Raw genomic sequence first — 57671 nt, forward strand, 5'->3', positions numbered from 1 at the left:
CGCGGGGCGGCTGGTACGCGGCTTCGACGCCCTGCTGATGCTGCCGCTCGGCGTCTCCGCCGTGACCGTCGGCTTCGGCTTCCTGATCGCGCTGGACAAGCCGCCGCTGGATCTGCGGGAGTCGTGGATCCTGGTGCCGCTCGCCCAGGCGCTGGTCGGTGCCCCCTTCGTCGTACGGACGATGCTGCCCGTGCTGCGTGCGGTGGACGGCCGGCTCCGGGAGGCGGCGGCCGTGCTGGGGGCCTCGCCCTGGCGGGTGTGGCGGGAGGTCGACCTGCCCCTGGTGCGCAGGGCGCTGCTGGTCGCGGCCGGATTCGCGTTCGCCGTGTCGCTCGGCGAGTTCGGCGCGACCGTGTTCATCGCCCGGCCCGACAACCCGACGCTCCCGGTCGCCGTCGCCCGGCTGCTGAGCCGGCCCGGGGACCTCAACTACGGCCAGGCGATGGCCCTTTCCACGATTCTCATGGTGGTGTGCGCGGCCGCGCTGCTCGTCCTGGAGCGCCTGCGCACCGACCGGACGGGGGAGTTCTGATGCCACCGAGCCCGACAGGGGGAGCCCAGATGCCGCCGATTCCGACGGCGGGAGTCCCGATGCCGCCGAGCCCGACGGGGGACCTCTGATGTTGCTGAGTCTCCGGGACGCGACCGTGCGCTTCGGCGGACGGCCCGTGCTCGACGCGGTCGGCCTGGACGTCGCCGAGCACGAGGTGGTGTGTGTGCTCGGGCCCAGCGGCAGCGGCAAGTCGACCCTGCTCCGGGCCGTGGCCGGCCTGCAGCCGCTCCATTTCGGGCGGGTGCTGCTCGACGGCCGGGACCAGGCCGGCGTGCCCGCGCACCGGCGGGGCGTCGGGCTGATGTTCCAGGACCACCAGCTGTTCCCGCAGCGGGACGTGGGCGGCAACGTGGCCTTCGGGCCGCGCATGCACGGTGTGCCGAAGCGCGCACGGGACGCGGAGGTGGAGACGCTGCTGGAGCTGGTCGGGCTGCCCGGAGCCGCCCGCCGGGCGGTCGCCGGGCTGTCCGGCGGCGAGCAGCAGCGGGTGGCCCTCGCGCGGGCGCTCGCGCCCCGGCCCCGGCTGCTCATGCTGGACGAGCCGCTCGGCCAGCTCGACCGGTCCCTCAGGGAACGGCTCGTGGTCGAACTGAAGGAACTCTTCGGCCAGTTGGGCACGACCGTGCTCGCCGTGACCCACGACCAGGGCGAGGCCTTCGCACTGGCCGACCGGGTGGTGGTGATGCGGGACGGCCGGATCGCCCAGTCCGGGACACCGCTGGAGGTCTGGCAGCGACCCGCGGACGAGTTCGTGGCCCGCTTCCTCGGCTTCGACAACGTGGTCCCGGCGACCGTCGCCGACTCGGCCGCGCGGACCCCCTGGGGCACCCTGCCCGTCCCGGACGGCTCTCCCCGGGGTGATCACCCGCTGCTGGTCCGGCCGGCCGGGGTACGGCTCGTGGGGGACGGCGAGGGCCTGCCCTGCACGGTGACCGCGCGCACCTTCCGGGGCACCCATGTCGCCGTCCGCCTCCGGCCCCGCGACGGCGGCCCGCACCTGGAGGCGGCCTGCGCCCTCCGGGACGCTCCCGAGGCCGGAACCGAGACGGGTGTCACGTTCGACCCGGCGGAAATCGTCGTGCTCGGCCGATCATGACGCCCCTAAGGTGAGGGCATGACGCTGCTCGCACATGATCGCTATTGCGACGAGATCGCTTACCAGGTCGGCCGGTTGAGGGACGTGGTGACCTCCGGAGCCGACCTGTCCGCCACCGTGCCGACCTGCCCGGACTGGTCGCTGGAACAGCTCGTGCGACACGTGGGCGGCGCCCTGCGCTGGGTGGACACCCTGGTGCGCGCGCGGGCCCAGGAGAACATCCCGCGCGAAGAGGTGCCGGACTGGGCGGGCCCGGAGGAGCGGGGGGACGCGGCGGCACTCGAGAAGTGGCTGGGGGAGGCGGGGGAGTCGGTCGTCGCCGCGCTGCGCGAGGCCGGCCCGGACGTCGCCGTGTGGACCTGGATGGGCCTGCTCACCACCGGCTTCTGGGCCCGCCGGATGACCCACGAGACCGCCGTGCACCACGCCGACGCCGCGCTCGCCGCGGGCCTGCCCTACGAGATCGCGTCCGAGGTGGCCGCCGACGCGCTCGACGAGTCGCTGGAGCTGACCCTCCGGGTGCTGCCTCTGCGGGGCCGGGATGAGGCCCTGCGCGAGGGGCCGGCGCGCTCCGTGCACCTGCATGCCACCGACACGGGCGCGGCCCTGGACGCCGAGTGGCTCATGGAGTTCGGCGCGGGCCGCCTCGGCTGGCGGCGCGGTCACGAGAAGGCGACCGTCGCGCTGCGCGGCCCGCTCACCGCGCTCCTGCTCGCCTCCTACCGGCGCCTCCCGCTGGACACCCCCGGTCTCGAGGTGCTGGGCGACCGCGAGGTGCTGGAGTTCTGGGTGGAGCGGGTCACCTTCGGCTGACGGGCCCGCAGCGGAACACGGCAGCGGCCCGCCCCCGTGGATTCGGGGACGGGCCGCTGACCTGTACTGCTAGTGGTGTGCGAAGAGGTGGCGTCAGCCGGCGCTCTTCGCGCCACGGCGGCGCATGCCGAAGAACACGGCGCCACCACCGACGACGACGAGCGCACCCGCGACACCGGCGATCATGCCGGTGTTGGAGTTGGCACCGGTCTCGGCGAGGTTCGAGTCACCGACCGCCGGGGACGGCGCGTTGCTCGCGGCACCCGCCGGGGCGGCGCTGCTGCTCTCGGACTCCGCCGGGGCCGGGGACTCCGAGGAGTCGGAAACGCTGGCGGAGGCCGAGGGAGCCGGGGTGGTCGGCTTCGTGTCCTCAGTGGGAGAAGTCGTCGGGGACTCCTCCTTCTTGCAGGCCGTCGACGAGGTCGTCAGCTCGGGGCTGATGTCGTTGTCGACGTTGAAGCGGTCGGTCTTGACGTGGATGCGGTAGGCGGTGCTCGCCTTCCAGTCCACGTCGAAGGTGATCCGGGTGCCCTCGCGGGATCCCTTGACGCCTTCCTTCTGAGCGACCTGCGTCTCATTGCCGGCAGCGGTCTTCTCGAACACCGTGATGGTGGCGGGAGTGCTGGAGCCGTCGATGTCCGTGACCACGATCTGGCCCTTGTCACCGGCGCAGCTGGCCTCGGCCTTGAAGTCGCGGATGTTGCACGCGGAAGCGGTGCCGGCGACACCGATCGCCAGCGCGGCCGTAGCGGAGGCAACACCGAGAATGCGCACGGAACGGCGCGCGTTACGACGAGTTATGGACACGTTTGTCCTTTACAGAGTGCATAACTGCGGGGGGTGGAGGGGCACTTGGGACAACCCACGAACTGTGTACCGGTGCCCCCACGAGACCCTCAGGTTTATAAGTGTGTCGTAAGAAGTGTCAATCTGTAGAGCGTCAACGGCCGTTGACTTTACCGTCTTGTTAGCGAGCGAGACGTTTGATTGCCTCCGGAGCCTGCTCGATCGTGTCGACCAGGGCGATACGGGACTCCATCGACCGCCCCCGCGCCAGCGACCGCAGCAGTGGCCAGGTGGGCAACTCCCTTGTCCAGTGCGCCTCGTCGACGAGCACCATCGGCGTCGGCTCGCCGCGTGACTCGTAGTAGTTCGGCGTCGCGTTGTCGAAGATCTCCTGCACGGTGCCGGCGGCGCCCGGCAGGAACACCACCCCGGCGTTGGAGCGGGCCAGCAGGCCGTCCTCACGCGTTGCGTTGGCGAAGTACTTGGCGAGGTGCGCGGCGAAGGCGTTCGGCGGCTCGTGGCCGTAGAACCAGGTCGGGATGCCCACCGAGGCCCCGCCGTCCGGCCAGCGCTCCCGCACCTCGAAGGCCGCCCGCGCCCAGTCGGTGACGGACGGCCGGAACGAGGGTGCCTTGGCCAGGATCCGGAGCGCGTCCTCCAGCATGCCGTCCGCGAACGGCGCGGCGTACGCGCCGAGGTTGGCCGCCTCCATCGCGCCCGGTCCGCCGCCGGTGGCGACCGTGAACCCGGCGCGCGTCAGTTCGCGGCCGAGCCGCGCCGCCCCGGCGTAGGCGGGGGTGCCCCGCTCCATCGCGTGGCCGCCCATCACCCCCACCACCCGTGCACCGGCGAGGAGTTCGTCCAGGGCGTCGGAGACCGCGTCGTCGTGGATCGCGCGCAGCATCGAGGCGAAGACGTCCCCGTCGTCCTTGGTCCGCTGGAACCAGGCGTAGGTCCGCGCGTCCGGTGTCGCCTCGTAGCCCGCGCGGAGGGAGTCGAACAGCTCGCCGGGCGTGTAGACGAAGCCCCGGTACGGGTCGAAGGGGAGCCCCGGGACCGGCGGGAAGACCAGGGCGCCGGCCGCGCCGACGCGGGCCGCGGCCTCGGGTTCCATGGGGCAGCCGAGGAAGACGGTCTGCGTGGTGTCGAGGTCGAGCAACTGGGCCGTGCGGGCGGTCAGATCGACGGCCTGTACACGGAACCGTGCGAGCGTTCCGTGCTCGGCGACGACCGCGTCGAACTCGGCCAGGGACTCTATCTCTTGGTCGCGTACGGCTCGGCCGGACCGAGCGGGTTTCGGATGCACCCGCCCATGCTGGCACGGACGTTGGGGCAGGGAGGGGTCAGCCCTGAACCGCCGCCGGGTCCATCCACATGATCTCCCAGGTGTGGCCGTCGAGGTCGTCGAAGGCCCGTCCGTACATGAAACCGTGGTCCTGGGTCTCACCGCTCGCCGTGCCACCGGCCGCGATCGCCCGGTCCACCAGCTCGTCCACCTTCTCCCGGCTCTCGGCGCTCAGGCACAGCAGCACCTCGCTGGACTTCGCCGGGTCGGCGATCTCCTTCTTCGTGAAGGTGGCGTAGTGCCGCTTGCCGAGCAGCATCACGACGATGGTGTCGCTGATCACGACACAGGCGCACTCGTCGGTGCTGAACTGGGGGTTGATCGTGTAGCCGAGGGCGGTGAAGAACCTCTTCGACGCCTCGACGTCGTCGGTGGCCAGGTTCACGAAGATCATCTGCTGGTACATGGGGTCTCTCCCTGAGGTTCTCGCGCCTGTCGTCGTTCACCGGTAAAGACACCGGGCCGCCGGAGAACTCATCGGCGGCCCGCGTACTTCCGTGTTCAGCGGGCCAGTACGGCCAGGTTGGCGATCACCAGCGTGAGCGGGGCGAACAGGGCCAGCAGGGCACCGGCCCGGAGGGCCGCCGCGCTGCGCAGCATCGTGGCCGGGGCGCCGAGGCGGAGCAGGGCGGCGGTGGTGTCGGCGCGGGACTGGCGGGCCTCCACGGCGGCCGTCAGCAGGGTCGCCAGCGTGCAGCCGGCGACCACGAGCGAACCGAGGGCGGTCAGCGGCCCGAACGCGGGCGCCGCGCTGTCCCGTACGGCGGTCATGGCGCAGGCGGCGGACGCCACCGCGCAGACGATGCCCAGCGGGCGCCCGACGCGCGTGGCCTCCGACATGAGCACCCGGCCCGCCAGCAGCCGCAGTGCCCCCGGCTGGGCGGACTGCAGGAGCCTGCCGCACAGGTGGGTGAGACCGGGCGCGGCGAGGACCAGCCCGAGCGCGGTGAGGATCCAGCCGGCCAGCACCGCGACGGGCTCGGCCGGGAGAGCGGTGAGGGTGGGCGCGGGCTGGGAGCGGCCCGCGTAGGTCTGTACGGCGAGACCGGCGGCGATCAGGGCGGTCCCCCAGGGGAGACCGGCCGGTGCCGCACGGGTCGGTGCCGGGGTGGGCAGTGCCTGCGACCAGTCGGCGCCCCCGTCCTCGCCGCCGGGGCTCCGGGCGACGTCGGGGGTCCGGGCGGTGTCGGGCAGGGTCGCCACGGCCTCGGGCTCCGCGCCCGTGACGGCCGGCTCCGCCCCGGCGGCCTCGGCCCGCGCCCCGGCCTCCCGCAGCCGTACGGGCTCGGCCTCCTGCTGCGGTACGCGCTCGGTCTCCGGCAGCCCTACGGGTCCGGCCTCCCGCACCCCTACGGGTTCGGCCCCCTTGTGCCCTACGGCCGTACGCAGTCGCGCGCCGAACCTGCCGTACGCCCCGAAGGTCTCCCGGGCCGCCGCGTGGCTGTACGCGCCGAAACGACCCTGGAAGCGCGCGCCCTTGGTGGCCGGGCGCGGGTCCTTGGGGCGCAGGGCGAGCGCGACCGTCGTCGACGCGATCGCCGGGACCAGGGCCAGCAGGGTCAGGGCCGCCGGGACCGGGAGGGGCTGGCCGGCCGCCAGGAACTGCGCGGCGGCGCCGTCGAAGGGCATGCCCTTCAGGTCGCCGCGCAGGTGCAGGAAGAACAGCAGGGCCAGCATCGAGCCGAGGACACAGGCGAGGGCCGTGGTCAGGGCCGAGATCGCCATCAGGCGGCCCGGGCCCAGGCCGATGGCGGACAGGCCCGGGCGGGGCCGGGTGCCGGGGTCGGTGCGGGCCACCGCGAGCGCGAAGTACACGGTGGCGGCGAGCGGGACCACGCACCAGACCAGGCGCAGCGCGGCCGCTCCCGGCTGCTCGGGGTGGCCCATCGCGTAGCCGAGCGCGCCCAGCAGCAGGAAGCCGGTGCCCGCCGAGGCCGCGGCCACCAGCAGGCGGCGCAGCTGGACGGCGGGCCGGGCGGCGCGGGTCAGACGGAGAGCGAGCACGTGGCCCGGCCTTCCGTCTCCTCCGGGAGGTCCGGCAGATGCACGGTCTTCACGCGCCGGCCGTCCAGCAGCGCGACCGTACGGTCGGCGAGGGCCACGGTCTCGGCGTCGTGGGTGGCCAGGACGACGGTGATGCCGTGCGAGCGGGCCGCCGCGGTGAGCGTGCGCAGCACGTGCGCGCGGTCGGCGCGGTGCAGCGGGGCCGTCGGCTCGTCGGCGAACAGGACAGTGGGCCCGGGGGCGAGCGCTCGGGCGATGGCGACGCGCTGGCGTTCGGCCTGGGTCAGCTCGTGCGGGCGCCTGCGGGGCTGCTCGCCGACGTCCAGGCGCTCCAGCCACTCCAGCGCGGCCACCTTGGCCCGGCGCCGGCCGGTGCCGCGCAGCATCAGGGGGAGCGCGGCGTTCTCCCAGACGTTCAGCTCCGGTACCAGCGTGGGGGTCGGGTCGATCCAGCCGAACCGGTCGCGGCGCAGCCGTTCCCGGGCCATGGGGCCCAGCGTGTGCACCGGCGAGCTGTTGAACCAGACCTCGCCCTCGCGCACCCGCACCTGCCCGGAGAGGCACTGCAGCAGGGTGGTCTTGCCGCTGCCGCGCGGGCCGCTGACGGCGAGGATCTCCGCCTCCCGCACACCCAGCGAGACCCCGGCGATCCCGGGCGAGCCGTCGGGGTGCCTGAAGTGCAGGGAGCGTGCCCAGAGCACGTCGTTGTCCGGCGGGGCCTCCATGGCGTACACCTCGGTTCTGATCCGTTTTCCCTTGCCTCATCCCCCGTCCGGGTGAACGAAGGCAGGGCCGATCGGTCACTGGCACGCTAGGCGGGTCGCGCGGCGCGGCCCGGACAGCACACGGCCCCGGGCCGCCGTTCTCACTCGAACGGACGGCTCCGGGGCCGTGTTGATCATCCAGGCGGATGATCGGAGCGTCGTGGGCGGTCGGGGTTTCCCCGGAGGTCCGGGGGCCCCGAAGGCTCAGAGCTTCGTCCACGCCTCCGTGAGGGTGGCGCGCAGTATCTGCTCGATCTCGTCGAAGGTCTCCTGGTTGGAGATCAGCGGCGGGGCGAGCTGGACGACCGGGTCGCCGCGGTCGTCGGCACGGCAGTACAGGCCGTTCTCGAACAGGGCCTTGGAGACGTAGCCGTAGAGGATCCGCTCGGTCTCCTCGGCGTTGAAGGACTCCTTGGTGTTCTTGTCCTTGACCAGCTCGATGCCGTAGAAGAAGCCGTTGCCGCGCACGTCGCCGACGATCGGCAGGTCGTGCAGCTTCTGCAGGGTCTTCAGGAAGGCGCCCTCGTTGTCCAGCACGTGCTGGTTGAGGTTCTCGCGCTCGAACAGGTCGAGGTTGGCCAGGCCCACCGCCGCGGAGACCGGGTGGCCGCCGAAGGTGTAGCCGTGCAGGAAGACGTTGTCCTCCTTGTAGAACGGCTCGGCGACGCGGTCGGAGACGATGCAGGCGCCGATCGGGGAGTAGCCCGAGGTCATGCCCTTGGCGCAGGTGATCATGTCCGGGACGTAGCCGAACTTGTCGCAGGCGAACATCGTGCCCAGGCGGCCGAAGGCGCAGATGACCTCGTCCGACACGAGCAGGACGTCGTACTGGTCGCAGATCTCGCGCACGCGCCGGAAGTAGCCGGGCGGCGGCGGGAAGCAGCCGCCGGCGTTCTGCACCGGCTCCACGAAGACCGCGGCGACGGTGTCCGGGCCCTCGAAGAGGATCTGCTGCTCGATCTGGTCGGCGGCCCAGCGGCCGAAGGCCTCCGGGTCGTCGCCGAATACCGGGGCGCGGTAGATGTTGGTGTTCGGGACCTTGTGGGCGCCCGGGACCAGCGGCTCGAAGGGGGCCTTCAGGGCCGGCAGGCCGGTGATGGAGAGCGCGCCCTGCGGGGTGCCGTGGTAGGCGAGCGCACGCGAGATGACCTTGTGCTTGCCCGGCTTGCCCTTCAGCTTGAAGTACTGCTTGGCGAGCTTCCAGGCGGTCTCGACGGCCTCGCCGCCGCCGGTGGTGAAGAAGACCTTGTTCAGGTCGCCCGGGGCGTAGTCGGCCAGGCGCTCGGCCAGTTCGATCGCCTTGGGGTGGGCGTAGGACCACACCGGGAAGAAGGCCAGCTCCTGGGCCTGCTTGAAGGCGGTCTCGGCGAGTTCGGTGCGGCCGTGACCGGCCTGGACCACGAACAGCCCCGCGAGCCCGTCGAGGTAGCGCCTGCCCTTGTCGTCGTAGATGTAGGTGCCCTCACCCCGGACGATCGTCGGGACGGGGGAGTTCTCGTACGAGGACATGCGGGTGAAGTGCATCCACAGGTGGTCGTACGCGGTGCGGCTGAGGTCCTTCTCGGTCACGGTTATCGGGTTCCCCACATGTAGGTCTGCTTCTTGAGCTTGAGATAGACGAAGCTCTCGGTGGAGCGCACTCCGGGCAGGGCCCGGATGCGTTGGTTGATGACGCCCAGCAGGTGGTCGTCGTCCTCGCAGACGACCTCGGCGAGGATGTCGAACGAGCCCGCGGTCATCACCACGTACTCGACCTCCGACATGCCGGTCAGCGCGTCCGCGATCGACTCGACATCGCCCTCGACGTGGATCCCGACCATCGCCTGCCGGCGGAAGCCCACGGTGAGCGGGTCCGTGACGGCGACGATCTGCATCACGCCCTGGTCCAGCAGCTTCTGCACCCGCTGGCGCACGGCCGCCTCGGAGAGCCCGACGGCCTTGCCGATGGCGGCGTACGGCCGCCGGCCGTCCTCCTGGAGCTGCTGAATGATGGCGAGGGAGACGGCGTCCAGCTGGGGAGTGCCGTTCCTGGACTCGCGAGGCGAGTCCCTCCTGGACTCGCGGGACGAGTCCCTGTGCTCTGCGCTTCGACTGGCCACGGCCTCACTGTGCACGACGTCTCGACAGTTTCGCAAGGCTGCATCGATGAAATTCGTTGTTTACGCATCTGATCTTTGCGGATTTCGCAGTGCGGATGGTGGCGGGGGTGTTGAAAACGTGGGTGCTCCTACTAGGGTGGGCTTGTCTCAGCCGCTGGACAGCCGCACAGGCGGGCCGGGCTGGACCGCTCGAACCCTCGAACAGATTTCAGGAGGCCGGCAGTGAGCACCGAGCTGCGTCGTCTGCGCAACTACATCGACGGTGAGTTCCGGGACGCCGCCGACGGACGGACCACCGAGGTGGTCAACCCCGCCACGGGCGAGGCGTACGCGACCGCGCCGCTGTCCGGGCAGGCCGACGTCGACGCCGCCATGGAGGCCGCCGCGGCCGCCTTCCCGGCCTGGCGCGACGCCACCCCCGCCGAGCGGCAGAAGGCGCTGCTGAAGATCGCCGACGCGTTCGAGGAGCGTGCCGAGGAGCTGATCGCGGCCGAGGTGGAGAACACGGGCAAGCCCATCGGGCTCACCCGCTCCGAGGAGATCCCGCCGATGGTCGACCAGATCCGCTTCTTCGCGGGTGCGGCCCGGATGCTGGAGGGCCGCTCGGCCGGCGAGTACATGGACGGGATGACCTCGATCATCCGCCGCGAGCCGGTCGGCGTCTGCGCCCAGGTGGCCCCCTGGAACTACCCGATGATGATGGCCGTGTGGAAGTTCGCGCCGGCGATCGCGGCCGGCAACACGGTCGTGCTGAAGCCGTCGGACACCACCCCGGCCTCCACCGTCCTGATCGCCGACATCCTCGGCTCGGTCCTGCCCAAGGGCGTCTTCAACGTCGTCTGCGGCGACCGTGAGACCGGCCGCATGATGGTCGAGCACCCGACCCCGGCCATGGCGTCCATCACCGGCTCGGTGCGGGCCGGCATGTCGGTCGCCGAGTCCGCGTCCAAGGACCTCAAGCGGGTCCACCTGGAGCTGGGCGGCAAGGCGCCGGTCGTCGTGTTCGAGGACCTCGACAGCGAGGCCATCGCCAAGGCCGTCGAGGACATCTCGGTCGCCGGCTTCTTCAACGCCGGCCAGGACTGCACGGCCGCCACCCGCGTCCTCGTCCAGGAGTCCATCCACGACGAGTTCGTGGCCGCGCTCGCGAAGGCCGCCTCCGAGACCAAGACCGGGCAGCCGGACGACGAGGACGTGCTGTACGGCCCGCTGAACAACCCCAACCAGCTCAAGCAGGTCGCCGGGTTCATCGAGCGGCTCCCCGCCCACGCCAAGGTCGAGGCGGGCGGTCACCGGGTCGGCGACAAGGGCTACTTCTATGCCCCGACCGTCGTCTCCGGCCTGAAGCAGGACGACGAGATCGTCCAGAACGAGGTCTTCGGACCTGTCATCACCGTCCAGTCCTTCACGGACGAGGACCAGGCCGTCGAGTGGGCCAACGGCGTCGACTTCGCCCTCGCCTCCTCGGTGTGGACCAAGAACCACGGGCGCGCGATGCGCATGTCCAAGAAGCTCGACTTCGGCTGCGTGTGGATCAACACCCATATCGTGCTGGTCGCGGAGATGCCCCACGGCGGCTTCAAGAAGTCCGGCTACGGCAAGGACCTGTCGGCGTACGGGTTCGACGACTACACGCGGATCAAGCATGTGATGACGTCGCTGGACGCGTAGCCCTCCGGGGGTTCGGGCGGTCTTGGGTGCTCTCTCGGGTGCGGGTGCGTTGTGGCTGGTCGCGCAGTTCCCCGCGCCCCTGAGGGGGTTTGCCCGAGCGGTGTCCGGACGGGCGGTCTCCGGTGCTCTCTCGGGTGCGGGTGCGTTGTGGCTGGTTGCGCAGTTCCCCGCGCCCCTGGGGGGTTTGCGTGAGCGGTGTCCGGAGGGGTGAGCGGTCTCGGGTGCCGGTGCGTTGTGGCTGGTTGCGCAGTTCCTCGCGTCCCTGGGGGGTCCGGGTGCGCGGTGTTCGAAAGGGTGCCCCTGGGAGTGCGGGGGTGCGGTGTTCGGGAGGGTGCTCCTGGGGGGTCCGGGGGTGTGGTGTTCGTGAGGGGGCCGCGTTCCTGTGCGGTGTCCGCAGGGGGGGGGCAGGCCTGGGCAAAGTGTCGATTTCTTGTTCGCCGGGTTCAGGCTGCACACTTCCGGAGTGCATCGGACTTCCCCTCTTTCCGCCTCTGTGTCCCGCCGCTCGCTGCTGCGCGCGCTCGGTGGGACCGCCGCGCTCGGCGCTCTGGCCGGCTGCGGTGTGCGGGGCGCCTACGTCCAGCCCGGTGACCGTGCCGTGCCCGACAGGTCCGCCACGGACAAGAGGCTGATCTTCTCGAACTGGCCGCTATACATCGACACGGACGACGACGATCTCAGCAAGCGGCCCACGCTCGACGCCTTCGAGAGGAAGACCGGCATCTCCGTCGACTACGTCGAGGAGATCAACGACAACGACGAGTTCTTCGGCAAGATCAGCCCCGCGCTGATGAACCACCAGTCGACCGGCCGCGACCTGATCGTCATCAGCGACTGGATGTGCGCCCGGTACGTGCGGCTGGGCTGGGTGCAGCGGATGGACCGCGCGCACCAGCCGAACGTGGCGAAGTACCTCGACCCGCTGCTGCGCTCGCCCGCCTTCGATCCGGGCCGCATGTTCACGCTGCCCTGGCAGTCGGGGATCACCGGCATCGCGTACAACCGCCGCAGGCTGGGGCGCGAGATACGCGGCGTGAAGGACCTGTGGGCGAAGGACCTCAAGGGCAGGGTGACGCTGCTGTCCGGTCTCGACGAGGCGTTCGCGCTGCTGATGCAGGGCAACGGGGTGGACATCACCCGCTGGAAGGCCGACGACTTCCACGCCGTCTGCGACGAGGTGGAGCGCGAGGTCCGCCGTGGCCAGATCCGCCGCTTCACCGGCAACGACTACACCAAGGACCTGGTCAGCGGCGACGTCCTCGCCTGCCAGGCCTACTCCGGAGACGTCATCCAGCTCCAGGCGGACAACCCCGACATCCGCTTCGTCGTCCCCGAGGAGGGCGCCGAACTCTGGTCCGACTCGCTCATGATCCCGGACCGGGCGAGCCACAAGGCCAACGCCGAACGCCTGATGGACTACTACTACGACCCCGAGGTCGCCGCGGAGCTCGCCGCCTGGGTCAACTACGTCTGCCCGGTCCCCGCGGCCAGGGAAGTCCTCGCCGCCGCCAAGGACAAGGACACCGCGGCCCTCGCGGACAACCCCCTGATCTTCCCCGACGGCACCATGCGCGAGCGCCTCGCCATCGCCCGGGACATCACCTCCACGGAACGGCTGGAGTTCTCGCAGCGGTGGAACAAGATCGTGGGGCTGTAGGGCGTCGCCGGTGGCGATGCGGCGAGGGATTCCCCCGGGATTTCCCCCGGGATTTCCACCCTGCGCAGCCTGGAAGCCTATTCGGGCGTCTCGGCGCTCTCCCCGTGGTTGACCACCCCGAATGGGATGTGGACGCTCGGGGTCGTCTGGGACGTTCCCTGGAGGTGGACTTCCTGGTCGTCGAAGAAGATGTGGGGCCTCAGTACGTCCATGATCGAACTCTTGTCGATGCCGCCGAGGAAGAAGGCGTCGTTGACCCTCACTCCCCACTTGTTCAGACTCAGTACGGCGCGCTCGTGTGCCGGCGCGTTGCGTGCGGTGACGATGGACACGTGAACGCGGATCACGTAGTCCTCGTCCTTCTTGCGGCGTTCCTCCTCCCTTCGCTGCAGCTTGTTGATCTCGCGCAGGAAGTCCCGCAGTGGACCCGCGTCGTGCGGGGTCGCCACGTTCATGGTCTCGTGGGCGCGGAATCCCTCCAGGCCGTCCCGCTGGAAGACGCGCTCCGATTCGTCACCGGCGAGGACGCCGTCGAAGTCGAAGGCGATCCGCAGGTCCCTGTCCCTGGTGTCGTCGGCGACGGCGGAGCCGAGGACCCGGCCGGCGGGCAGTCCCGCGGCCACGGCCTCCCGGACGTCGTTCTCGTGCGCGGACAGGAACAGCGACATGTGCAGGGCGCGCATGAACTTGTACGGTGCCCGGCCTTGCGTGAATATGGCGCGGCTTATGGGCAGGCCGTGCGACTTTATGGACCGCATGACCCGGAGCCCGGTGTCGGGATCGTTGCGGGACAGGACGATCACCTCGACGAGGGGATCGCCTTCTGGGTTCAGGTCGTTCAGCGACAGGATGCGGCGAATGAAGGAAAAGGCGACACCGGGCCGGAGGGTGTTGTCGAGGTTGGACCGCTGGTAGGTGCGGTACCCCTCCTCGCCTTCCTGCCGGAACACCCCGTCGGACTCAGCGAGGTCGAAGAGCGCACTTGAGGCTATTCCGATGACCAGCCGGTTTTCGAGGCTGTAGGGCGGCATGGCGGCTCCCCTCACGCGTCAGACGGCTCCTTCGGGGCTCCCGCGAAGGAGGCCCGGCCTGTCTTTTCCCGCAGGCACAGTGTGGCACCGACGGCCACTTCGGGAGGATGTGCGAGGCTCATCCGTCCCCGCGGAGTTCGTTCGCCGGGGCCGGGACGCAGTGGCTGCGGGCCGTTCGCGATCGGTCACTCTGCCACGTCCGTGCCTGCGAGGTGCCTGCGGGGCGGCTGCGGGCAATGCGTCGTGGGTGACAACGCCCCCTGTCCGCAGCGACGTTGGGCGTTCGGCTCGGGCATGCGCTGCCTGGGTGACCGACATCACAGTGTGCCAACTCACGTCCTCAGGTCATCATATGACCTGACCGTCGGCGAAGAAGCCTGGCAGTGAGGTGCGTCGGGCGTCCGGGCGGCAGAGCGAGACAAGGATGTTGCGCATGAACGACCAGGAGAGGTCCGCCGCGCCGCGTGTCGGTGTGGTGGGACTCGGGGCCATGGGACTCGGGATGGCGCGTAGCCTGCGGAGCGCGGGGTACGACGTGGGGGTCCACGACCTGAGGGCCGAGGTGGCCGCGGAGTTCGCCCGGGAGGGCGGAGCGGCGTTCCCGACCCCGGGTGAACTGGCCGCCGCGGTGGACGTCCTGATCGGCGTGGTGGTCAACGCGGCCCAGGTCGAAGCGGTGTTGTTCGGTGAGGACGGCGCCGCCCGGCGACTGCGGCCCGGCGCCGTGTTCGTGATGTGCTCCACCGTCGATCCCGCGTGGTCCGCCGAACTCGGGGACCGGCTGGCCGAGTCGGGCGTGCTGTACCTGGACGCCCCGATCTCCGGTGGTGCCGCGCGTGCCGCGGCCGGTGAGCTGACCATGATGACGTCCGGGCCGGCCGTGGCGTACGCGCTCGCCGGTCCGGTGCTCGACGCCATGAGCGCCACCGTCTACCGCCTGGGGGAGAGCGCCGGGCTCGGCTCCAAGGTCAAGGTCGTGAACCAGCTGCTCGCGGGCGTGCACATCGCCGCCGCCGCCGAGGCGATGGCGCTGGGCATCAGGGCCGGCGTTCCGGCCGAGGCGCTGTACGAGGTCATCACCCACAGCGCCGGGAACTCCTGGATGTTCGAGAACCGCATGGCGCACGTGCTCGCCGGTGACTACACGCCCCTGTCCGCCGTCGACATCTTCGTCAAGGACCTGGGGATCGTGCTCGACTCCGCCCGCCCGGAGCGGTTCCCGCTGCCGCTCGCCGCCACCGCCCACCAGATGTTCCTTCAGGCGTCGGCGTCCGGTCTGGGTGGCGAGGACGACAGTGCGGTGATCAAGATCTTCCCCGGGATCGACCTGCCGAAGCCGATGGAGGGCTGAGCTGACATGGGAATCCGACTCGGCTGCATCGCCGACGACTTCACGGGCGCCACGGACCTGGCGAACAACCTGGTGCGTGCGGGCATGCGCGTGGTCCAGCTGATCGACGTACCGGACGACGGCGACGAGCGGGCCGCCCGGCAGGCGCGGGACGCGGACGCCGTGGTCATCGCGCTCAAGTCGCGCACCGTGCCGGCCGCCGACGCCGTCGAGGCGTCGCTGCGGGCGCTGGCCTGGCTGCGCAGCACGGGCGCCGAGCAGATCTACTTCAAGTACTGCTCGACCTTCGACTCGACGCCGGCCGGCAACATCGGCCCGGTCACAGAGGCCCTGATGGACGCGCTCGGCACCGACTTCACGGTCGCGACCCCGGCGTTCCCCGACAACGGACGCACGGTCTTCAAGGGCCACCTGTTCGTGGGTGACGTGCTGCTCAGCGACAGCGGCATGCGGCATCACCCGCTCACGCCGATGACCGACTCCAACCTGGTGGCGGTCCTCGGCGCGCAGACCACGCGGACGGTCGGGCTCGTCGATCACACGGTCGTCGCCGGGGGAGCGGACACGATCCGGGCCCGCATCGGCGAGCTGCGGGAGCAGGGTGTCGGGCTCGCCGTCGTCGACGCCGTCTCCAACGACGACCTCGTGCGCCTGGGCGAGGCCGTCCGTGAACTGCCCCTGGTGACCGCCGGTTCGGGGCTGGCCATCGGGCTCCCCGCCAACTGGGGACTCAAGTCGTCCGCCGCCGCTGCCCAGTTGCCGCCCGCCGGCGGATACCGGGCCGTGGTCTCCGGGTCGGTCTCCGTGGCCACGAACGGGCAGGTCCGGGAGTTCCTGGACAGTGGGCGGCCCGCGTTCAGCGTGGATCCGCTGCGCATCGCGGCCGGCGAGGACGTGGCCGGCGAGGCCCTGGCCTTCGCCGACGCCCACCTCGCCGACGGTCCCGTCCTCGTCTACTCCACCGAGACGCCCGACGCGGTGCGCGACGTCCAGGGCCGGCTCGGCGCGGCCGAGGCCGGCGAGCTGGTGGAGCGGACCCTCGCCCGGGTCGCCCAGGGGCTGGTGGAGCGCGGGGTGCGACAGCTCGTCGTCGCGGGCGGAGAGACCTCGGGCGCGGTCGTCCAGGCGCTCGGCATCACCGGACTCCGGATCGGTCCGCAGATCGACCCCGGCGTGCCCTGGTGCGCGGCGACCCTGTCCGACGGGGACACGCTGCACATCACGCTCAAGTCCGGGAACTTCGGCGGCCCCGGCTTCTTCTCCGAGTCGTTCGCCCTCCTGGAGGCGTCGTGACCGGCCCCGACCACGCGGTGGACGTCCTGACCGGCCCCGAGCACGCCGTGGACGAGGCGCGGCGCGAGATCGTGCGGGTGGGCACGAGCCTGTTCGCCCGCGGGTACGTCCACGCCAGCGCCGGCAACATCAGTGCCAAGGTGGGCGACGGTCACCTGATCACCCCGACCGACGCCGCCCTCGGCTTCCTCGAACCCGGCCGGCTCGCGCTGGTCGGCCCGGAGGGCGAGCAGATCGCGGGCGACCGTGCCAGCAAGACCCTGACGCTGCACCGGCGCATCTACGACGCCGACCCCACGGCCCGCTTCGTCGTGCACACCCACTCCACGCACCTGGTCGGGCTCACCCTGGCCGGTGTGTGGAGCCGGGACGACGTGCTCCCGCCGATCACGCCGTACTACGTGATGAAGGTCGGACACGTCCCGCTCATCCCCTACCACCGGCCCGGCGACCCGCGCGTGGCCGACCTGGTGACCGAGCGCATCGCCGAACGCGCGGCCGACGGCACGCCGATCAGGGCCGTGCTGCTCGAACGGCTGGGTCCCGTGGTCTGGGGGCCCGACGCGGCCACCGCGCTCGCCGTCCTCGAAGAACTCGAGGAGACGGCACGCCTGTGGCTCCTCGCCGAGCGCCGGCCCGATCCGCTGCCCGCTTCCGCCCTCGCCGAACTGCGGTCAGTGTTCGGCGCGGCGTGGTGAGCCGCTCCACCGCCGGGCTCACCCGCCCGGTCCCGCCCGCGTCCCCGCCCCGGTGACGCGGCACCCGTCCCCCGCCCTCGACCCCGCCGCACCCGTCCCCGCCCGAGAATCCCCCTGAGCCGCTCTAAGGATTCGTCATGTCCATCCCCGCGGTCGCCACCGAAGTCGACCTCACCCGCGAGAACGCCGTCTTCCGCAAGGTCGTACGGCACATCGTCCCGTTCCTCGTCCTCTGCTACATCGTCTCCTACCTCGACCGCGTCAACGTCGGCTTCGCCAAGCTGCAGATGGCCGACGACCTGGGGTTCAGCGAGGCGTCGTACGGCCTCGGTGCCGGGCTGTTCTTCATCGGGTACTTCCTCTTCGAGGTCCCCTCGAACCTGCTGCTCCAGCGCGTCGGCGCCCGTACCTGGATCGCCCGGATCATGATCAGCTGGGGCGTGGTCTCGGCGGCGTTCGTGTTCGTCACCGGCGAGAAGTCCTTCTACGTGCTCCGGTTCCTGCTCGGCGCGGCCGAGGCCGGGTTCTACCCCGGTGTCATCCTCTACTGCACCTACTGGTTCCCCTCCTACCGCCGGGCCCGCGTCATCGCGATGTTCATGTCGGCCATCCCCGTGGCGGGCATCTTCGGCAACCCGCTCTCCGGCTGGATCCTGGACGCCTTCCACGGCGTGGGCGGCTGGCAGGGCTGGCAGTGGATGTTCGCGCTGGAGGCCGTTCCGGCGCTCATCGTCGGCGTGGCCACGCTGTTCTACCTCGACAACGGGGTGCGCGACGCGAAGTGGCTCACCGACGAGGAGAAGAGCGTCGTCGAGCGCGCCCTCGAGGCCGACGCCACGCACCAGACGGTGCACGGCAAGGTCTTGGACGCCTTCCGTGAGCCCAAGGTGTGGCTGATGAGCCTCATCTACTTCTGCTTCATCATGGGCCAGTACGCGCTGACGTTCTGGATGCCCACCTTCGTCGAGTCCACCGGCATCAAGGGCAACTTCGCCATCGGCGTCCTCAGCGCGGTGCCGTTCCTGGCCGCCCTCGTCGCGATGAACCTGTTCGGCCGCTCGGCCGACATGCGCCGCGAGCGCCGCTGGCACCTGGTGATCCCGAGCCTGATGGGCGCCGTCGGCTTCTCGCTGGCCGCCTCCTGGTCCGGCTCGACCGTGCTGTCGCTGGTCGCGCTGTCCTTCGCCGCGGCCGGTGTGCTGACCTGCGCCCCGCTGTTCTGGTCGCTGCCCACCGCCTTCCTGGGCGGCACCGCCGCCGCGGCCGGCCTCGCCGTCATCAACTCCGTGGGCAACCTGGCCGGTTTCGTCAGCCCGTACATGATCGGCGCCCTCAAGGACAGCACCGGCTCGGCGGCGATACCGATGTACGTCCTGGCGCTCAGCCTCGTCGTCGGCGCCGCCGCCGTACTCGCCACCAAGAAGGACGTCGTCAACCGCTGACCGGCGTCGGCAGCGGGACCGGATGTGCGGATCCGGTCCCGCTGCACCCTCCCAGCAGTCCCAGCAGTCCCAGCAGTCCCAGGAGTCACCATGCCGAGGTTCGCAGCGAACCTGTCCATGATGTACACGGAGCACCCCTTCCCCGCCCGCTTCGCCGCGGCCTCGGCGGACGGCTTCGACGCCGTCGAGTACCTCTTCCCGTACGAGTACGACGCCGCCGTGCTGCGCCGTCTGCTCGACGAACACGGTCTGCGGCAGGTGCTGTTCAACGCGCCTGCCGGGGACTGGGAGGCGGGGGAGCGCGGGACCGCCGCACTGCCCGGCCGCGAGGCGCAGACGCGCGCCGGCGTCGAGCGGGCCCTGGAGTACGCGGCCGTCCTCGACTGCCCCCGGATCCATGTCATGGCCGGGCTGCTGCCGGCCGGCGCCACGCCCGTCGAAGCGGCCCGGCACCGCGACACCTACCTCGCCAACCTCGCCTGGGCCGCCGAGCGGGCCGCGGCGGCCGGCGTCGACATCCTGATCGAGCCCATCAACCACCGTGACATGCAGGGCTACTTCCTCGACAGGCAGGCCGAAGCCCACGCTGTCGTGAGGGAGTTGGGGGCAGGCAACCTCAAGGTCCAACTCGACCTGTACCACTGCCAGATCACCGAGGGCGACCTCACCACGGCCCTGCGCCGCGACCTGCCGACCGGCCGGGTCGGCCACCTCCAGATCGCCGGCGTACCCGACCGTCACGAACCCGACGCGGGCGAACTGAACATCCGCCATCTCTTCGACGTGATCGACGAGTTGGCCTTCGAGGGGTGGATCGGCTGCGAATACCGCCCCCGCGCCGGCACGAGCGAGGGTCTCGGCTGGCTGAACGACTACCGAGGAGCACACGCATGAGGATCGTCATCACCGGTGGCTTCGGCTTCCTGGGCCGGCAGGTCGCCGAGCGGCTGCTTCGGACGCGGACGTTCCGCGGTGTGCCGATCGACCGGCTGGTCCTCGCCGACCTGTTCGTACCGCAGGAGTCGCCGCTCGCCGCCGACCCGCTCGTGGACGTCGTACAGGGCGATCTGACCGACCGCCTCGGCGAGCTGTTCGCCGAGCCCGTGGACGCCGTGATCCACCTCGCCTCCGCCGTGTCGGCCGAGTGCGAGGCGGACTTCGACCTCGGCATGAGCGCCAACGTCGACACCACCCGCGCACTGCTCGAAGCGGCCCGCGCCCAGTTCGCCGCCGGCGGCCCGACGGTACGGCTGCTGTTCTCCAGCAGCGTCGCCGTATACGGCTCCGACCCGGCGCTGCCGCTGCCGCCGGTGGTCAGCGAGGCCACCCTGCCGACGCCACGGTCGAGCTACGGCGTCCAGAAGTTCGTCTGCGAGCAGCTGGTCGCCGAGTACACGCGCCGTGGCTTCGTCGACGGACGCGTGGCCCGTCTGATGACCGTGTCGGTCCGGCCGGGCAAGCCGAACGCCGCCGCGTCCGGCTTCCTGTCCGGCGTCGTCCGCGAGCCGCTGGCCGGTCTGCCCGCCGTCTGCCCCGTCGACCCCGCCCTGCGCGTCGCCCTGGCCTCGCCCCGGCGCACGGTCGAGGGCATCCTCAAGGTCGCCCAGGCCGAGCGCGGCAGCGGACCCGGCCTGCTGGACGGCCTGATCCCGGTCAACCTGCCGGCGCTCACGGTCTCGGTCGCCGAGATGCTGGACACGCTGCGCCAGGTGGCCGGTGACACCGTCGCCGACCTGGTGACGGTCGCGCCCGCGCCCGCCGTCGAGGCCATCGTGGGCTCCTGGCCCGCCGACTTCGACAACGCGCGCGCCGCCACGCTCGGACTGACGGCCGACCCGGACTTCGAGTCCGTCGTACGGGACTACATCGCCGGCCACGGCGACGCGGTGACCGCCGTCACCGCGCTCGCAGCGGGCCGCCCGAGCGCGGATCGATAGACTGAAAAGCATGTTTTCCAAGGTGAGCGGTCCCGTACGGCTCGCGGACCGGGTCGCCGCGATCCTCGCGGAGGAGATCGAGTCCGGGCGGCTCGCCGAGGGCGGCAAACTGCCGACCGAGGTGGAGCTGGTCAAGCAGCTCGGCGTCAGCCGGACCGTCATCCGTGAGGCCGTGTCGCGGCTCCGCAACGCCGGTCTGGTCGAGCCGCGTCAGGGCCTCGGCGTCTTCGTGCTGCCCCGGCGCGCACGGCCGCTCGACCTGGAGGCGGAGTCCCTCGGCACCAAGTCCAAGGTGCTGCAGATCGTCGAGGTCCGCTCGGCCCTGGAGGGGGAGGCGGCCGCCCTTGCCGCCACCCGCGCCACGCCGGACGGCCTCGACCGGATGCGGCAGGCGCTGGACGCGCTGGACGCGGCGGTCGCGGCCGGCGGCGACGGCGTGGACGAGGACCTCGCCTTCCACCGCTCCATCGCCGAGTCCACCGGGAACGACGTCCTCGTCTCGACCGTGCGCTACCTCGGCGAGGTGGCCCGCGGCGGCATCCGCGTCACCCGCGCGAACGAGGCCCGGCGCGGCGACTTCATCGAGGCCGTACGGCAGGAGCACCACGCCATCCTGGCCGCCGTCGAGGCCCGCGACCCCGAGGGCGCCCACGCCGCGGCCCGCCTCCACCTGCGGCACGCCGAGGCCCGGCTGCAGGACGCGGACGCCGGGTTCTGGACGGAGAACGGGGACCTGGACGTGGACCTCGGACCGGCCACCTGACGGCCCGAGAGCCACGTCACCCGCACCCGGCCGCCCGACGGGACCTGGACCGTGTCCGCGAAGTCCCGCCCGACTTGCGGGCGCCGACGCCGCTTCGCGGACACCACCTCACAGGGCAATACACCTAGTGCCAGCAGGTGACCTCGCCGTCCACGTCGCTGCCGTCCGGCGTGGTGCCGACCGACACCCAGTAGAGGATCCCGGAACCCGCCTCGGGCGCGGGCGAGGCGCCGTCAGGCCTGAAGTCGACGTTCAGCAGCAGGTGCCGGCCCTTCTCGGTCCTGGTCCAGCAGGCTCCCTCCACGGTGGCCGACGACGCGTCGGGGGAGGGGTCGTGCTCGAACGCCCAGCCCTGAGCCCGGGCTACCTTGGCGTAGTGGGCGATGACGTCGCCGCGCTCCCCGGCGAAGGTGTACACGCGGTCCGCCCTCAGCCAGGGCTTTCCGCTGCTGTCGTCGTCGCACCCCGTGGTCACGCCCACGCCGCGGTAGTTGGCGGGCGCGGTGGCGCGGGCGGGCGCCGCGTCGAACAGCGGCTGCGCCGCCAGCCGCTTCAGCTCGGGGTCCGTGCCGTGGCAGCCCTCGCCGCCGAGGACGGAACACGCGCCGAGGAAGGCGGTCGGCAGCAAGAGGGAGACCGCCAGCCCGAGTCGGGCGCGCGTGGACGATGGAGTGGGGGACAACGGTCCTCCTGGGAGTAGGGCGGACGACGGCAGGGCGAGCCCCCCGCCCGGCCCGGCCTGTGCCATCGGGGCCCAGGCCCGCGGAGTGTCAAGTCCCCATCCGCCAGAGCCTGGTGATGTGACGTCATGTCTGTGACCCACCTGTGGGGATCAAGGTTGTGGTGAAGGCCATTTTCCGCATGGCTGCGCGCGTGCCGACGGCCCTACGATGGAAGCCACCGTCGGGGGAGGGTGGGCGTGACACGCAGGACACCGCAAGGGGCCGGGCGCCGGCTGGAGGACTCGATCGCCTGGGCGGTCAGGAACGCGGACGGTGTCATCGCGATCGCCGTCGCCCTGACGGTCGCGATCATGGACGTCCTCAACCAGGACATGGACTCCGGCATCGTCTCCGGTGCCACCCTCCTCGTCCTCGCCGCACTGGTCTACGGCTCGCTCACCGAGCGCCGCCGGCGCGCGGCCGACATCCAGGACGCGACGGCGGGCACCAGCCGCGCCATCGAGGACCTGGCGATGGTGCGCACCCTGTCCGGTCCCGAGGTCGCCCTCGCGCACGAGCGGGCACGGCGCAACACCACCCGCTGGGTGTTCAAGGGCGGCACCGGCACCTACCTGCGCGCCGTCACCCTGCCCGAGTGCGTCCTGGAGGCGCAGCGCCAGCGCCGCTTCCTCAGCGTGAAGATCGACATCGTCAACCCGGCGGACGACCGGGTGTGCGCCGCCTACGCCCGCTTCCGGCGCACCTTCGGGCAGGACCACGTCACGGACTTCGCGGAGTGGAGCACCGAGCGCACCCGCAAGGAGTCGTACGCCACCGTCGTCGCCGCCGCCTGGCACCGGCAGCGGCTGGACACCCTGGAGATCGACATCCATCTCTCCTCGGTGGCACCGGCGTTGCGCTTCGACCTCTCCGACACCTGTCTGATCATCACCCAGGACGATCCGCGCCGGGTCAGCCTGTACGTCGAGCGGGACCGGCCGCTGTACGACTACTACGTCACCGAGCTGCACCAGAGCAGGGAACAGGCGGTCAAGCTCGACCTGCGGGAGGCCGTACCGCTGAGCGACGAGCCCACCGTCGACGAGGTGAGACGCCTGCTCGACCGGCTCGGCCTGCCGCTGCCGGCGAGCTTCACCGACCGTGACGTAGGCGACATCATCGACAAGGCGCTCCGCGCGGAGAACCCCTACCGCGGGTGAACGCCGTGTTCCGGCCGAGGCAGGCCGCAGGGGGACACGATGGACTACCCCGCCCTGGAACGGGCCGCCCGGCGGCAGGCCGCCGCCGAGCTGACACGACACGCCGTATCGGAACTGGACCGGATCGTCTCGGGCCGCAGCGCCCTGCGCGCGGTGCGCCATCCCCTGGGCTTCGTCTGTCTGCCGATCCTGCGGGACGGCGACGACGGGGCCTGCGTGCACGTCTTCGGTGAACCCGGGGCGGGAGAGGAGGCGTCGGCCGAAGCTGCCTCCCAAGTGCACTGCCACAGCTGGGACCTGCTCAGCACCGTGCTGTACGGCCGGCTCGGCAACCGGCGCGTGGACGTGGACGACATGACAGACGCGCCCACACACCGGGTCTTCGAGGTGTTCAGCGATCCCTCGGGGGTGGACGAACTCCGGCCCACCGCACGGCTGGTGCGCCTGCGGCCCGGCGCCGAGCAGACCAGCGGGCGCGGCCAGACCTACGCCCTCGCCGCGGGCCGGTTCCACACCACCGTGGTGCCGGACGACCGTCCCACCGCCACCCTGGTGCTGGGCCGGGCCCTGCCCGGCCGGGTGGACCTCTCCCTGGGCCCCCCGACGGCCCCCGGACACCGCATGGTCCGCCGGGCCTGCGACGCGACCGAGACCGCCCGGATCGCTCGGGCCGCCCTCAGGAGGATCCATGAGCCCGAACCCTGAACCCGAGCCCCCCTCGGCCGGCTTCGCCTCCGAGCACCGTACGGCGGTGGCCGCCGCGGAGGAGGCCGGGGCGCTCCTGCGGTCCCGCTTCCCCGACGGCTTCACCGCCCGGCCCAAGGGCGAACGGGGCGATGTGGTCACCGACCTGGACCTGGCGGCCGAGCGGATCGTCGTCGACCGCATCCGGCGGCACTTCCCGCACGACCGCATCCTCGCCGAGGAGTCCGGCGAGCTCGACGGCGGCGGCGACGGCGACCGCACCTGGCTGGTGGATCCGCTCGACGGCAGCAACAACGTGGTGATCGGCCTGCCGGTCTACGTCGTCGGCATCGCCCTGTGCGTGGACGGCGCCCCGATGCTGGGCGTGGTGCACGACCCGACGACCACCCGCACCTGGTCGGCCCTGCGCGGCGGCGGAGCGCACGGCCCCGACGGCCGCCTCGGCCCGCCCGCCGGGCAGCCGCTTTCCGCCGCCGGACCCCTGCTGGCCTGGACCCAGGGGCACGCCGTCGCGCGCGACGACCCCACGTGCCGCGCCCTCAAGCACACCCTGGAGCTGCACTCCCGGCGGCTGCTCCAGCTCTGGGCCCCGCTGGTCGCCTGGGCCATGCTCGCCCGCGGCGAGATCGACGGCTTCGTCGGCTACCGTCCCGAGGCGATCGACCTCCCCGCCGGTGCCCTCCTCGCCCGCGAGGCCGGCGCCGCCCTGCGGCACCTGGACGGCACCGAGTTCGACGGCGGCTTCGGCGGCCCGGACACCGGGCGCTCCTTCGTCGCCGGACGCCCGGAGGCACTGCCGCACCTCCTCGACCTGGTCGCCAGGTCCGGGGTCGGCCCGTACCCGCCCGGCACCGCCGGACATCCGCACGGCGGCCACCGGCCCGACAGGTCCCGCGGGGCCGGGCCCTTGGGCGGAGACCTGCCGCCGAGGCCCTTCCCGTGAAGCGGAGCCGCCCGGCTCCCTCACGAGGAGGGACCCGGGCGCGGGGCGCCGGGCGCGAGGGGCGCGGAATCAGCGGGCATCCGAAGCGGCCCGGGACCCGGCCTGCGCGGCCCAGGCGTTCGACGGGGCCTTCGACGGGGCCTTCGTCAGCGTGCGGCAGGCCCCTGGGCGGCCCTACCGGGTCAGCACCAGTGCTCCCACCGACGCCGCCACCGCGCACACGGCCAGCACCGCTCCGGTGCCCATCAGCCGTGCCACCGGCACCCGGACCCCGTACGCGTGGCACCGCTCGTACCAGAGCAGCGTCGCCAGGGAGGCCCACGGGGTGATCACCGGACCGGCGTTGGTGCCGATCAGCAGGGCGAGGAGCTGGTCGTGGTTGGCGACGGGGACGGCCGCCTCGCCGGCGAGGTAGACAGGGAGGTTGTTGAGGACGTTGGAGAGGCCGCCGCCGACGGCGGCCGCGCGGAAGAGGCCGAGGGTGCCGCCGTCGTCGCCGATCGCCGACGCGAGCAGATCGTGCAGGCCGTGGGCGTTCACCGCCTCCACCACGAGGAACATGCCGGGGACCATCACCAGCAGCCGCCAGGGGATGAGGGAGAGGCGAAGGGCGGCCCGGTCGCGGAACACGAAGGCGGCCACGACGACGGCCGCGGCCGTCGCGGAGGCCATCCACAGGGGTACGTCGGCCACCAGGATCGCGAGCAGGAAGCCGGCGCAGGCGAGCGCGCAGGCACGGAAGAGCACCGGATCGGCGGCCCGGTGCGCCTCGGGGGGCGTGTAGCGCCCGGCGTTGTTCGCGCCCCCGTCGGCGGTGCGGGGACCGTCGGCGGTGCGGGCCGCGCCGGGGCCCGGGGCCGGTACGGCGACCGCCCCGGACCGGTCCGCGGCCGGGATGTCCGGCGCATCCGGAGCCCCGCGCCTGCCCTCGCGCCAGAAGAACAGCCACAAACAAGCCATCGTCACCACGATCGCCGCCAGTTGCGGTGCCCACATGCGGCCCGCCAGCCCCACGGGTGACAGCGCCACCCGGTTCGCGGCCAGCAGGTTCGTGAGATTGGAGACGGGCAGCAGCAGGCTCGCGGTGTTGGCCAGCCATACCGTGGTCATCGCCAGCGGCACCGGCGCGATGCCCACCCGCGAGGCGAGCGCCAGCATCACCGGGGTCAGCAGGACGGCGGTGGTGTCCAGGTTCAGGGCGATGGTGGTGACGGAGGCGAAGGCCACGCAGAGCAGGAAGAGCAGGGGATAGCTGCCCCGCCCCACCCGGGCCACGCGCACCGCCAGCACGTCGAACACCTCGGCCCTGCTGGTCAGTTCGGCCAGCACGATGACCGTGCCCAGGAACGCCAGCAGCGGGGCGATCCGGATCATCGCGTCGGAGGCCTGCCCGGTGGGCAGCAGACCGGTCGCCACGCACAGCAGGCCGATCGCCAGCAGACCGATCGCCACCCGGTCGAGCACATGCAGACGGAGGAAGAAACGCACGGTTGGAAGGGTCGCACACGCGTGCTGTTCTGTGCCCGGGCCACTCTCGAACGCCTGGAAACGGCCGGTATCGTCCTCTCTTCTCACGGCATCATGGAACCATGGTGGCTCGACAGATCATCCCGGGGGACACCGGGCCATTGGACTTCTTCATCAGCTATTCGCCCGCCGACGAACGCTGGGCGTCGTGGATAGCGTGGACGCTGGAGGAGGCCGGATACCGCACGGTCCTGCAAGCCTGGGACTTCGTGCCGGGGACGAACTTCGTCGACTTCATGGACCGCGGCGTCAGCGAGTCCGCCGCCGTCATCGCCGTACTCTCCCGGAACTACGAGCGTTCCCGGTACGGCCGTATGGAGTGGCAGGCGGCCCTGCGCGCCGACCCGGACGCCCCGGAGCGCCGGCTGCTCACCGTGCGGGTCGAGGACATCCCGGTGGAGGGCCTGCTGGCCACCATCACCTATGTCGACCTGGTCCCGGTCACCGACCCCGCCGCCGCCCGTGAGCTGCTGCTCACCCGTGTCCGGCAGGCCGTCGACGGCCGGGCCAGGCCCGCGCTGCGTCCCGGCTACCCCGGCGGCGGAGGACCCGCGGCCGCGCCGAACGCGCCCTCCGTGCCCTCCGTGCCCACCCTGCCCTCCGTGCCGTCCCCCGGACGACCGCTCGGCCGGCCCGGCTGGGCCGGGCGGCGCAGACCCGCGGCCTCGCCCTCGTACCCGAAGGCCACCGGTCAGAGTGACCGGGAGCGTGCCGCCGTCACCGTGCTCCACCTCGCCGGGCCCGCCTTCGGGCGCGGGCAGGAACCCGCCGAGTTGCAGGCGGCGATCTGGGGCGACCTGGTCGAGCTCACCGACGCCGGCGCGCCCGCGCCCGACCTGCTGGTGGTCACCGGCGACCTCACCGCGAGCGGCAGCCGGCGGGAGTTCGAGCAGGCTTTGTCCTTCCTCACCGGACTGCGCGCGCTGCTCGGCCTCGAACCGCACCGGGTCGCCCTCGTCCCCGGCGGCCAGGACGTCAACCAGGCAGCCTGCCAGGCCTACTTCAGCACCTGCGAGGCCGACGAGATGCCGCCCCGGCCGCCCTACTGGCCCAAGTGGCGGCATTTCGCGGGGCTGTTCCAGGAGCTGTACCAGGGCCTCGACGTGGTCTTCGACAGCGATCAGCCGTGGACCCTCTTCCCCGTGCCCGAACTGCGCACCGTGATCGCCGGGTTGAACTCCTCGATGGCGTACAGCCACCGCCGCGACGACCAGTACGGCCTGGTCGGACCCGAGCAGGCCGCCTGGTTCGCGCAGGCGCTGCGCCCGCACGAGGCCGAGGGCTGGCTGCGCGTCGGCGTGCTGCGTCACGCGCCCGGCACCGCCGGGCCGGCGGGCGCGCGCCGCGCCGCCACCTCCCCGGACGGCGCCGGGCCGCTGCGCGACACCGACGTGCTCACCCGGCTGACCGCGCCGCGGCTGCACCTGCTGCTGCACGGTCCCACCGGGCCCGGCGCGCCGCCCGCCCTGACCACCGCCGCCGGCGAGGTGCCGGTGATCGGCGCCCCGGGGCCCGGCCGGCACCAGTTGCTCCGGATCAGCCGTGACGGCCTCACCGCCTGGCAGGGCCCCGGAGAGCCGCAGCGCCGTCCGGTGCGGTGGCGGCGGGCCGAGCGGGCCTTCGGGGCGGAGGACACCGAAGGGCCGGACGGCACCGCCCCCGGGGGTGAGGCGGACGGGCCGCCGCGGCCCGAGCCCGAGCCGCGCGCCGTACAGACGCCGGCCGAGGTGCTGCTCGCCCGGGTCGCCGAGGTCTGCCGCACCCGTCACGAAGGCGCCCAGATCCGCAAGGTCGAGGGGCCCGTGCCCCAACTCCTCGTCACCTGGAGCCAGTCCGGGTTCGTCCGGCAGCAGCGGGTCGCCGTCCACACCGGCACGCCCAGCGCACCGGACATCGACCGCTTCGTGGCCCTCGTCCACGCCGCCGACTCCGAGACCGAGGCCGAGCTCGTCCACGACGGGCCGCCGCCCGCCCGCGAACTGCGCGACGGGGCCCGCCGCAGAGGGGTCCGGGTGCGCAGCTTCACCGAGTTCCAGGGCCTGCTGGACCTGCGCGGATACGTCGACGGGCAGAGCGAGCGGCTGCGCACCGACCCCCGCTACCCCCCGGGCATGTACCTGCCGCAGCGGTACCGCGAAGTGGAGCGCCTCGACGCCGAGGACCGCGACGGACTGGTCGACGAGATGCTGCGCCTCCTCGACTCCGACCAGGGCCGTTTCCTGCTGCTCCTCGGCGACTTCGGGCACGGCAAGACCTTCGCGCTGCGCGAGCTGGCCCGCCGCATCCCCGGCGAACTCCCGCACCTCGTCCCGCTGCTGGTGGAACTCAGCTCCCTGGACCGGGCCTACTCCTTCGAGGGTCTCGTCGCCGCCCACCTCGCCGCCCACGGAGTCGACAACATCGACCTGCGCGCCTTCCGCTACATGCTCCAGCAGGGCCGGATCGTGCTCCTCTTCGACGGCTTCGACGAACTCGTCACCCAGGTCACGTACGACCGCGCCGCCGAACGCCTCCAGGTGCTGCTGGACTCCGCCGTCGACAGCGCCAAGATCGTGGTCAGCAGCCGCACCCAGCACTTCCGCTCCCAGGGGCAGGTGCTGACCGCGCTCGGCGAACGCGTCGGCCTGCTCCCGCACCGGCGGGTGCTCGCCGTGCAGGAGTTCACCCAGCGGCAGATCCACGCCTACCTGGTCAACCGGTACGACGGCGACGAGCCGGCCGCCGACCGCCGGCTGCGGCTCCTCGACGCCATCCCCGACCTGCTCGCCCTGTGCCGCAACCCCCGGCTGCTCGGCTTCGTCGCCGACCTCGACGACGACCAGCTGCGCGCGGTCGCCGGAGCGGGCCGCGCGCTCAGCCCCGCCGGTCTCTACCAGGAGGTGCTCACCGCCTGGCTGGGCTTCGAGGAGCAGCGCGCCGGCGGTGGCCCCGGCCGGGCCCCCGGGCTCAGCCTGGACCAGCTGTGGCACGCGGTCACCGCGCTCGCCCTGCGGCTGTGGGAGAGCGGACAGGAGTCGCTGCGCCTCGACGAGCTGACCGATGTCGCCGAGACCCTGACCGGGCTCGCCGGCACCCGGCTGTCGGTGCCGCAGACCGCGCACGCCATCGGGTCCGGCAGCCTGCTGGTGCGCAGCGACGAGGGGCTGTTCCGGTTCATCCACGGCTCGGTGGTGGAGTGGCTGGTCGCCCGCGAGTGCGCGGTGCGGCTCACCGCCGGGGACGACTCGCTGCTGACCCGGCGCCAACTCGGCCAGCTGGCCGTGGAGTTCCTGTGCGACCTCGCCGACCACCGGGTCTGCCAGGCGTGGGCCGCAGCGCGGCTCGGCGGCTCCGGCGACGAGGCGGAGGCGCCCGCCGGGGGCGAGGAGGTGGGCCGGGTCAACGCCGTGAAGCTCCTCACCCGGCTACGCGTGCCCGCCCACACCGATCTGCGCGGCGCCGCCCTGGCCGGCGAGGACCTGTCCCACCGCGACTTCTCCGGGGTCGACCTCACCCGCGCCGACCTGACCGACGCCCGCCTCGTCGGCGCCAACCTCTCCGGAGCCGTCCTGCGGCACGCCCGGCTCACCGGCGCCCGGCTGGACGGCGCGGATCTGACCGGCGCCGACCTGCGCGGCGCCGACCTGCGGCGGGCCCGGCTGATCCGCACCGACCTGACCGGCGCCCGGGTCGAGGGCGGCCGGTGGCGGCGGGCGGCCCTGATCTCGGCGACCACCGGGCCGGCGGGGGAGAGCCCGGAACTGGCCGTCGCCGCCACCGCCCCGGGCATGGCCGTCGACGCCGGCTTCAGGCCCTCCGCGGTCGGTGTGCCGTACGGCTTCGACATGCGCACCAGCCGGCTGCCCGAGCCCATCTCCTACAGCCCCGACGGCGAACTGCTCGCCGTGGGCAGCGAGGACGGCGGCGTGCTGGTCTGCGACGCCGACACCGGCGTCGCCCTGCGCACCCTGGAGGGCCACACCGGCCGCGTCTACGCGGTGAAGTTCCGCGAACGGGTGCTCGCCACCGGCAGCGCCGACGGCACCGTACGGCTGTGGGACCCGGTCTCCGGGCGCTGCCGGCACCGGCTGGACATCCATCCGCGCGGGGTCTGGCCGGTCGCCCTCGACGACGACGGACAGCTGCTGGTCACCGGCGACGCCGACGGGGTGGTCACCGTCTGGGACCCCGCCACCGGCCGGCGGCTGCACCGGCTGCCCGGACACACCGCGCCCGTCTACACGGTGGCGTTCGGACCCGGCAACCGCGTCCTCGTCACCGGGGACGCCACCACCGCCGTACGCCTGTGGGACCTCACCACCGGCCGGCGGACCGGTGAACTCCCCGGCCACCGCGGCGCCGTGTACCGGGCGCGGTTCAGCCCGGACGGCACCCTGCTGGCCACCGGCGACCGGGGCGACGGCCGGCAGGGCGGCACCGTCCGCGTGTGGGACGTCGCCACCCGCACCCTCCGGCACGAGTTCACCGGCCACTCCGGGCGCGTCTACACCCTGGACTTCCACCCCGGCGGCCGGTACCTGGTCAGCGGCGACACCGACGGCGAGGTGCGGCTGTGGGACCTGGACACCGGGACGAGCGCCGGGCTGCTCGGCGGCTGCCGCGGCGCCGTCTACCAGGTGCTCTTCGACCCCGACGGGACACTGCTGGCCGCCGGGGACAGCGCCGGCGTGGTCCGGCTGTGGCGGATCGACCAGCGGGGCGACCCGGTCGCGGTGCCGATCGGCCGGCAGCCCGCCGAGCACCGCGGCTCGGTCTGGGTGTGCAAGTTCCGGCCGCACGGCGGGGCACCCGCCCCGGGCACCGGCCCGCTGCTGGTGACCGGCGGCAACGACGGCGTCGTACGGCTCTGGGACTCGTCCACCGGTCAGGGCAGGCGGATCCTGCGCGGGCACGGACGCCGCATCGGCACGCTCTCCTTCAGCGCCGACGGCTCGATGCTGGCGGCGGGCGGCAACGACGGCGTGGTGCGCGTATGGCACTCCGCCTCCGGCCGGCGCCTGCGTGAACTCACCGGCCAGAGCGACCGCCTGGTCTCCGCCGCGTTCGGCCCCGCCGGACCCCTGCTGGCCACCGCGAGCAGCGACGGCGACATCTACCTCTGGAACGCGGCCACCGGCGAGTACCAGCGCGAACTGGACGCCGAGACGGACCACGTGTGGGCCGAGGCGTTCAGCGCCGACGGCGAACTGCTCGCCACCGCCAACGACGACGACACGGTACGGCTCTGGTACCGGGGCACCGGCGCGCACGTCGCCACCGTCACCGAGCACTACGGCCGTGTCCGCGCGATCGCCTTCCGCTCCGACGACGCGGTCCTCGCCACCGGCTGCGACGACCGCAGGGTGCGGATCTGGGACGTGGCCGCCCGCCGGATCACCGCCGTGCTCGACGGCCACACCGACCGCGTGTACGCCGTGGCCTTCGCGCCCGACGGCTCCTGGCTGGCCAGCGCCTCCTGGGACGGCGACGCGGTCATCTGGCGCGACGGCGCGGTCGCCCACCGGCTGACCGGGCACACCGGCAAGGTGTGGACCGCCGCCGCGCACCCGATCCGTCCCCTGCTGGCGACGGCGGGCGACGACCGCACCGTCCGCCTGTGGAATCCGCGCACCGGCCAGGAGACCGCCGCTCTCACCGGTCATACCGGCCGCGTCCTCGCCGTCGTCTTCAGCCCCGACGGCTCGCTCCTCGCCAGCGGCGGCGAGGACGGCACCGTCCGGCTCTGGGACGTACCCGCCGACGCCCCGCCCACCCTCCGCGCCACCCTGGTCGGCCTGCCCGGCGGCTGGGCCGCGCTGTCGCCTTCGGGCGGCTACAAGTACGAGGGCGACGTCACCGGCGAGTTCTGGCACGCGGTGGGGATGTGCCGTTTCGAGCCGGGCGAACTCGACGGACACCTGCCGGGGTTGAGGCAGGTGCCGCTGGACGAGGCGTTGGGGTGAAGGGGAGGAGGGGGCCGGCGGAGCCGCGGTGAAGGGGAGACCGGAAAGGGTTTTGAACGCGTTCAATTGAAGGCGTACGCTCGTGCCATGAGCGAAAGAGCCGCCCTGCTCAAGGGCATTCGCGTCTGGCTGGTCCTCTTCGTCGCGTGTCTCGCGCTCAGCGGTGCCACCGCCTTCCCGCTCGTCCATGAACTGCGCTGGACCGAGAGCGTGTTGCGGGCGGTCTCGGTGCCCGACCACCTGCCCGGGCTGATGGCCTGGATCACCCGGGTACGGGACGGCCTCGACACCGCGGACACCGACTACCCGTTCCTGCTCTACGGCACCGACTGGCTGGCCTTCGCCCACCTCGTCATCGCGGTCGCCTTCTACGGTCCCTACCGTGACCCGGTCCGCAACATCTGGGTCGTCGAGTTCGCCATGATCGCCTGCGCCGGCATCATCCCGCTCGCGCTGATCTGCGGCCCCCTCCGCGGAATCCCCTTCTGGTGGAGCCTGATCGACATGTCGTTCGGGGTGTTCGGGGTGATCCCGCTCCACGTCGTACGGAGGAAGATCAAGCGCCTGGAGGCGATCGGCGTGCCGGCGTCCGCCGCGGCGTCCGCCGCCTGAAACCGGCCGCCGAGGCCAGTGAGGCCGACGAGGGCGCCGCGGCCCGCTACCGGCGCTCGATGCGCTCCACCAGCTCCGCGGCCATCGACTTGATGATCTCCAGCCCCTCGTGGCCCCAGGCGTGCGGGTCCTGGTCGACCGAGCAGATCGTGCCCAGCACCGTGCCCGTGCTGTCGATCAGCGGGGCGCCCAGGTAGGAGTGGATGCCGATCGCGTCGACGACGTGGTTGCCGGCGAAGCGCGGGAAGTCACGGACGTCGTCCAGCACCAGGGCCTTGCGCCGCCTGACCACGTGCGGGCAGAAGCCGATGTCGAGGTCGCGCGGCATCACCCGGCCGGGCACCGGGTCCTCCAGCAGCGGGGAGGCCAGCTCCACGGTCGTGTCCGAGGCCGCGCTGTAGAGGCCGGCGAAGTACTGGCGGTCCTCGTCGACGAAGAAGTTGACCCCGGCGTAGCAGCCACCGGTGCGCCTCGCCAGCTCGCGCGCGAACGCGTCGTACTCCGGGACCGGTTCGGCCTCGATGCCCAGTTCCCGGAGCCGGCGTGCTCGGGCCTGGGCCTCGGGGTCCTGCGGGGGGAGCAGGAGATGACGCATGCCTATCCCCGGCTCCCCTCCCAAGGGGGTTCTCGACACCCTCGCTGACATGGGCACTCCTTGAAATGGTCAGATGCTGGAAGTGATCAGATGCTGCACGAGCCCGAGCAGGACCTGGATGCCGGAGCTCGACACGCGGGCGTCGCACAGCACCACCGGCACGTCGGGCTTGAGGTCCAGCGCGGTCCGCACCTCCTCCGGCGTGTAGCTGTGCGCCCCGTCGAACTCGTTGACCGCGACGACGAAGCTGATCCCGCGGCCCTCGAAGAAGTCGACCGCCGCGAAGGAGTGCTCCAGCCGGCGGGTGTCGGCGAGGACGACCGCGCCCAGCGCGCCGGCCGACATCTCGTCCCACAGGAACCAGAAGCGCTCCTGCCCGGGCGTGCCGAACAGATAGAGAACGTGCTCCGGGTCGAGGGTGATCCGGCCGAAGTCCATGGCCACCGTGGTGGTGGCCTTCTTCTCCACGCCGTCCAGCCGGTCCGTGGCAGCGCTGACCTCGGTCAGCAGCTCCTCCGTGCTCAGCGGCGGGATCTCACTGACCGCTCCCACGAAGGTGGTCTTGCCGACTCCGAAACCACCGGCGACCACGATCTTGATCCCCGTCGGCAGGGATCGGGCACCGGGTGTCTCAGAGCCGTTTGAGGAGCCCATCCCGCAACGCCTCCAGAAGTTCCAGATCGGGGGCCGAAGTCGTCCCCCGCACAGCCAGGTCGAAAGGCCGGGTGGCGATCGCGCCACGCTCGGCCAGGTCGGACAGCAACACCTTGATCACCGTCGCCGGCATCCGGGTGAGGCCCGCGATCTCAGCCACCGTCACCGGCGCCCGGCACAGGTCCAGCACCTGGGTGTGATCCAGCCCGAGGTCGCTGCGCAGGGCCGTACCGGTGGCCACCACCATGGTCATCAGGTCGAAGTGGCGCGTGGGTTCGGTGCGTCCCTCGCTGACGGTGTACGGCCGGACCAGCCGTCCGACGGCGTCGTCGAGCGGCGGCCTCTCCGGGTCCCCCGGCGCGTGGGGCATCGCTCACTGCCCCACCGACTGCCGTGGAGCGACCCCGAGGTGGCTGCGGACCCCCTTGACCATCATGGTCATCTCGTAGCCGAGTACGGCCACATCCGCGTCGGAGCCGGCGAGCACGGCCAGCAGGGCACCCTGCCCGGCCGCGGAGACGAAGAGCAGCGAGCTGCTGAGCTCGGTCACGATCTGGCGCACGTCTCCGCCGTCGTCGAACTTCTTGCCCGCGCTGCGGGCCAGCGAGTACAGGCCGCTGGACAGGGCCGCCAGGTGGTCCGCCGCGTCCGTGTCCAGTCCGTCCGCGGCCATCACGAGCCCGTCGGAGGACAGCAGCAGCGCGCTGCGCGTGTGCGGGACGCGCTGCAGAAGGCCGCTCAACAGCCAGGAAAGATCTTCGCTCACCACGATCGCCTACTTCTCCTCGATGACGTACAACTACTGGGAACCCGGGCCCGGTCGAGCGGAGCCGCCGACGGACACGGAGCCTCCGACAGACACGGTGGCGTCGGCGGGCACGGTGGCGCCGGCGGCGTCGGCTTCTTCCGTCTCTCCCGCTTCTCCCGCTTCCCCCGCCTCCCGGGTCTCACCCGCCCGGCCGCCTTCTCCGCCCGCTTCGGGCGCCTCGGGCGCTTCGGTCTCCTCGGGCGGTCGGGCCGTCTCGGCCCCTCCGGGTTCCTCGGCCCGGCGTACACCGCTCTGGAAGGCAGCCATCAGGCCGGGATCGTGCGCGATCTCCGTCTCCGGCGCGTCCGTGCGCGCGGCCTCCTCGCCGGCGGACTCCCGCAGTTCGGGCGCGAGGTTCTCCTGGCGCCGGCGCTTGGGCAGCGACGGGCGGCCGTTCTCCGCGTCACGGTCCAAGTCCGCGTCCGGCTCGGCTCGTCGGGGCGCCGGACGGGCGGGGGCGGGAGCGGGGGCGGGAGCCGGCCGGGCCGGCGGAGAGGCGGAGGGGGTGGCGTCCGGCTGCCGCTGCGCTCCCGTCACCGCCTGCTGTCCGCCGAGCAGTTCGGGCGGCAGTACGGCGACGGCCTGGGTGCCGCCGTAGACGTTGTTCTGGAGCTGTACGACGATGCCGTGCCGCCGGGCGAGCGCCGAGACCACGTACAGACCGATCCGGCCGTCCTTGAGCAGTTCGCCGAGCGCGACCCCGTCGGGCCCGGCGAGCAGGGAGTTCATCTGGTTGCGCTCGGCCGAGGTCATGCCCAGACCGCGGTCCTCGACCTCGATCGCGAGCCCGGCCGGGACGTGCTCGGCGCGCAGCAGCACCTGGGTGTGGGGAGGCGAGAACACCGTGGCGTTCTCGACCAGTTCGGCCAGCAGGTGGACGACGTCGACGACCGCGTGCCCGTTCACCGTCCCCTCCACCGGGGGAACCATCTTGACCCGCGCGTAGCTCTCGACCTCGGCGGCGGCGGAGCGCATCACGTCGGCCATGCTGACCGGCTGCGTCCACATGCGGTGGGAGACGGCGCCGCCGAGCACGGCCAGGTTCTCGGCGTAGCGCCGGATGCGGGTGGCCAGGTGGTCCACCCGGAACAGGCCCTTGAGCAGGTCCGGGTTCTCGACCTCGTTCTCCAGCTCGTCCAGCAGACCGATCTCGCGGTGCACCAGCGACTCGAGCCTGCGGGCCATGTTGGCGAAGACCTCGAAGTGCCGCTCGTCGTGCGCGGACGCCGCCGGCTCCGCCGCCCCGGCCTCGGGAGCCGGGACCCGCGCCGCCGCCTCGGTGGCCTGCTGAGCGGACGCGATCTTGTCCCCCAGCCGGTCCAGAGCGTCCCGCGTCTGCTCCGACAGCGGGGCGCCCTGGTTCCCGCGGTGCTCCAGCATCGCCTTGCTGCGGTCGAAATACCTTCGCAGCTCGGCCAGCTCGGCCGCTTCGGCCTGCCCGCGCGCCGCGAGAGCGCTCACCTCGGCATGCCGCAGCCCCAGGGCGCGTGCCTTCGTGAAGGCCAGCAGCGCCGCGCTCGTCAGGATCCCGCAGACGATCAGCAGGGTGCCGGTGAGCAGGATCCAGAAGGCGCTCCCGCCGACGCGGTCCGCGCCCACGGCGAACAGAAGCGCGCCGGCCGCCGCTCCGGTGAGTGCGACCAGTACGGCGGGCAGCACCGTGAGAAGCACGATGTGGCGCGCGACCGCGCTGCCGAGCCCGGGTATGCCACTGTCCGCGGCATGCACATGCGAGGGGTCGACTGCCGCCGTGCGGCGCGGAGCGTGTGCGGGCAACGTCGAAGGTTCCTGCATCACAGTCCCTGGTGCGTATGGGCCGGCAGGCCAGAAGTGTGCGAGGCACGTTACAGGCAACGACTGTTCGCGTCACGAGCAGTTACGTCGTGGGCAATGGTTTATCAGATCGGGTGATCCCGGGCCGAGCCGGATCCCCTGATGCACGAGTGGTCCACCGTGTCCTCACGCGTGGTCCACGATGTCCCGCGCGCCGAGGACCTGTCTCGCCGGGACGCGCGCGCAGGTGGACCATGGAGGTGAGCGACGAAGGAGGTCCGTCATGGAAGCCGGAGCCTCGGATCAGGACACCTGGTACGCGCGTACGCCGTCGCAGGCCGAGGGCGAGCGCGACGAGGTGGGCGAGCGCACGGCGGTCGCGCCGCACCCGGACGTCCTCAGGACCGAACCGTCCCAGGCGGAGGGCGAACGGATCGACGACGCGCGCACCGACGGTCCGGCAGGCCGCGGGTGACAGCCTGACCCGCATGACAGGCCGGTGACCGCCCGACCGCCCGACCGCCCGACAGGCCGGTGACCCGGACGGCCCGGACCGCGCAACGGACGGGTACCGGACTCGGGGTCCGCTGCGCGTTATGTGCTGCCCGCTGCCCGCTGCCCGCTGCCCGGTGCCGTACCCGGAGGACAGCCCCTGCCTACGCGTCCTTCGAGCGCAGCGCCCGCAGTGCGCCGACGCGGTTCGTGGTGATGGAGTCGACGCCCAGGTCGAGCAGGCGGCGCATGGAGCGGCGGGTGTCCGGGGTCCACACCGACAGCAGGTAGCCGGCGTGGTGGACGCGGGTCGCCAGGTCCCGGTCGACCAGGGAGAAGCGGTAGTTGAGCCAGCGGGGTCGCACCACGTCGAGGAGCGCGGGCCGGGGCGGTGCCACGGTGGTACGGGTCAGGGCGATCTCGGCGGCCGGGTCGGCGGCGCGGACGGCCAGCATGGCCTCCGCCCCCGCGCAGTAGTACACGCGGTCCCGGCCCCCGCCCTCCACCACCACGTCCATGATTTGTTCGACGGTGCGGCGGTCGACCCCGCCGCACAGGTCCGCCATCACCCGGACCCCCTCCGTCGCGGCCAGCGCCTCGGCCAGGGTCGGCACCCCGCCGCCCGTGAGCCCGCGCACCTCCTCGGCCGACAGCGCGCGCAGCGGCCGGTCGACCTCCCACAACCGCTTCAGCGTCTCGTCGTGCAGCAGCACGGGGACGCCGTCGCGGGTGAGCCGTACGTCGATCTCGACCGCGTCCGCGCCCCGGGCGATGGCCGAACGCAGCGAGTCGAGGGTGTTCTCGCGGAAGCGGTAGGGGTCGCCGCGGTGGGCCACGGCAGTCACGGTCTGCATGGACCCCATTGTGGCCGGGGCCGCCCGGTCAGCGGGCGAGCCAGGCGCCCGTGTACGTGTCGATCTCGGCGGCGATCCTGGCCTTGCCCGCAGCGTCCAGGAAGGACGCCTCGACGGCGTTCTTCGCCAGAGCGGCCACACCCCGCTCGTCCAGGTCGAGCAGACGGGCGGCCACCGCGTACTCGCTGTTCAGGTCGGTGCCGAACATCGGCGGGTCGTCGGAGTTGATCGTGACCAGCACGCCCGCCTCGACGAACTTCCCGATCGGGTGCTCGTCGAGGGTACGGACCGCGCGGGTGGCGATGTTCGAGGTCGGACAGACCTCCAGCGCGATGCGGTGCTCGGCGAGGTGGGCGAGCAGCCGGGGGTCCTGGGCCGAGCTGGTGCCGTGTCCGATGCGCTCCGCGCGCAGGTCCGTCAGCGCGTCCCACACCGTCTGCGGACCGGTCGTCTCACCGGCGTGCGGGACGGAGTGCAGGCCGGCCGCGATGGCCCGGTCGAAGTACGGCTTGAACTGCGGCCGGGGCACGCCGACCTCGGGGCCGCCGAGCCCGAACGACACCAGGCCCTCCGGCCGGATCCGGTCGTCGGTGGCCAGCCGGGCCGTCACCTCGGCGGACTCCAGCCCGGCCTCGCCCGGGATGTCGAAGCACCAGCGCAGCACGGTCCCGAACTCGGCCTCGGCCGCCTTGCGGGCGTCCTCGATCGCGTCCATGAACGCCTTCTCCTCGATGCCGCGCCGGACGGAGGAGAACGGGGTGACGGTCAGCTCGGCGTAGCGCACCTGCTGGCGCGCCAGGTCCCGGGCCACCTCGTACGTCAGCAGCCGTATGTCCTCCGGCGTGCGGATCAGGTCGACCACCGACAGGTACACCTCGATGAAGTGCGCGAAGTCGGTGAACGTGAAGTAGTCCGCCAGCGCCTCGGGGTCCGTCGGCACCTTCGAGTCGGGGTGCCGGGCGGCCAGCTCCGAGACGATGCGGGGGGAGGCGGAACCGACGTGGTGCACGTGCAGTTCGGCCTTGGGCAGTCCGGCGATGAAGGCGTGCAGATCGCGGTGTGCCGCGTCGGCGGCGGGCACGGCGCTGATCTCGGTGCTGCGCTCGGTCAAGGGGTCCTCCCCGGAAAACGGCGCCCGTGGACTCGTGGTCCGTGACCCGGGCGCGGGTGATCGGCTGATCGGTGGCTCCCCAGCATCCTAGGCGGGGGCGGACGCGCCCTCGGCCGGGGCGGAGCGGGGCCGGGGGCCGGACTCCGGGGCTGGTGGCGCCGCCGGGACCGGGACGTCGAGGTGTGAAGCCCAGGCCTTAGCATGTCGGGACTACCGAGGGACGGGGATGGGGAAATGACGGACGGGACGCAGCCGGACGCGGGCAAGGGGTTCGACAACCCCTGGGCGCCGCCCGAGAGCAAGACCTCACTGGAGAAGGGCGCTCAGCAGCCTCCGGTGCAGGACCACATACCCGGGCAGCCCGCCCCGCAGCAGCCGCCGGTGCAGCCGCAGGCGGTGCACGACCACGAGACCGTCACGTCCATGCCGACGCCCGGCTTCGGTCCGCCCGTCCCGCCTCCGGCGCAGGCGCCGGCCGGAGCCGCCGTACCCCCGCCGCCGGTCGCGCCCTCGGGTCCCGGCATGGGCGCTCCGCAGGCGCCCGGCGGGTACGGCTACCCCGGTTACCCGCAGGGCTACGGCTGGTCCGGCATGCCGACGCCCCCGCGCAACAACATGGGCGTCACCGCCATGGTGCTGGGCATCGTGTCCTGCTGCGTGTTCTGCATCTACGGCGTGTTCTCGGTGGTGCTCGGCGTCGTCGCCGTGGTCCTCGGCGTGAAGGGCAAGAAGCTGGCCGACCGCGGTGAGGCCACCAACCGGGGACAGGCCCAGACCGGCTTCATCACGGGCATCATCGGCATCGTCCTCGGCCTCGCGGTGATCACCTCCCTGATCGTCGCCTTCGTGATGGCGACAAGTCGGCAGGACACGACGTTCGCCCCGTACGACAATCCCGCGCCCGGCGCGTCGGTATCCGTGACGCAGGCCTGACGCCGGCCCGACACAGGCCGCGTCCGGTTCGTAAGGCCGCCCCGCTCACTCCCGGTCCCACACGGTGCGAGCGGGGCACAGCTGTACCCCCCGAAGTCCCGGCCGCGCCATCTCGAAGCCTCAGGTGCGGTGAGGCCCTATGCGCCCCCGAGCCGCTCCCGCGCCTCCATCAGCGCGAAGCCCAGCAGGTTGAGCCCCCGCCACCGCCCGGGATCCGATGCCGCCGGGTCGTCGGCGGCGAGGCCTATGCCCCACACCCGGTCCACGGGGCTCGCCTCCACCAGCACCCGCTCCCCGGTGCCGAGCAGGAAGTCCCGCAGGGCGTCGTCCGACGCGAACTTGTGGACGCCGCCCTCGACGACGATCCCGAAGCGCTCCCGCTCCCAGACCGTCTCGTCGAACCCCCGCACCAGCCGGCCCGCCTTCTTCGCCTCGGCGGGATGCGCCGCCGCCAGCACCCGGCGCTCGGCCTCCGCGTCCCCGAACAGCCGGGCCTTGCCGGCCATCATCCAGTGCTCGGCCGTCGCGTACTCCACGCCGTCCACCTCGAAGGGCGACGGCCACCACTGACTCATGCAGGCGGCGCCGATCCGGCCGTCGGGGCGCGGCCGGTGCCCCCAGAAGTGCAGGTACTCGACGCGGCCGCCCGCCTGGACCGCCCCGACCAGGGTCCGAAGGTCGTTGATCTTCCCCATGCACGCGAGTCTGGCACGCACCACTGACACTCCGTCCGCCCTTTTCCCCGTCGGCTCGACACCTGGTCGACAGATTCCGTTGCGTAACCAAAAGGCAACAACGGAATCACTTGTTGGCTCCCTATGGCTCTGTCAGGATCGGCACTCAAATCGAGCTGGAGCTACGCCACGACCCCTGGGACAGGGCGTTCGGCGGAGGAGAGCGACATGCACAACCCCGGCACCGCCCCCCAGGAACGATTCCCCGCACAGACCCGCTTCGCGGCAGGCGCGCAGTTCGTCGCCGGCCGCCTGACGAACGGCACCTCGGGCCGCACCCACACCGTCGTCGACCCCGCGACCGGCGCGCCGGTGTACACCTACGAACTGGCCGGCACCGCGGACGTCGACGCCGCCGTCGCCGCCGCGCGCGACGCCTTCCCCGGCTGGGCCGCCGCCACCCCGGGCGAGCGCTCCGACGCCCTGCACCGGCTCGCCGCCGTACTCGCCGAGCGCGCCGAGGAGTTCGCCCGCGCCGAGTCGCTGCAGTGCGGCAAGCCGCTGAAGCTCACCCGCGAGTTCGACGTGCCGGGGACCATCGACAACACCGTCTTCTTCGCGGGCGCCGCCCGGCATCTGCAGGGGCAGTCGGCCGGTGAGTACTCCGGCGACCACACGTCGTACGTCCGCCGCGAGCCGATCGGTGTCGTGGGGTCCATAGCGCCCTGGAACTACCCCCTGCAGATGGCCGCCTGGAAGATCCTCCCGGCCATCGCCGCGGGCAACACCATCGTGCTCAAGCCCGCCGAACTCACCCCGCTGACCTCACTGCTCCTCGCCCAGGCCGCCACGGACGCGGGCATCCCGGACGGCGTCGTCAACATCGTCACCGGCACCGGCAAGGAGGCCGGCGAGCACCTGGTCGGGCACCCCGGCGTCGCCATGACCTCCTTCACCGGGTCCACCCCCGTGGGCAGGCGGGTCGCCGAACTCGCCACGGCCACCGTCAAGCGCCTGCACCTGGAACTGGGCGGCAAGGCCCCCTTCGTCGTCTTCGACGACGCCGACCTGGACGCCGCGGTCAACGGCGCGGTGGCCGCCGCGCTCATCAACACCGGGCAGGACTGCACGGCCGCCACGCGCGCGTACGTGCAGCGCCCGCTGTACGACGCCTTCGTGGAGCGGACCGCCGCGCTGATGGAGACCGTACGGCTCGGCGACCCCTTCGCCCCCGGCACCGACCTCGGCCCGCTCGTCTCGCACGCCCAGCGCGACCGCGTCGCCGCCTTCGTGGACCGGGCCCGCGCCCACGCGCGCGTGGTGACCGGGGGCGAGGCCCCGAAGGGGGAGCTGGCGGACGGCGCCTACTACCGGCCCACGCTCGTCGCGGACGCCGCCCAGGACAGCGAGATCGTCCAGTCCGAGATCTTCGGGCCGGTGCTGGCCGTCCTCCCCTTCGACACCGACGACGAGGGACTCCGGCTGGCCAACGACACCCCCTACGGCCTGGCCGCCTCCGCGTGGACCGGGAACGTCTACCGCGCGAACCGGGCCACCCGCGAGATCAAGGCGGGCTGCGTGTGGATCAACGACCACATCCCGATCATCAGCGAGATGCCGCACGGCGGCCACCGGGCCTCCGGCTTCGGCAAGGACATGTCGGCGTACTCCTTCGAGGAGTACACGCAGATCAAGCACGTGATGTTCGACAACACCGCGGTGGCCCGCAAGGACTGGCACCGCACGATCTTCGGGGACCGGCCCTAGCCGGACATCACCCGCACCCGGCCGTGCCGGGTGGCGACGACCCGGCCCCTGACCAGGGCGACCCGTTCATCTGCGAAAGGGCACCACGCGCATGGATCAGTATCAGCCCGAACGTCCGACCCCGGCGCAGGTGGCCGCCATGCGGCGCAGCCTGCGCAACGGCCGGGCGGCCATGACCCGCCGGTCGCTGCTGCGGGCCACCGCCGGCGGCACCCTCGCGGCCGGCGGCCTCGGGGCGCTGAGCGGCTGCGGGATACCGGCGGCCGGCAAGGCGCGGGGCGGCATGTCCGCCCAGGACCACTCGGCCCAGGAGAAGACCGTGCACTTCTCCAACTGGACCGAGTACATCGACGTCGACGACAAGGGCAAGAACCACCCGACGCTCGACACCTTCCGCGGGCGCACCGGCATCCAGGTCCAGTACACCGAGGACATCAACGACAACAACGAGTTCTTCGGCAAGATCAAGCCGCAGCTCGCCGCGGGCCAGGACACCGGCCGCGACATCGTCGTCCTCACCGACTGGCTGGCCGCCCGGCTGATCCGCCTGGGCTGGGTGCAGAAGCTGGACCCCGCCAACCTGCCGCACGCCTTCGCCAACCTCTCGCCCCAGTTCCGGTCCCCGGACTGGGATCCGGGCCGCGCCTACTCCTACCCCTGGCAGGGCATCTCGACGGTCATCGCCTACAACAAGAAGGCGCTCGACGGCATCGAGGTGAAGTCGGTCTCCGACCTGCTCGACAATCCCCGGCTCAAAGGCCGGGTAGGCTTCCTGTCCGAGATGCGCGACAGCATCGGTATGACGCTGCTCGACATGGGCAAGGATCCGGCGCGGTTCACCGACGACGACTACGACGCGGTGATCGCGCGGATCCAGAAGGCCGTCGACAAGGGTCAGATCCGCCGTTTCACCGGCAACGACTACACGTCGGACCTCACCAAGGGCGACTTCGCCGCCTGTATCGCGTGGGCCGGTGACGTGGTCCAGCTGAAGGCGGACAGCCCGGACGTGGACTTCATCATCCCCGACAGCGGTTACATGACGTCGTCTGACAACATGCTCATCCCGAACAAGGCACGTCACAAGACGAACGCCGAGCGCCTCATCGACTTCTACTACGAGCCGGCGCAGGCCGCCGCGCTCGCCGCCTACATCAACTACGTCAGTCCGGTCGACGGGGTGAAACCGTACCTTGCGAAAATCGACAAGGACGCGGCGGACAACCCGCTGATCGTGCCCGACAAGGCCATGCAGGCGAAGTCCCATGCCTTCCGCTCCCTGAGCCAGAAGGAAGAGACGACATACGAAGAGAAGTTCGCGAAGCTCACAGGGGCGTGACGACGATGAAGACGACAGACAACGGCGGCGACGTCCGCCTCGCCGGGATCGGCAAGACCTACGGCTCCTTCACCGCCGTACACCCGCTGGACCTGACCGTGCCGCAGGGCTCCTTCTTCGCCCTGCTCGGTGCCTCGGGCTGTGGCAAGACGACCACCCTGCGCATGATCGCCGGCCTGGAGGAACCTTCCTCCGGCACCGTGCACCTGGGCGACCAGGACGTCACGCACCTGCCGCCGTACAAGCGGCCGGTCAACACGGTCTTCCAGTCCTACGCCCTCTTCCCGCACCTCGACATCTTCGAGAACGTCGCCTTCGGCCTGCGCCGGCGTGGCATCAAGAGCGTGAAGACGCAGGTCGGGGAGATGCTGGAGCTGGTCCAGCTCGGCGAGCAGGCGCGCAAGAAACCGCACCAGCTCTCCGGCGGCCAGCAGCAGCGCGTCGCCCTGGCCCGCGCACTGATCAACCACCCCAAGGTGCTCCTCCTCGACGAGCCCCTCGGCGCCCTGGACCTGAAGCTGCGCCGCCAGATGCAGCTGGAGCTCAAGCGCATCCAGACCGAGGTCGGCATCACCTTCATCCACGTCACGCACGACCAGGAGGAGGCCATGACCATGGCCGACACCGTGGCCGTGATGAACGCGGGCCGCGTCGAGCAGCTCGGCTCGCCCGCGGACCTGTACGAGAACCCGCGGACCACCTTCGTCGCCAACTTCCTCGGCACCTCCAACCTCATCGAGGCCGAGGTCGACTCCAGGAGTGGCGACGACATCGTGCTGAAGGCGGGCGACGGCAGGCTGGTGCTGCCCGCGGCCCGCTGTTCCGCCCCGGCGGCGGCCGGCGGCAAGGTGCTGGCCGGCATACGCCCGGAGAAGATCGCCCTCACCCACGCCGACGACGCGGGCTCCGTCCCGGACGGCCGCAACCGCCTCACCGGCAAGATCGCCGACGCCGGCTTCATCGGCGTCTCCACGCAGTACGTGATCGACAGCCCGGTCTGCGGCGAGCTGGCGGTGTACGTCCAGAACGTCGAGCGCGACGCCCGGCTCGTCCCCGGCGCCGACGTCGTCCTGCACTGGAGCCCGGCCCACACCTTCGGTCTCGACGCGGCCCAGTCGCTGCTGGCCGGGACCGCGGGCACCGGGGAAGAGGCGGCCGTCTGATGACGACGCTCACCGAGGCGCCCCCTCCGCTCGCCCCCGCCGAACCGGCCGGCAGGCCCCCGCGCAGGCGGGGCCGTCTCACGCCGTACTGGCTGCTGCTGCCCGGCATCCTGTGGCTGCTCGTCTTCTTCGCGTTGCCGATGATCTACCAGGCCTCCACGTCCGTGCAGACCGGTTCCCTGGAGCAGGGATACAAGGTCACCTGGCACTTCGTGACGTACTGGGACGCGCTCAGCGAGTACTGGCCGCAGTTCGTGCGCTCCGTGCTGTACGCCGCCGCCGCGACCGTGCTGTGCCTGCTGCTCGGCTATCCGCTGGCCTACCTGATCGCCTTCCGCGCGGGCCGCTGGCGGAACCTGATCATGGTCCTGGTGATCGCGCCGTTCTTCACCAGCTTCCTGATCCGCACCCTGGCCTGGAAGACGATCCTCGCGGACAACGGTCCGGTCGTGCACACCCTGAACACGCTGCACGTCCTGGACCTCACCGACTGGATCGGCTGGACGGCCGGCGACCGCGTGCTGGCCACCCCGCTCGCGGTGGTGTGCGGACTGACGTACAACTTCCTGCCGTTCATGATCCTGCCGCTGTACACCTCGCTGGAGCGGATCGACGGACGGCTGCACGAGGCGGCCGGCGACCTGTACGCGAGGCCCTGGACCACCTTCCGCAAGGTGACCTTCCCGCTGTCGATGCCGGGCGTGGTCTCCGGCACGCTGCTGACGTTCATCCCCGCGGCCGGTGACTACGTCAACGCCGAACTCCTCGGCTCGACCGACACCCGCATGATCGGCAACGTGATCCAGACGCAGTTCCTGCGCATCCTGGACTACCCGACGGCCGCGGCCCTCTCCTTCATCCTCATGGCCGCCATCCTGGCCATGGTCACGCTCTACATCCGGCGGTCCGGCACGGAGGATCTGGTCTGATGCCCGTCGTCACCTGGCTCAAGCGCCATCTCGTCGTCATCGCCGGACTGCTGACGCTCGGCTATCTCCTGCTGCCGAACGTCGTCGTGACGGTGTTCTCCTTCAACAAGCCGAAGGGTCGCTTCAACTACGAGTGGCAGCACTTCTCCGCCGACGCCTGGAAGGACCCGTGCGGGGTCGCCGGCATGTGCGGCTCGCTGTCCCTCAGCCTCCAGATCGCCCTGTGGGCGACCGCCGGGGCGACCGCCCTCGGCACGATGATCGCCTTCGCGCTGGTCCGCTACCGCTTCCGCGCGCGCGGCGCCGTCAACTCGCTGATCTTCCTGCCGATGGCGATGCCCGAGGTCGTCATGGCCGCCTCGCTGCTCACCCTGTTCCTCAACATGGGCGCGCAGCTCGGCTTCTGGACGATCCTGATCGCGCACATCATGTTCTGCCTCAGCTTCGTCGTCACCGCGGTCAAGGCGCGCGTGATGTCGATGGACCCGCGCCTGGAGGAGGCCGCCCGGGACCTGTACGCCGGTCCGGTGCAGACCTTCCTGCGGGTCACCCTGCCGATCGCGGCACCCGGTATCGCCGCGGGCGCGCTGCTCTCCTTCGCGCTCTCCTTCGACGACTTCATCATCACCAACTTCAACGCGGGCTCGACCGTCACCTTCCCCATGTTCGTGTGGGGCTCGGCGCAGCGCGGAACGCCCGTTCAGATCAACGTCATCGGTACGGCCATGTTCCTCGTCGCCGTGCTGTTCGTCCTGGTCTCGATGCTGATCACCAACCGCCGGAACCACCGCAAGGCATAGACCCTCTGTAGGGAGTTGAAATCATGGCCCCAAGCGCCATGAGTCGTGGCAAAGACAACTGGATCTCCTCTCTCTCCGAAGCCCAGCCGGTCCCGTACTGGCTGGAAGACCCCGGCAAGCCCCACCCCGAACCCGCCCTCACCTCCGCCGAGACCTGCGATCTGCTGGTCGTCGGCGGCGGCTACAGCGGACTGTGGGCCGCGCTCAACGCCAAAGAGCGCGACCCGCGGCGGGACGTGGTCCTGCTGGAAGGCCGCGAGGCGGGCTGGGCCGCCTCGGGCCGCAACGGCGGCTTCTGCGCCGCCTCCCTCACGCACGGCCTGCCCAACGGCCTCGCCCGCTGGCCCGGCGAGATCCACCGGCTCCAGGAGCTGGGGACGCGCAACCTCGACGAGATCGAGGCCGCGCTCGCCCGGCACGGCATCGACTGCGACTTCGAGCGCACCGGCGAGATCGACGTCGCCACCGAGACCTACCAGGCCTGGGAACTGCGCGACTGGTACCGGGAACTGGAGGACAAGGGCCTGGCCGGCGGCATGGAGTTCCTGGACGCGGACGCCGTGCGCGAGCAGGTGAACTCGCCCACCTTCGCGGCGGGCCTGTGGGACCGCCGGGGCGTGGCCATGCTCCACCCGGCCAAACTGGCCTGGGGCCTGAAGCGGGCCTGCGTGAAGCTGGGGGTGCGCGTGTACGAGCACACGCCCGCGCTCACCCTGAAGCCGTACGGCGCCGGCATGGCCGTCAGCACCCCCTACGGCTCGGTCCGCGCCCGCCGGGTCGTGCTCGCGACGAACGTCTTCCCGAGCCTGCTGAGGCGCGTGCGCTCGTACACCGTGCCGGTCTACGACTACGCCCTGATGACCGAACCGCTCGACGCGGAGCAGCTCGCCTCGCTCGGCTGGAAGAACCGCCAGGGCCTCGGCGACGCGGCCAACCAGTTCCACTACTTCCGGCTGTCCGCCGACAACCGCATCCTGTGGGGCGGCTACGACGCGATCCACCACTACGGCGGCCGGGTGCGCTCGGAGTACGACGACCGCCCGGAGACCTACGCCAAGCTCGCCGGGCACTTCTTCACCTGCTTCCCGCAGCTGGAGGGCGTCCGCTTCACACACGCCTGGGGCGGCGCGATCGACACCTGCTCGCGCTTCTCGGCGTTCTTCGGCACCGCCCACCAGGGGAAGGTGGCCTACGCGGCGGGCTACACCGGCCTCGGTGTCGGCGCCACGCGCTTCGGGGCCGACGTGATGCTCGACCTGCTGGACGGGGAGCGCACCGAGCGGACCGAGCTGGAGATGGTCCGCAGGAAGCCGCTGCCGTTCCCGCCGGAACCGTTCGCCTGGACCGGCATCGCCCTCACCAAGTGGTCACTGGCCCGCGCGGACGCCCAGGCCGGCCGGCGCAACCTGTGGCTGCGGACGATGGACCGGCTGGGTCTGGGCTTCGACAGTTAGCGGACCGGGGCACCCCCCTTGGTAGATGTGACCCAGGTCACGTCGAAGAAAATCCGGGAACCCGCGTAATGCCCGCCGGGGACCTCCCTCTCTTCCGCTGAGGCGCGACCCGCGTCCACGAGAAAGGGAGGTCTCTCATGGCTGGGGCGAAAACGGCGGTCGAGTGGCTGGCATCCGTCGCACCGGATCCGGAGGCGTGCCGCTGGGAGTGGGAGCGCAACCCCCTCGGGGTGGCCCTGCTGCCCGCGGGCAAGGCCTGGGACGTGCTGATCCTCCCGGGCGACCTCGGCTATCCCACCCTGGACGTGCTCACCCGTGTACTCGACCAGCCGGGTCCGGTGCTGGCCGACTTCGGGGACAACAGGGTGGGCTTCTTCGTCCCCCCGGGCACCGCGGCCCGCTGGCTCGGCACCGGCATCCGCACCGCCGGATCCGGCACCTGGATCGTGGTGCCGTACCCGGGCCGGGCGACCCAAGGCGTGCGCTGGCTGGTGCCGCCGGACGGCTCGGGCACGCTGTCCGACCCGGCACTGCTGGAACTGGCGATGCACGAGGCGGCGGCGGGGCCGGCCGGGGGTGGGCGGGGTTGACGGCCGGACATCTTGACAACCGGATTGGTCCGGACCAGGTTGAGTGCGCTCCGCTCCTCCAACTCCCCCAAGCACGGAGGCACTTGTGGAACGCTCCAGACCCCTGGTCGCACTCCTCGCGGCCCTGGCCCTGGCCGTGCCCGGCGTCACGGCGCTCTCGTCGGCCGCGCGCGCGGCCGACGCGGACGCCGTGACGAACGGCGGGTTCGAGTCCGGCCTGTCCGGCTGGACCTGCACCGCCGGTACGACGGTCGGCTCACCCGTGCACAGCGGCGGCTCCGCGCTGCAGGCGACCCCGGCCGGCAGCGACAACGCCCAGTGCGCGCAGACGGTCACCGTCCAGCCGAACTCCGCGTACACGCTGTCCGGTTACGTCCGCGGCGCGTACGTCTACCTCGGCGCGACCGGCACCGGCACCACCGACGTCTCCACCTGGACCCCGTCCGCCCCCGACTGGCAGAAGCTGACCACCACCTTCACCACCGGCCCCGCCACCACCAGCGTCACGGTCTACACCCACGGCTGGTACGGCACCGGCGCCTACGACGCCGACGACATCTCCCTCATCGGACCGGGCGGTGGCGGCACCGGTCAGCCGCCCGCCGCGCCCGCCGGCCTCAGGGCCGGCACCGTGACGTCCTCCTCCGTCGCCCTGTCCTGGTCGGCGGCGACCGGCGCGACCGGCTACGCCGTCTACCGCGACGGGGCCAAGGTCCAGACGGCGAGCGGGACCTCGGCCACCGTCACCGGACTCTCCCCGTCGACGGCGTACAGCTTCCAGGTGAGCGCCACCAACGCCGCCGGCGAGTCCGCGAAGTCCGCGGCGGTGACCGCCACGACCGGTGCCGGCACCGGAGGCGGCTCCGGCGACCTGCCCGCCCACGCCCTGGTCGGCTACCTCCACACCACCTTCGCCAACGGCTCCGGCTACACCCGCCTCGCCGACGTCCCCGACAGCTGGGACGTCATCGACCTCGCCTTCGGCGAACCCACCTCGGCCACCTCCGGCGACATCCGCTTCAACCGCTGCCCGGCCGCCGAGTGCCCGAACGTCGAGAGCGACGCCGACTTCAAGGCGGCGGTCAGGGCCAAGCAGGCGGCCGGCAAGAAGGTGCTGATATCGATCGGCGGCCAGAACGGCCAGGTCCAGCTGACCACGACGGCGGCCCGCGACGCCTTCGTCGCCTCGGTCTCGAACATCATCGACACCTACGGCCTCGACGGCCTCGACATCGACTTCGAGGGCCACTCGCTGTCGCTGAACACGAACGACACCGACTTCAAGAACCCCACCACGCCCGCGATCGTCAACCTGATCTCCGCGCTGAAGACCCTGAAGGCCAGGTACGGGGCGAAGTTCGTGCTGACCATGGCCCCGGAGACCTTCTTCGTGCAGATGGGCTACCAGTTCTACGGCACCGGCAAGTTCGGCGGCCAGGACCCGCGCTGCGGCGCCTACCTCCCCGTCATATACGCCCTGCGCGACGCCCTGACCCTGCTGCACGTCCAGGACTACAACTCGGGTCCGATCATGGGCCTCGACAACCAGTACCACTCCATGGGCGGCGCCGACTTCCACATCGCCATGACCGACATGCTGCTCACCGGCTTCCCAGTGGCGGGCGACGCCGGCAACGTCTTCCCGCCGCTGCGCCCGGACCAGGTGGCGATCGGCATGCCCGCCTCCGTGAACGCCGGCAACGGCTACGTGGCCCCGGCCGAGGTCGACAGGACCCTGGACTGCCTCACGAAGCGGACGAACTGCGGCTCGTACCCGACCCACGGGACCTGGCCCGCTCTGCGGGGTCTGATGACGTGGTCGGTGAACTGGGACCGCTTCTCGAACTGGGAGTTCCAGCGGAACTTCGACGCCTACTTCGGCTGAGCAGAAGGGACAGACCGGTCAGCAGCACGGCGCACAGCAGCCAACTGGCCACCACGTCCAGCGGCCAGTGCCAGCCCCGCCGCACCAGCCCGTACGACACCCCGAGCACGAGTGCGGCGCCGCAGCCGACGGCGGCCCGGCGGGCGGCGGGGGAGCGGAGCCAGGGCAGCAGGAGCAGGGCCGCGGCGCCGTACCCGACACCCGCCGTCGCCGTATGGCCGGAGGGGAAATAGCCGACGGCCGGGGGCACCACGGGGGTCCCCGGCCGTGCGGTCCACTCCTTCAGCGGTACGACGACCGCCGGAAGCAGCGCCATCAGGAGCGCCGCGGCCAGGGGCGGCAGCCACCACCGGTGCGTGCCGGCGGCGCGGCCCCGCCAGGCGGCGTAGCACAGGGCGAGCACCAGCACCGGTACCGCGACCTGGATGTCGCCGAGATCGGAGAGGAGCTCCGAGAGGCGGTCGGGGTGCACGAGGTCCCGGCTGAGCCGCGCGTCGAGCCGCAGCAGCGGACCGTGGCCGACGACCTGCCAGGTGATCAGGGCGAACAGGACGGCCGGGACCCCGAGGAAGGCGGCGTACGCGGTGCGCCGGGCACGGGGGGCCGGTTGCTGGGAAGGCGGCTCGCAGGACACGCGTCCAGCTTCGCAGGTGCGGCCCGGCGTGCGAGGAAGGAGGTCGGCCGCCCCGGAACAAGGGGGGGTGGTTCCGAGGCGGCCGTCCGGATCGGAGTGTCGCACGCCCCGGGGGGTTTGGGGCGGCGACCGTCCGATCGGTGAGGAGATCCCGGAGCCGTCAGGCGCCGGTTGTGTGCGCGAGGGCACGACCAGGTCGAAGCTGGGGAGGCCCCGGCCTGAAGTCGTCCACAGTCCCCTGTGGACGAGGTGTATCTCTCATCGGGATCGAACTTACGGCAGGCCACGATGGTTGGGCAGACGGAATCGCGTCCCGCCATCCACCTCGCACACGTTCTTCACATGCCTGCCGCAGCCGTCCTTCAGAGGTGCGGACCAGTCGCTCAGATGCGCGGCCCGCGGCGCGTGCCTCAGATGCGGGAGAAGGCCTGCTCGATGATGTCCAGACCCTCGCCCAGCAGGTCCTCGCCGATCACCAGCGGGGGCAGGAAGCGGAGCACGTTGCCGTAGGTGCCGCAGGTCAGGACCAGCAGGCCCTCCTGGTGGCAGGCCTTGGCCAGCGCGGCCGCCGCCTCCGGGTTCGGCTCCTTGGTGGCGCGGTCCTTGACCAGCTCGATGGCGATCATGGCGCCGCGGCCACGCACCTCGCCGATGATGTCGAACTTCTCGGTCATGGCCTCCAGGCGGCCCTTCATGACCTCCTCGATGCGCTTGGCCTTGCCGTTGAGGTCCTGCTCCTTCATCGTCTCGATGGCGCCGAGCGCGGCGGCGCAGGCCACCGGGTTGCCGCCGTAGGTGCCGCCGAGGCCGCCCGCGTGCGCGGCGTCCATGATCTCGGCGCGGCCCGTCACGGCGGCGAGCGGCATACCGCCCGCGATGCCCTTGGCGGTGGTGATCAGGTCCGGGACGATGCCCTCGTCCTCGCACGCGAACCACTGGCCGGTACGGCAGAAGCCGGACTGGATCTCGTCGGCGACGAAGACGATGCCGTTGTCGGCGGCGAACTGGCGGATCGCGGGCAGGAAGCCCTTGGCCGGCTCGATGAAGCCGCCCTCACCGAGCACCGGCTCGATGATGATCGCGGCCACGTTGTCCGCGCCGACCTGCTTGCTGATCTGGTCGATCGCCATCTTGGCGGCCTCGGGACCCGCGTTCTCCGGGCCGGTCGGCCAGCGGTAGCCGTAGGCGACCGGCACGCGGTACACCTCGGGCGCGAACGGACCGAAGCCGTTCTTGTACGGCATGTTCTTCGACGTCAGCGCCATCGTGAGGTTCGTACGGCCGTGGTAGCCGTGGTCGAACACGACGACCGCCTGGCGCTTGGTGTACACGCGGGCGATCTTGACGGCGTTCTCGACGGCCTCGGCGCCCGAGTTGAACAGCGCGGACTTCTTGGCGTGGTCGCCCGGGGTCAGCTCCGCGAGGGCCTCGGCGACCTCCACGTAACCCTCGTACGGCGTGACCATGAAACAGGTGTGGGTGAAGTCGGCGAGCTGCGCGCTCGCCCGGCGTACGACGGCCTCGGCGGAGGCGCCGACGGAGGTCACGGCGATGCCGGAACCGAAGTCGATGAAGCTGTTGCCGTCGACGTCCTCGATGACACCGCCACCCGCGCGCGTGACGAAGACCGGCAGCGTGGAGCCCACGCCCTGCGCGACCGCGGCGAGACGGCGGGCCTGCAGCTCCTGCGACTTCGGGCCGGGAATGGCGGTGACGACGCGGCGCTCCTGCGGAAGTGCGGTCATGCGGGGCTCCTGGGGGGTATTACGGACTCTTGCCTTCTTTTCCCGCAGGCTAAGACGGGTGCCGCGGGGTGGGCATGCTCCATGTGGGCGTTGTCGGTGATTCCGGTTGTCCGCGATGGACATAGCCGGACCGGGACCGGCCGGCGCGCGGCCGCGGAGCCCACAGGGTGCCGTCGGCCGCGTAAACGGTGAACTCCCCTTGCCGGGGCGTTAGATTGGCTCGCTGACGGTGACGGAACGGCTGGTCAGGGGGCAACGTCGATGGACAGCGACGGGACGCGGGACACGCGCCGCACGCAGGCGAATCCGGTGCCGCGCCCTGCGGCGCCACCGGAGGGCTCCGCCCTGCCGCCCATGCCCGCGATGCCGCCCGGCGCGCCGCCCCGGCCGGACGGTGCGGCCTTCCTGGCCTGGCTGCGCGCCCCCCGGCCCGAGGCGGCGCCCGGCGTGTGGCGGCTGGGCCACCTGCCGCGCCCCGAGCAGGAGCCCGAACCGACCCCGGCCCGCCAACTGCTCAGCGGCGCCCTCATCGCCTTCCTCGTCGGCTGGCTGGTGTGGTCCCTGCTCTGGAACGGCTACCTCGGCGGCTGGTGGGTCATCCCTCTGGAGTTGTTCACCCCCGACTCCTGGCGCGAGGGCAACGACCGGGTGGGCAACGCCGTCCTCTGGTACTCGTACTACACCCTCATCGCCCTTGCCATTCTGCTCGTCGTCGGCCGCCTCGGCCGCTGGGGCGAGGTCTGGCGGCGCTACGGCCCCCCGGCCTGGCGCCCCGCCGGAGCGGCCGGACAGCCGGCCCCCGCGCCCGAGCGGGACCCCGCCGAATGGCCCCAGCTGCGCGCCGAGGGCGCGCACGAGGCCGCCGAGCGGCTGGCCGCCGAGGCCAGGACCGGGATCATGCGGGACGTCGACCACGCGCGGATCAGCCGAGCCTGGCAGAGCGTGCGGTCCGGACGGCACGGGCTGACGGCCTTCACCGGAGCCGTGCTGAAGGACGGCTCCGGGGCCTGCGCGCACCCCTCAGGCGACCGCGACCTGCCCACCCGTCACGCCCGCCACGACCTGCTCACCGGGCAGGTCCGGCTCGGCACCACCGCCGACGACCCGCGCAACCCCTACCACTACCGGGGTTCCGGACTCGCCCTCGGACCCGACCTGCTCGGCACCTCGCTGCTCGCCGTCGGCCCGGCCGGCTCCGGCAAGACCGGCTCGCTCATCCGGCCGCTCGCCGAGTCCCTGTGCCTGCACGCCCTCGCCGGGCGGGCCGCCGTCGTGGCGGTCGGCGCGGCGGGCGCCGGCCTCGGCCCGGACGGGGCGTACGACGTCGTCGTGCGCGTCGGACACCCCGAGTCCGTCTACGACCTCGACCTCTACGGCGGCACCACCGACCCCGACGAGGCCGCCGCCATACTCGCCGAGGCCCTCGTCGGCGACCTCGCCGACCCGCACCCCGGCAGCGACAGCCGACGCTCCACCACCGTCCTCGCCCAGCTGCTCGGACCCTTCCAGGCCGTCCACGGCCGCTTCCCGTCCGTGCCCGAGCTGCGCGGGCTCCTCGACGGCGCTCCCGGCCCGCTGGCCGCACTGCGCAAGGGGCTCACCGACACCGGCCAGGAGCCGCTGCTCAGGGAACTCGACGCCCGGGAGCGGCAGATGGCGCACCCCGGCGACGTGGGCACCGTGCTCGCCGACCGGATCGCGCTGCTCGACCGGCCCGCCTTCGCCTCCTTCTTCGACACCTCCGGCCACACCCGGCCCTTCTCGCTCAAGGCCCTCGACCATCCGGTCCGGGTCCGCATCGACCTGCCCGAGCGCGGGCACGCCGACGCCTCCCGGATCCTGGCCCGGCTGGTGCTCGCCCAGTTCACGGCCGGCGTGACGGTGCGCGAGGACCGGTCGCTCTTCGCCTGCCTGCTGCTGGACGACGCGAGCGGCGTCGTCACGCCGGAGGCCGTGCGCGGCATCCAGCGGCTGCGCTCCGCGGGCGCGGGCGCCGTGCTGACCCTGCGCACCCTGGACGACGCGCCCCGGCCGCTGCGCGGCCCGCTGCTCGGGGCCACCGGCTGCCGGATGGCGCTGTCCGGGCTCACCCCCTGGGACGGTCAGGACTTCGCCGAGGTGTGGGGCAAGGAGTGGACCGAGGCCCGCGACGTCACCGACCGGCAGATCATCGCCGAGACCCCGGCCGGCAAGGCCGTCCACATGCTGCGCCGCGTCATCACCGGCAAGGCGCCCACCGCCCGGGCCGTCACCGTCCGCCAGGTGGAGCGCGAGCGCTGGTCCGCGTCCGAGCTGGCGCACGGGGTGCCGCCGGGGCACGCGGTGCTGTCGCTGACGACCGTGCGGGGCGAGCACGCGCCGCCGTTGCTGGTGGATCTGCGGGGGTGAGCGGCGCGACCGCGGGGGTAAGACGGGTCCGGGCGACGGTCGGACCGGCATCGTACGGTGAGGCAGAATCGGCATAGGCCGTTCATACGCGGCGGCCAATTGATCACCATGATCACCGGATCTCCGCAACCCCACCGCGTTCCCGACCTGAAGGTCCCATGCCCCCGACCCTCGCCTCGCTCGTCCACCACTCCGCGCTCAAGCTGACCGTGCGCGCGGGCGAGGACCGCCTCGACGTGCCCGTGCGCTGGGCGCACGTCAGCGAGCTGGCCGACCCCGTGCCCTACATGGAGGGCGGTGAGCTGCTGCTGATCACCGCGCTCAAGCTGGACGCGGACAACCCGGAGGCGATGCGGCGGTATGTGAAGCGGCTGGTCGGCGCGGGTGTCGTCGGGCTCGGGTTCGCCATCGGCGTCAACTACGAGGACATCCCCGAAGCCCTCGTCGAAGCCGCCGAACAGGAGGGGCTGCCACTGCTGGAGGTGCCCCGCCGCACCCCCTTCCTCGCCATCAGCAAGGCCGTCTCCGCCGCGATCGCCGCCGACCAGTACCGGGCGGTGACGGCGGGCTTCGCGGCCCAGCGTGAACTGACCAGGCAGACGCTGACCGCCGGCCCCGAGGGCCTCCTCGCCGCGCTCGCCGCCCAGGTCGACGGGTGGGCCGCGCTGTACGACGCCTCGGGTGCCGTCGTCGCCGCCGCGCCCGAGTGGGCCGGCCGCCGGGCCGCCCGGCTCACCACCGAGGTCGAACGGCTGCGGGACAGGCCCGCGCCCGCCTCCGCGGTGGTCGCCGTCCCGGACAACGAGGACCGGGTGGAGCTGCACTCCCTCGGCACCGGCCGCCGTCCGCGCGCCGCGCTCGCCGTCGGTACGGCCGCGGCCCTGGGCACCGCCGAGCGGTACGCCGTCCACTCCGCGATCGCCCTGCTCACCCTCACCACCGAACGCTCCCGCTCCCTGTACGCGGCCGAGCAGCGGATCGGGGCGGCCGTCCTGCGCATGCTGCTCGCCGGGGAGCCGGACCACGCCCGGGCCGTCGCCGGGGACCTGTACGGCGGTCTGCTGGACGCGCCCTTCCGGGTGATCGTCGCCGAGGTGGCCTCCGGGCCGGCCGCGCGGTCGCACACCGAGGCGGACGCCGACGCGCTGGGCGAACTCGCGGAGGTGGTGGAGTCGGCGGCCGCGCGGTCCGGGGAGAGCGTGCTGGTCGTACCGGACGGGGACCGGCTGGTGGTGCTGGCCGCGGACGGGGGAGCGGCCGTGGCCGCCTGCGTCGCGCACGCGGCGGCGCTGGAGGCCGCGCGGCCGGTGCGGGAGCAGGCGGGCGGCGACGAGCAGGAACTGGTCGTCGGGCTGTCCGCCCCGGTCGGGCCGATCGCCGCGACCGCCGCGTACAAGCAGGCCGAGCAGGCGCTGTCCGTGGCGCGGCGGCGGGGCCGGGTGTGCGTGGAGCACGAGCAGCTGGCGGCGGGGTCGGTGCTGCCGTTGCTGGCCGACGACGCGGTGAAGGCGTTCGCCGACGGGCTGCTGCGGGCGCTGCACGAGCACGACGCAACGGGGCGGGGCGACCTGGTCGCCTCCCTGCGGGCGTGGCTCTCCCGGCACGGCCAGTGGGACGCGGCGGCTGCCGACCTGGGCGTCCACCGCCACACCCTGCGCTACCGGATGCGCAGGGTCGAGGAGATCCTCGGACGCTCCCTGGACGATCCGGACGTACGGATGGAGCTGTGGCTCGCCCTGAAGGCCACGTCGGCGGAGTGACCGTTCCCCAGGACCCTCGGCCTGTGCCCACCCACCACCCGACTCGGTCCGCTTGGAAGAAGCCTGTGCTTTCAGCCCGTCCGGCGTTTGAGGACGAGGCCGTCCAGGCCGATCGGGGTCGAAGGGGCGGAGCCCCTGGGGGATGGTGGGGGTCCCCCCTGCTCGAGCGCAGCCGAGAGCTTGGGGGAGGGCAGGGGCGGCGGGGGCGGCGGGGGCGGGAAACGCGGGGCCTCGGCCCCCACCTCGCCAAACCGGAGCATCTTCGATCGCCACCCGTACGACTCGGACAAGCGACCCCCGCGAGCCCCCGCCCTACGGTGTAGGACGACCGACAGAACACCCTCAACGCGGAAGGGTCGGGACTCGCAAATGCCCCAGGAAATGAACGTGGGGACCACCCACGCCTTCT

General features: G+C 72.1%; 48 protein-coding genes and 2 pseudogenes (2 of these 50 cut by a window edge). 30 read left to right on the plus strand and 20 right to left on the minus strand.

Going from position 1 to position 57671, the window contains the following annotated elements:
• The 3 genes from OIB37_RS26360 to OIB37_RS26370 form a co-directional block, all read left to right on the plus strand.
• On the plus strand, positions 1–532 hold the end of the coding sequence (locus OIB37_RS26360; RefSeq protein WP_330460081.1) for an ABC transporter permease. The gene continues 1070 nt to the left of window position 1, outside the view; the window shows 532 of its 1602 coding nt (coding positions 1071–1602); the start codon falls outside the window, past its left edge; the stop codon is at positions 530–532.
• Between the two features lie 88 nt (positions 533–620).
• A complete protein-coding gene (locus OIB37_RS26365; RefSeq protein WP_330460082.1) occupies positions 621–1649 on the plus strand; it encodes an ABC transporter ATP-binding protein in 1029 nt (342 codons plus the stop codon).
• An 18-nt stretch (positions 1650–1667) separates the two neighbouring features.
• Entirely contained in the window at positions 1668–2462 is a 795-nt protein-coding gene (locus tag OIB37_RS26370) for a maleylpyruvate isomerase family mycothiol-dependent enzyme (protein ID WP_330460083.1), read from the plus strand.
• 93 nt (positions 2463–2555) lie between these two features.
• Here the strand turns inward: OIB37_RS26370 and OIB37_RS26375 are convergent, their stop codons facing one another.
• The 7 genes from OIB37_RS26375 to OIB37_RS26405 all read right to left on the minus strand — a co-directional run bounded on the left by OIB37_RS26375 (position 2556) and on the right by OIB37_RS26405 (position 9475).
• Entirely contained in the window at positions 2556–3269 is a 714-nt protein-coding gene (locus tag OIB37_RS26375) for an LAETG motif-containing sortase-dependent surface protein (protein ID WP_330460084.1), read from the minus strand.
• Positions 3270–3429: 160 nt separating this feature from the next.
• Positions 3430–4554: an LOG family protein gene (locus OIB37_RS26380; RefSeq protein WP_330460085.1), complete on the minus strand. Its 1125-nt coding sequence runs from the start codon at positions 4552–4554 to the stop codon at positions 3430–3432.
• A 37-nt stretch (positions 4555–4591) separates the two neighbouring features.
• Positions 4592–4999 carry a VOC family protein gene (locus OIB37_RS26385; RefSeq protein ID WP_330460086.1) on the minus strand — a complete coding sequence of 136 codons (408 nt, stop codon included), beginning with the start codon at positions 4997–4999 and terminating at the stop codon, positions 4592–4594.
• Positions 5000–5094: 95 nt separating this feature from the next.
• Entirely contained in the window at positions 5095–6597 is a 1503-nt protein-coding gene (locus OIB37_RS26390; RefSeq protein ID WP_330460087.1) for a hypothetical protein, read from the minus strand.
• Complete coding sequence (locus tag OIB37_RS26395) at positions 6579–7322, minus strand: ABC transporter ATP-binding protein (RefSeq protein ID WP_330460088.1); 744 nt, start codon at positions 7320–7322, stop codon at positions 6579–6581. Before OIB37_RS26395 ends, OIB37_RS26390 begins: the two co-directional genes overlap by 19 nt.
• 243 nt (positions 7323–7565) lie before the next feature.
• On the minus strand, positions 7566–8930 hold the full coding sequence (locus OIB37_RS26400) for an aspartate aminotransferase family protein (RefSeq protein WP_330460089.1): 1365 nt from the start codon (positions 8928–8930) through the stop codon (positions 7566–7568).
• Positions 8931–8932: 2 nt separating this feature from the next.
• On the minus strand, positions 8933–9475 hold the full coding sequence (locus OIB37_RS26405) for an Lrp/AsnC family transcriptional regulator (protein ID WP_330460090.1): 543 nt from the start codon (positions 9473–9475) through the stop codon (positions 8933–8935).
• 207 nt (positions 9476–9682) lie between these two features.
• Here OIB37_RS26405 and OIB37_RS26410 point away from each other — a divergent pair, with 207 nt between their 5' ends.
• On the plus strand, positions 9683–11131 hold the full coding sequence (locus OIB37_RS26410; RefSeq protein WP_330460091.1) for a gamma-aminobutyraldehyde dehydrogenase: 1449 nt from the start codon (positions 9683–9685) through the stop codon (positions 11129–11131).
• Positions 11132–11594: 463 nt separating this feature from the next.
• Positions 11595–12788: an extracellular solute-binding protein gene (locus tag OIB37_RS26415; RefSeq protein ID WP_330460092.1), complete on the plus strand. Its 1194-nt coding sequence runs from the start codon at positions 11595–11597 to the stop codon at positions 12786–12788.
• Between the two features lie 77 nt (positions 12789–12865).
• Here the strand turns inward: OIB37_RS26415 and OIB37_RS26420 are convergent, their stop codons facing one another.
• Positions 12866–13819: a 5'-nucleotidase gene (locus tag OIB37_RS26420; RefSeq protein WP_330460093.1), complete on the minus strand. Its 954-nt coding sequence runs from the start codon at positions 13817–13819 to the stop codon at positions 12866–12868.
• Positions 13820–14252: 433 nt separating this feature from the next.
• Between OIB37_RS26420 and ltnD the strand changes: the two genes are divergently transcribed.
• From ltnD to OIB37_RS26455, 7 genes are all read left to right on the plus strand, one after another.
• Positions 14253–15170, plus strand: a complete 918-nt coding sequence (gene ltnD, locus OIB37_RS26425; protein ID WP_330460094.1) for an L-threonate dehydrogenase — start codon at positions 14253–14255, stop codon at positions 15168–15170.
• A 6-nt stretch (positions 15171–15176) separates the two neighbouring features.
• Positions 15177–16463 carry a 3-oxo-tetronate kinase gene (otnK, locus tag OIB37_RS26430; RefSeq protein WP_330460095.1) on the plus strand — a complete coding sequence of 429 codons (1287 nt, stop codon included), beginning with the start codon at positions 15177–15179 and terminating at the stop codon, positions 16461–16463.
• Positions 16460–17161 (plus strand): class II aldolase/adducin family protein, encoded by a 702-nt coding sequence (locus OIB37_RS26435; protein ID WP_330460096.1) that lies wholly within the window; start codon positions 16460–16462, stop codon positions 17159–17161. The genes otnK and OIB37_RS26435 overlap by 4 nt, the downstream gene beginning before the upstream one ends.
• A gap of 137 nt (positions 17162–17298) precedes the next feature.
• On the plus strand, positions 17299–18603 hold the full coding sequence (locus tag OIB37_RS26440; protein WP_330460097.1) for an MFS transporter: 1305 nt from the start codon (positions 17299–17301) through the stop codon (positions 18601–18603).
• 90 nt (positions 18604–18693) lie between these two features.
• Positions 18694–19497: a 2-oxo-tetronate isomerase gene (otnI, locus tag OIB37_RS26445; RefSeq protein WP_330460098.1), complete on the plus strand. Its 804-nt coding sequence runs from the start codon at positions 18694–18696 to the stop codon at positions 19495–19497.
• Positions 19494–20540, plus strand: a complete 1047-nt coding sequence (gene denD / locus OIB37_RS26450) for a D-erythronate dehydrogenase (protein ID WP_330460099.1) — start codon at positions 19494–19496, stop codon at positions 20538–20540. Before otnI ends, denD begins: the two co-directional genes overlap by 4 nt.
• Positions 20541–20550: 10 nt before the next feature.
• Positions 20551–21303, plus strand: a complete 753-nt coding sequence (locus OIB37_RS26455) for a FadR/GntR family transcriptional regulator (protein WP_330460100.1) — start codon at positions 20551–20553, stop codon at positions 21301–21303.
• A 124-nt stretch (positions 21304–21427) separates the two neighbouring features.
• Here OIB37_RS26455 and OIB37_RS26460 read toward each other — a convergent pair whose 3' ends face one another.
• Positions 21428–21985 (minus strand): hypothetical protein, encoded by a 558-nt coding sequence (locus OIB37_RS26460; protein ID WP_330460101.1) that lies wholly within the window; start codon positions 21983–21985, stop codon positions 21428–21430.
• Positions 21986–22222: 237 nt separating this feature from the next.
• On the opposite strand from OIB37_RS26460, the gene OIB37_RS26465 reads away from it, so the two are divergent.
• Genes OIB37_RS26465 through OIB37_RS26475 form a run of 3 tightly spaced genes read left to right on the plus strand, consistent with a single transcriptional unit; the run spans position 22223 to position 24833 of the window.
• Positions 22223–23185, plus strand: coding sequence for a hypothetical protein (locus OIB37_RS26465; protein ID WP_330460102.1), 963 nt, complete (start codon positions 22223–22225; stop codon positions 23183–23185).
• Positions 23186–23224: 39 nt separating this feature from the next.
• Complete coding sequence (locus OIB37_RS26470; protein ID WP_330460103.1) at positions 23225–23890, plus strand: hypothetical protein; 666 nt, start codon at positions 23225–23227, stop codon at positions 23888–23890.
• Positions 23874–24833, plus strand: a complete 960-nt coding sequence (locus tag OIB37_RS26475; protein WP_330460104.1) for an inositol monophosphatase family protein — start codon at positions 23874–23876, stop codon at positions 24831–24833. Before OIB37_RS26470 ends, OIB37_RS26475 begins: the two co-directional genes overlap by 17 nt.
• Positions 24834–25007: 174 nt before the next feature.
• On the opposite strand, the gene OIB37_RS26480 is transcribed toward OIB37_RS26475, so the two are convergent.
• Positions 25008–26321, minus strand: a complete 1314-nt coding sequence (locus OIB37_RS26480; RefSeq protein ID WP_330460105.1) for an SLC13 family permease — start codon at positions 26319–26321, stop codon at positions 25008–25010.
• A gap of 101 nt (positions 26322–26422) precedes the next feature.
• On the opposite strand from OIB37_RS26480, the gene OIB37_RS26485 reads away from it, so the two are divergent.
• Together OIB37_RS26485 and OIB37_RS26490 are read left to right on the plus strand one after the other, a co-directional pair.
• Entirely contained in the window at positions 26423–32302 is a 5880-nt protein-coding gene (locus OIB37_RS26485; protein WP_330460106.1) for a TIR domain-containing protein, read from the plus strand.
• A gap of 87 nt (positions 32303–32389) precedes the next feature.
• Positions 32390–32914, plus strand: a complete 525-nt coding sequence (locus tag OIB37_RS26490; RefSeq protein WP_330460107.1) for a hypothetical protein — start codon at positions 32390–32392, stop codon at positions 32912–32914.
• A 46-nt stretch (positions 32915–32960) separates the two neighbouring features.
• On the opposite strand, the gene OIB37_RS26495 is transcribed toward OIB37_RS26490, so the two are convergent.
• From OIB37_RS26495 to OIB37_RS26515, 5 genes are all read right to left on the minus strand, one after another.
• Entirely contained in the window at positions 32961–33509 is a 549-nt protein-coding gene (locus tag OIB37_RS26495) for a GAF domain-containing protein (protein ID WP_330460108.1), read from the minus strand.
• 69 nt (positions 33510–33578) lie between these two features.
• Positions 33579–34163: a GTP-binding protein gene (locus OIB37_RS26500; RefSeq protein ID WP_330460109.1), complete on the minus strand. Its 585-nt coding sequence runs from the start codon at positions 34161–34163 to the stop codon at positions 33579–33581.
• Complete coding sequence (locus OIB37_RS26505) at positions 34141–34533, minus strand: DUF742 domain-containing protein (protein WP_330460110.1); 393 nt, start codon at positions 34531–34533, stop codon at positions 34141–34143. The genes OIB37_RS26500 and OIB37_RS26505 overlap by 23 nt, the downstream gene beginning before the upstream one ends.
• A 3-nt stretch (positions 34534–34536) precedes the next feature.
• Positions 34537–34932 (minus strand): roadblock/LC7 domain-containing protein, encoded by a 396-nt coding sequence (locus OIB37_RS26510; RefSeq protein WP_330460111.1) that lies wholly within the window; start codon positions 34930–34932, stop codon positions 34537–34539.
• A 30-nt stretch (positions 34933–34962) separates the two neighbouring features.
• Positions 34963–36747 carry a sensor histidine kinase gene (locus tag OIB37_RS26515; RefSeq protein WP_330460112.1) on the minus strand — a complete coding sequence of 595 codons (1785 nt, stop codon included), beginning with the start codon at positions 36745–36747 and terminating at the stop codon, positions 34963–34965.
• A 280-nt stretch (positions 36748–37027) separates the two neighbouring features.
• On the opposite strand from OIB37_RS26515, the gene OIB37_RS26520 reads away from it, so the two are divergent.
• The gene (locus OIB37_RS26520; protein ID WP_330460113.1) at positions 37028–37219 is read left to right on the plus strand and encodes a hypothetical protein; all 192 of its coding nucleotides are present in this window, start codon (positions 37028–37030) and stop codon (positions 37217–37219) included.
• A 181-nt stretch (positions 37220–37400) separates the two neighbouring features.
• Here the strand turns inward: OIB37_RS26520 and OIB37_RS26525 are convergent, their stop codons facing one another.
• Both OIB37_RS26525 and OIB37_RS26530 read right to left on the minus strand, forming a co-directional pair.
• Positions 37401–38090, minus strand: a complete 690-nt coding sequence (locus OIB37_RS26525) for a glycerophosphodiester phosphodiesterase (RefSeq protein WP_330460114.1) — start codon at positions 38088–38090, stop codon at positions 37401–37403.
• Between the two features lie 28 nt (positions 38091–38118).
• Positions 38119–39262: pseudogene (locus tag OIB37_RS26530) on the minus strand (adenosine deaminase).
• A 173-nt stretch (positions 39263–39435) separates the two neighbouring features.
• Here OIB37_RS26530 and OIB37_RS26535 point away from each other — a divergent pair.
• Complete coding sequence (locus tag OIB37_RS26535) at positions 39436–40134, plus strand: DUF4190 domain-containing protein (protein WP_330460115.1); 699 nt, start codon at positions 39436–39438, stop codon at positions 40132–40134.
• Between the two features lie 137 nt (positions 40135–40271).
• Here OIB37_RS26535 and OIB37_RS26540 read toward each other — a convergent pair whose 3' ends face one another.
• The gene (locus tag OIB37_RS26540; protein ID WP_330460116.1) at positions 40272–40829 is read right to left on the minus strand and encodes an NADAR family protein; all 558 of its coding nucleotides are present in this window, start codon (positions 40827–40829) and stop codon (positions 40272–40274) included.
• A gap of 207 nt (positions 40830–41036) precedes the next feature.
• On the opposite strand from OIB37_RS26540, the gene OIB37_RS26545 reads away from it, so the two are divergent.
• From OIB37_RS26545 to OIB37_RS26580, 8 genes are all read left to right on the plus strand, one after another.
• Positions 41037–42575, plus strand: coding sequence for a gamma-aminobutyraldehyde dehydrogenase (locus OIB37_RS26545; protein WP_330460117.1), 1539 nt, complete (start codon positions 41037–41039; stop codon positions 42573–42575).
• 91 nt (positions 42576–42666) lie between these two features.
• Positions 42667–43914 carry a polyamine ABC transporter substrate-binding protein gene (locus OIB37_RS26550; protein ID WP_330460118.1) on the plus strand — a complete coding sequence of 416 codons (1248 nt, stop codon included), beginning with the start codon at positions 42667–42669 and terminating at the stop codon, positions 43912–43914.
• Entirely contained in the window at positions 43911–45077 is a 1167-nt protein-coding gene (locus tag OIB37_RS26555) for an ABC transporter ATP-binding protein (protein ID WP_443058205.1), read from the plus strand. The genes OIB37_RS26550 and OIB37_RS26555 overlap by 4 nt, the downstream gene beginning before the upstream one ends.
• On the plus strand, positions 45077–46006 hold the full coding sequence (locus tag OIB37_RS26560; protein ID WP_330460120.1) for an ABC transporter permease: 930 nt from the start codon (positions 45077–45079) through the stop codon (positions 46004–46006). The genes OIB37_RS26555 and OIB37_RS26560 overlap by 1 nt, the downstream gene beginning before the upstream one ends.
• The gene (locus OIB37_RS26565) at positions 46006–46806 is read left to right on the plus strand and encodes an ABC transporter permease (RefSeq protein WP_330460121.1); all 801 of its coding nucleotides are present in this window, start codon (positions 46006–46008) and stop codon (positions 46804–46806) included. The genes OIB37_RS26560 and OIB37_RS26565 overlap by 1 nt, the downstream gene beginning before the upstream one ends.
• Before the next feature lie 23 nt (positions 46807–46829).
• On the plus strand, positions 46830–48260 hold the full coding sequence (locus OIB37_RS26570; RefSeq protein ID WP_330460122.1) for an NAD(P)/FAD-dependent oxidoreductase: 1431 nt from the start codon (positions 46830–46832) through the stop codon (positions 48258–48260).
• 137 nt (positions 48261–48397) lie between these two features.
• Entirely contained in the window at positions 48398–48850 is a 453-nt protein-coding gene (locus tag OIB37_RS26575; protein WP_330460123.1) for a hypothetical protein, read from the plus strand.
• A gap of 85 nt (positions 48851–48935) precedes the next feature.
• Positions 48936–50735, plus strand: a complete 1800-nt coding sequence (locus OIB37_RS26580) for a chitinase (RefSeq protein ID WP_330460124.1) — start codon at positions 48936–48938, stop codon at positions 50733–50735.
• A gap of 55 nt (positions 50736–50790) precedes the next feature.
• On the opposite strand, the pseudogene OIB37_RS26585 reads toward OIB37_RS26580, so the two are convergent.
• Together OIB37_RS26585 and gabT are read right to left on the minus strand one after the other, a co-directional pair.
• Positions 50791–51051: pseudogene (locus tag OIB37_RS26585) on the minus strand (phosphatase PAP2 family protein); the annotation flags it as partial.
• 728 nt (positions 51052–51779) lie between these two features.
• A complete protein-coding gene (gabT, locus tag OIB37_RS26590) occupies positions 51780–53114 on the minus strand; it encodes a 4-aminobutyrate--2-oxoglutarate transaminase (RefSeq protein WP_330460125.1) in 1335 nt (444 codons plus the stop codon).
• A gap of 261 nt (positions 53115–53375) precedes the next feature.
• Here gabT and OIB37_RS26595 point away from each other — a divergent pair, with 261 nt between their 5' ends.
• From OIB37_RS26595 to OIB37_RS26605, 3 genes are all read left to right on the plus strand, one after another.
• On the plus strand, positions 53376–55502 hold the full coding sequence (locus OIB37_RS26595) for an ATP-binding protein (RefSeq protein WP_330460126.1): 2127 nt from the start codon (positions 53376–53378) through the stop codon (positions 55500–55502).
• Between the two features lie 158 nt (positions 55503–55660).
• Positions 55661–57262, plus strand: coding sequence for a PucR family transcriptional regulator (locus tag OIB37_RS26600; RefSeq protein WP_330460127.1), 1602 nt, complete (start codon positions 55661–55663; stop codon positions 57260–57262).
• Positions 57263–57649: 387 nt separating this feature from the next.
• Positions 57650–57671, plus strand: partial view of an aldehyde dehydrogenase family protein gene (locus OIB37_RS26605; RefSeq protein ID WP_330460128.1) — the start only. 1424 nt of this gene lie beyond the right edge of the window; the window shows 22 of its 1446 coding nt (coding positions 1–22); its start codon is at positions 57650–57652; its stop codon lies beyond the right edge, outside the window.

This window comes from Streptomyces sp. NBC_00820, from assembly GCF_036347055.1.
Taxonomy (GTDB): Bacteria; Actinomycetota; Actinomycetes; order Streptomycetales; family Streptomycetaceae; genus Streptomyces.

What these genes read in the sequence shown, in the direction of transcription:
- OIB37_RS26365 (WP_330460082.1), top strand. Translation starts at nt 621, where the DNA reads ATGTTGCTGAGTCTCCGGGACGCGACCGTGCGCTTCGGCGGACGGCCC.
- OIB37_RS26370 (WP_330460083.1), top strand. Translation starts at nt 1,668, where the DNA reads ATGACGCTGCTCGCACATGATCGCTATTGCGACGAGATCGCTTACCAG.
- OIB37_RS26385 (WP_330460086.1), bottom strand. Translation starts at nt 4,999, where the DNA reads ATGTACCAGCAGATGATCTTCGTGAACCTGGCCACCGACGACGTCGAG.
- OIB37_RS26395 (WP_330460088.1), bottom strand. Translation starts at nt 7,322, where the DNA reads ATGGAGGCCCCGCCGGACAACGACGTGCTCTGGGCACGCTCCCTGCAC.
- OIB37_RS26420 (WP_330460093.1), bottom strand. Translation starts at nt 13,819, where the DNA reads ATGCCGCCCTACAGCCTCGAAAACCGGCTGGTCATCGGAATAGCCTCA.
- ltnD (WP_330460094.1), top strand. Translation starts at nt 14,253, where the DNA reads ATGAACGACCAGGAGAGGTCCGCCGCGCCGCGTGTCGGTGTGGTGGGA.
- otnK (WP_330460095.1), top strand. Translation starts at nt 15,177, where the DNA reads ATGGGAATCCGACTCGGCTGCATCGCCGACGACTTCACGGGCGCCACG.
- OIB37_RS26440 (WP_330460097.1), top strand. Translation starts at nt 17,299, where the DNA reads ATGTCCATCCCCGCGGTCGCCACCGAAGTCGACCTCACCCGCGAGAAC.
- otnI (WP_330460098.1), top strand. Translation starts at nt 18,694, where the DNA reads ATGCCGAGGTTCGCAGCGAACCTGTCCATGATGTACACGGAGCACCCC.
- denD (WP_330460099.1), top strand. Translation starts at nt 19,494, where the DNA reads ATGAGGATCGTCATCACCGGTGGCTTCGGCTTCCTGGGCCGGCAGGTC.
- OIB37_RS26455 (WP_330460100.1), top strand. Translation starts at nt 20,551, where the DNA reads ATGTTTTCCAAGGTGAGCGGTCCCGTACGGCTCGCGGACCGGGTCGCC.
- OIB37_RS26470 (WP_330460103.1), top strand. Translation starts at nt 23,225, where the DNA reads ATGGACTACCCCGCCCTGGAACGGGCCGCCCGGCGGCAGGCCGCCGCC.
- OIB37_RS26475 (WP_330460104.1), top strand. Translation starts at nt 23,874, where the DNA reads ATGAGCCCGAACCCTGAACCCGAGCCCCCCTCGGCCGGCTTCGCCTCC.
- OIB37_RS26485 (WP_330460106.1), top strand. Translation starts at nt 26,423, where the DNA reads ATGGTGGCTCGACAGATCATCCCGGGGGACACCGGGCCATTGGACTTC.
- OIB37_RS26490 (WP_330460107.1), top strand. Translation starts at nt 32,390, where the DNA reads ATGAGCGAAAGAGCCGCCCTGCTCAAGGGCATTCGCGTCTGGCTGGTC.
- OIB37_RS26495 (WP_330460108.1), bottom strand. Translation starts at nt 33,509, where the DNA reads ATGCGTCATCTCCTGCTCCCCCCGCAGGACCCCGAGGCCCAGGCCCGA.
- OIB37_RS26500 (WP_330460109.1), bottom strand. Translation starts at nt 34,163, where the DNA reads ATGGGCTCCTCAAACGGCTCTGAGACACCCGGTGCCCGATCCCTGCCG.
- OIB37_RS26505 (WP_330460110.1), bottom strand. Translation starts at nt 34,533, where the DNA reads ATGCCCCACGCGCCGGGGGACCCGGAGAGGCCGCCGCTCGACGACGCC.
- OIB37_RS26520 (WP_330460113.1), top strand. Translation starts at nt 37,028, where the DNA reads ATGGAAGCCGGAGCCTCGGATCAGGACACCTGGTACGCGCGTACGCCG.
- OIB37_RS26525 (WP_330460114.1), bottom strand. Translation starts at nt 38,090, where the DNA reads ATGCAGACCGTGACTGCCGTGGCCCACCGCGGCGACCCCTACCGCTTC.
- OIB37_RS26535 (WP_330460115.1), top strand. Translation starts at nt 39,436, where the DNA reads ATGACGGACGGGACGCAGCCGGACGCGGGCAAGGGGTTCGACAACCCC.
- OIB37_RS26540 (WP_330460116.1), bottom strand. Translation starts at nt 40,829, where the DNA reads ATGGGGAAGATCAACGACCTTCGGACCCTGGTCGGGGCGGTCCAGGCG.
- OIB37_RS26545 (WP_330460117.1), top strand. Translation starts at nt 41,037, where the DNA reads ATGCACAACCCCGGCACCGCCCCCCAGGAACGATTCCCCGCACAGACC.
- OIB37_RS26550 (WP_330460118.1), top strand. Translation starts at nt 42,667, where the DNA reads ATGGATCAGTATCAGCCCGAACGTCCGACCCCGGCGCAGGTGGCCGCC.
- OIB37_RS26560 (WP_330460120.1), top strand. Translation starts at nt 45,077, where the DNA reads ATGACGACGCTCACCGAGGCGCCCCCTCCGCTCGCCCCCGCCGAACCG.
- OIB37_RS26565 (WP_330460121.1), top strand. Translation starts at nt 46,006, where the DNA reads ATGCCCGTCGTCACCTGGCTCAAGCGCCATCTCGTCGTCATCGCCGGA.
- OIB37_RS26570 (WP_330460122.1), top strand. Translation starts at nt 46,830, where the DNA reads ATGGCCCCAAGCGCCATGAGTCGTGGCAAAGACAACTGGATCTCCTCT.
- OIB37_RS26575 (WP_330460123.1), top strand. Translation starts at nt 48,398, where the DNA reads ATGGCTGGGGCGAAAACGGCGGTCGAGTGGCTGGCATCCGTCGCACCG.
- gabT (WP_330460125.1), bottom strand. Translation starts at nt 53,114, where the DNA reads ATGACCGCACTTCCGCAGGAGCGCCGCGTCGTCACCGCCATTCCCGGC.
- OIB37_RS26595 (WP_330460126.1), top strand. Translation starts at nt 53,376, where the DNA reads ATGGACAGCGACGGGACGCGGGACACGCGCCGCACGCAGGCGAATCCG.
- OIB37_RS26600 (WP_330460127.1), top strand. Translation starts at nt 55,661, where the DNA reads ATGCCCCCGACCCTCGCCTCGCTCGTCCACCACTCCGCGCTCAAGCTG.